The sequence below is a fragment of the Siminovitchia sp. FSL H7-0308 genome (assembly GCF_037980985.1).
In the GTDB taxonomy this organism is placed as follows: domain Bacteria; phylum Bacillota; class Bacilli; order Bacillales; family Bacillaceae_C; genus Siminovitchia; species Siminovitchia thermophila.
Map to the genome: position 1 here is coordinate 4,267,690 of NZ_CP150282.1, position 57,671 is coordinate 4,325,360.

Below are 57,671 nucleotides of genomic sequence, written 5' to 3' on the forward strand. Positions count from 1 at the left end.
ATCTTCATCTTCGATGTGTCCCACTCCACCGGAAACAATCTCAGTCCGGCGGCCATCATCAAAGCGCTCTTTAATTTCCGTCAATTCATCGCGAATAATTTGCAACACTTTTTCTTCATCAGCCAGAATGCCTTTTAATTCCGCAATCAGCTTTAGAAGTTGCTGATATTCATCTTCGATTTTTTCTCTTTCAAGACCGGTCAAGCGCTGAAGCCGCATATCAAGAATCGCCTGGGCTTGCTTTTCGCTCAAGTTGAATTGTTCCATTAACCCGGTTCGGGCAATGTCGGTTGTCTCCGACCCCCTGATCAAGCTGATGATGGCATCAATATGATCAAGGGCAATTCTTAATCCTTCTAAAATATGGGCACGGGCCTCCGCTTTTCTCAATTCAAATTCTGTTCGCCTGCGAATGATGACTTTCTGATGTTCCAAATAATGTTCCAAGCATTGCTTTAAGTTCAACACTTTCGGCTGTCCGTCCACAAGCGCCAGCATATTAATACCAAAACTCGTTTGCAAGGCCGTCATTTTATATAGATTATTTAAAATAACATTTGCATTGGCATCCCTGCGGACTTCCATGACAATTCTCATGCCGGAACGGTCTGATTCATCCCGTAACTCAGTAATGCCGTCAAGTTTTTTTTCACGCACCAGTTCGGCAATTCGCTCGATAAGCCTTGCCTTATTCACTTGGAAGGGAATCTCATGGACGATAATCGTTTCCCTTCCGTTTGATTTCGTTTCAATCTCAACCCGGGCCCGCATAATGATGGAGCCACGGCCTGTCTCGTAAGCCCTTCTGATACCGCTTCTTCCCACGATCAGTCCCGCTGTCGGAAAATCCGGTCCTTGAATATATTCCATCAATTCTTGAATCGTTATTTCAGGGTCCCTGCTCAACATCAGAATGCCGTTAATAACTTCACCAAGTTGGTGGGGAGGAATATTCGTTGCCATTCCTACGGCAATCCCGGAAGAGCCGTTGACAAGCAGGTTTGGAAAACGGGCGGGCAACACGACCGGCTCTTTTTCCGAACCGTCATAGTTCTCTTTATAATCAATCGTGTCTTTATTTAGGTCCCGTACAAGCTCCATCGAAATCTTGGACATCCTGGCCTCGGTGTACCTCATGGCGGCCGCCGAGTCGCCATCAATGGAACCAAAGTTCCCATGTCCGTCCACAAGCATGTACCTGTAGCTGAAATCTTGCGCCATCCGAACCATCGTTTCATAAACAGGCGAATCTCCGTGAGGGTGATATTTTCCGATAACCTCCCCAACGATCCGCGCTGACTTCTTATAAGCTTTATCACTTGTCATCCCAAGGTCATTCATGGCATATAATATCCGCCTATGAACAGGTTTTAATCCATCCCGGACATCGGGAAGGGCGCGGGAGACGATGACGCTCATCGCATAGTCGAGAAAGGATGAACGCATTTCCTGACTTAAATTGATTTCCTTCACATTTGATTCAGGCATATCTGTCATGCTAAAACCTCCCTTATCCCGAAAAAAGCAAGTGAGGATTCTCACAAGCTTTTAACCGGCAAAAATTAAATATCCAAATTCTTTACGTATATTGCATTCTCTTCGATAAACAACCTGCGCGGTTCCACTTTTTCACCCATGAGCATATCAAATGTTTCATCTGCATCAATGGCGTCTTCCAAGGTCACCTGCAGGAGCGTCCTCGCTTTCGGATCCATCGTCGTTTCCCAAAGCTGCTCGGGATCCATTTCTCCGAGTCCTTTATACCTTTGCACAATCGGTTTTGGCTGCTCCGGCAACTCTGCGATCAGAGCATCTAATTCACGATCGGAATAGGTATATAATTCCTTTTTCCCTTGGCTGATTTTATAAAGCGGGGGCTGGGCTATATAAATATAACCCGCTTCAATCAATGGCCGCATATAACGGTAAAAGAGCGTAAGCAACAGCGTCCGGATATGGGCGCCATCCACGTCCGCGTCCGTCATGATCACTATTTTATGGTATCGGGCTTTTGAAATGTCAAAATCGTCTCCGATTCCAGTGCCAAGAGCCGTAATGATCGCCCGCACCTCATTGTTGGACAGAATGCGGTCAAGACGGGATTTTTCAACATTAATAATCTTTCCCTTTAGGGGTAAAATAGCTTGGAAGTGCCGATCCCGCCCTTGTTTTGCGGAGCCGCCGGCGGAGTCTCCTTCAACGATATACAATTCACTGATTTCAGGATCTCTGGAAGAGCAGTCCGCGAGCTTCCCTGGAAGACTGGATATTTCCAATGCATTTTTTCGCCGTGTTAGTTCACGCGCTTTTCGAGCCGCCATCCTCGCTCTGGCGGCCATTAAACCTTTATCGACGATTTTCCTTGCAAGTGTCGGATTTTCCAAAAGGAACTTCTCAAAGTGCTCTGAGAAAAGAGCGTCCGTGATCGTACGGGCCTCTGAATTTCCAAGTTTCGTTTTCGTTTGTCCCTCAAATTGCGGATCTGGATGTTTGATGGAAATAATGGCGGTCAAACCTTCCCGGACGTCTTCTCCTGACAAATTACCATCATTTTCTTTAATGATTTGATGCTTTTTGGCATAGTCGTTAATGACTCTTGTCAAAGCTGCCTTAAATCCCGATTCATGCGTTCCACCTTCATATGTGTGGATATTGTTTGCAAAGGAATAAATATTACTTGCATACCCGTCGTTGTACTGCATGGCAATTTCAATAGCGATCTCATCGCGCTCACTGTCGATGTAAATCGGTTCCTCGTGAAGCACTTCTTTCGCTCTGTTCAAGTGCTCTACATAAGACATAATTCCGCCTTCATAGTGGAATTCGAGCTTTTTGGGTTCCTCGCGCTTATCTTCAATCGTCAATTTTAAGCCTTTGTTTAAAAAGGCCAGTTCCCGGGTACGGGTAGATAAGGTTTCAAAATCAAATTCAGTCGTTTCCGTAAATATTTCCGGATCCGGTTTGAAGTGAATGACAGTTCCTGTTTGGTCTGTATCACCGATGATTTTCAAATCAAATTCGGGTACACCTCTTTTATATTTTTGATAATGAATTTTTCCGTTCAAATGTACATATACTTCAAGCTCGCTGGACAACGCGTTGACGACCGATGCGCCAACACCGTGAAGGCCTCCGGAAACTTTATATCCGCCTCCGCCAAATTTTCCGCCGGCGTGGAGGACGGTCAGAATAACTTCAACTGCCGGGCGGCCCATTTTCTCATGAATACCCACTGGTATTCCACGCCCATTGTCTTTAACGGTAATGCTGTTGTCTTCTTCAATAATGAGATTAATTTCATTGCAATATCCAGCCATCGCTTCGTCAATACTATTGTCCACAATTTCCCATACGAGATGGTGCAAACCTTTTATGCTTGTTGAACCTATATACATCCCGGGACGCTTGCGAACCGCTTCAAGCCCTTCAAGCACCTGGATTTGTTTTTCGTCGTACTGTTTTTGAATGGCCTCTTGTTCCATTGACATGAACGATTCACCTGCACTTTCCATCTATTTTAAAATGAATCAAACATATTGTTCATCTTGTATCGTTCATTGCTTTTTTCTTTAAAGTAGCGAGGGCGACAGGGGTGAGATACATATGATTCGGTGTAATTACGAGCGATTTATAAGGGCCGTCCGCAATATTGACCACACTCTCTTTTTTCTTTTCCAACATCTCTTGCATCGGCTCAGACTCATTGACTGTCTGCATATCTAAAATGGCAATGATATCACTCAAACGGACCAATGTATCATCACCTACATGAACATACATACAAGGTCCTCCTCATTCCACTCTCGTGATGTTGCCGTTATGAACTGAAAAACTGGTCGCTTCTCTTATCGTTTCATGGTCAATCCCGCTCGTTGTCGTTGTTGTCACAAACGTTTGAACTTTATCCTGAATGGTATTCAGCAAATGGGATTGGCGAAAATCATCCAATTCGGATAAAACATCATCAAGAAGCAATATCGGGTATTCACCAACTTCCTCAAAAATGAGTTCTATTTCGGCCAGTTTGACAGAGAGGGCAGCAGTGCGTTGCTGGCCTTGTGAGCCAAACGTTTGAACATCCCGCCCGTTAACATAAAAATATATTTCATCTCGATGCGGGCCAATCAGGCTGATTCCCCGGTCTATTTCTCTATTCCTTAAAGTGGAAAGTTTTTCCTCAAATGTTGTTACCATTTTGGACGAATCGGCCTGTTCTGATACATCCAGAGATGGTTTATACCGAATCGTGAGGGACTCAAGGCCTCGGGAAATACCGGAATGAATCGGCTTTGCCCAGTTTTCGAGGATTCGCACAAACTCAAAACGCTTCTGAATAATTTTGACAGCAATGTCAATATACTGTTCTGTCAATACATCCAAAAATGTTTGATCCGTTTGTTTTTTCATTTGCAATTGTTTTAAATACTGGTTTCGCTGCTGCAGAATTTTTTGGTATAAGCCTACATGGTAAAGGTAAAGGGGAGATACTTGGCCAATTTCCATATCAATAAAACGACGCCTTACTTGAGGGCTCCCTTTGACAAGATGGAGATCTTCAGGCGCAAACATCACAACATTCATATTTCCAACATATTGGCTCAATTTCCTTTGCTCTATATGGTTAAATTTGGCTTTTTTTCCTTTTTTGGAAATCGTTAACTCCATGGGAGCAGACCCGCTCTTTTTTTGAATCCTGCCCCTTATTTTAGCATACTCTTCATCCCATCGTATCAAATCCTTGTCATTTGAAGTTCGATGGGACTTGGCCATGCCTAAAACGTAAATGGCTTCCATGACATTTGTTTTTCCTTGGGCATTTTCTCCAACGAACACATTGACTTTATTTTCAAAAGAAAGTGAGAGTGTTTTATAATTTCTAAAATTTTCCAATTCCAATTGCTCAATATACATGGAAAAGACATCCTTTAATGGGCAACAAGAAAACTTCCCGCTCCCTGCACTTCGATACGATCACCCTCATAGAGCTTGCGACCGCGCCTTTGCTCAGGTTCTCCATTGACCAAGACGGTATGCTCGCTCAAAAACCACTTGGCCATTCCGCCTGAATCAATCAGATCGGCAAGCTTTAAAAATTGACCAAGTGTGATGGTGTCCGTTTGAATGACAATTTTTGTTTCCACGCTCTCACTCTTTCCGTTTATGATCTCATACCTTTATTTTACTAAAGATTTACGCTCATGACAAAGAATACGGGGGGCGCCGCCAACGATGATAAAATCATTAAACGAAAAAAGAGCAGACAACGATCATTCCTTGGATGGATATAAAAAACCTGCCTCAAGGGGCAGGCTGTCTTACGCAGTACGAACAGGCAAAATAAGTTGCAAAATGGTCGGATCTTCTACAGATTTAATAATAAAAGGCCTCATGGCGCCCGTAAAGCTGACGGTAATTTCATTGCCTTCCACAGCGCGGAGGGCTTCCATCATGTATTTCGCACTGAACGAAATATTTAAAGCTTCACCCTCAAGTGAATGAATGGGAATTTGCTCCGATACATGGCCGATTTCGGGTGTATTGGAAGAGATTTCAATCATGTTTCCCTCAAGTGATGTAAGTTTGACCACATTGTTTCTTTCTTCCCGGGCCAACAACGAAGCCCTGTCAATGGCGTCATTAAACAATTTGCCTTCAAGAACAATATTTGTCTTATATTCCGCTGGAATGAGTCGAGATGTATCAGGATAATTTCCTTCCAACCGGCGTGAATAAAAGTGAATATTTTTGGTTTTAAAAAGGACCTGGTTATCGGTAATAAAAATATTGACCGGTTGGTCATTATCATCCAGGATCTTGCTAAGCTCAGTAAGGCTTTTGCCAGGGATAACCGTTTGATAACTTTCGTTTTCCGGTAAATCGACTGGTGATGTCTTCATGGCCAGTCTGTGGCTGTCGGTGGCAACACAGGTAAGTGACCCATTTTCAATGTGCCAGTTTACACCTGTCAAGATCGGGCGTATTTCTGAGGTGGACACTGCGAACACTGTTTGTCTGATTAATGTTTTCAAAAGATTGCCCGGCATGGAAAATACAGTTTCATCCGATACTTGGGGAAGAAGGGGGTACTCCTTATGGTCAAGCCCGTTTAGATAGAACTCTGCTTTTCCGGAACGGATGAGTACTTGCCTCGAATCTTCCACCTTCATTTCTACTGTATCCTTTGGTAGTTTTCTGACGATATCTCCGAAAAAACGCGCATTCAGGACAATGCCACCGGGTTGAACCATATCAATCAATTTATCGCCATTTTCTTCAACAGGTATATAAGATTCGATGGAAATGTCGGAATCACTTCCAGTAAAAGTAATGCCATCTTCTGTGGCGACGATTTTAATTCCCGTCAAGATAGGAATGGTTGTTCTTGAAGAAACAGCCCTCATGACATGATTGACACTGTCCGCGAGCCGATTCCGCTGAATGGTAAATTGCATTTTTATTCCCTCACTTCAGCTTTATATATATTATTTTTTAATAAAAAAATCGTAGTAATAGTAGTAGGCGTTGTGGATATGTGGATAAATATGTGAATGACTGGAAATCTCGCCTTATTCACATGTGTACAAGATGTGCATGTCCATGTTCCGGTTATGCACATAATCCTCAATGTGAACTTTTAAGAGAATCCTTGATGTTTTGAATAATAGACTGTAAATCGGCGTCTGTTTCCAATAGCTTTGATATTTTATCATAAGCGTGAATGACCGTGGTATGATCACGGCCGCCAAATTCTTCGCCAATTTTCGGGAGGGAGAGATCCGTAAGCTCCCTTGCCAGGTACATGGCAATTTGTCTTGGAAAAGCGATTGATTTCGTTCTTTTCTTCGCTTTAAAATCTTCAAGTTTCACATTAAATTCGGCTCCAACCACTTTCTGGATATCGAGAACGGTAATGACTTTTGGTTTGGAGCTGGGAATAATATCCTTTAATGCTTCAGCAGTCAAATCCGCATTAATGTCCTTATTAATAAGGGATGAGTAAGCGACAACGCGTATTAACGCACCCTCCAGTTCCCTAATGTTCGTATCGATTTGATTGGCTATGTACAGCATAGCTTCATTCGGTATGTCCAACCCGTCCGCTTTTGCCTTTTTTCTTAAAATGGCGATTCTTGTTTCCAGATCAGGAGGCGTAATATCGGTGATCAACCCCCATTCAAAGCGGGATCTCAAGCGGTCTTCCAATGTCGGAATTTCTTTTGGCGGCCTGTCGCTCGAAATGATAATTTGTTTGCTTTCTTCGTGGAGCGTGTTAAATGTATGGAAAAATTCTTCCTGAGTTTGTTCTTTTCCGGCCAAAAATTGAATATCATCTATTAAAAGCACATCTACATTTCGATATTTATTTCTAAAATCATCGGCTTTATTGTCTCGGATCGAATTAATAAATTCATTTGTAAATTTTTCGGATGACAGGTAGACAACCTTTGCCGTTGGATTGTGCTCTAATACATAATGACCGATGGCATGTAACAAATGTGTTTTTCCAAGCCCGACCCCACCGTAAATAAAGAGCGGGTTATAAGCTTTGGCCGGAGCTTCGGCAACAGCGAGGGATGCTGCATGGGCAAAACGGTTCCCGGCGCCAATAACGAAGGTATCGAACGTGTATTTGGAATTCAGCATATTTTGGTAGTTTTCTTTCCTATGAATTTCTTGTACTGGATGTGGAGCAGCCGGTGTTTTGCTTGCTTCCTCTTCATTTTCAGGGGGAATGATAAATTTTACCTCCAAATTTTCTCCAATAATTTCATATAAAAGTTTAGAAATTAAATCCGCATAGCGTCCCTCTAACCAATCCCTGGCAAATTCATTTGGAGCTGCGACTACTAAAGTTTCACCTTGCAAACGATAGGCTTCAGTAAATTTAAGCCATGTATCAAAACTGGGCTTGCTTATTTTTTGTTCAATATTCTTCAGGACCTGGTCCCAAAGATCGGCCAAGTTTTCCAACATTTACCCCCCTTTATTTTAGTAGATCCCGACTTATTGGTTCCTTTCCAAGAAAAGAAATTGTGGAAAAGTATATAATAGTAGAAAACGGGTATTTCGACAATATCCACTTCTTGTGGACAAAGATATGCAATGGAGGTTTATAAACAATCCACATTCTATCCACAATCTGTGGATAATGATGAGGATTGAGATAGGGCATCCACAAGTAAAACACTATTATCATATCAAATTAAGCATGGTCCTGCAATGAGTGCCAAAGATTATCCACAATGCTAAAAAACGGTAAAAAATAATTATTAACAGCCCTTGGTTTGTGAAAAACTTGTCGATAAATATTGTGAATAAGAAATAATGAACTCACAATTCATCAACAGGCTCGTGTTGGATTAAAATGGATGGAAAAAATGAAGGGGAAGGTTGACAATCTTTCTATGACATCTTTATAATTAGTAAGACTGTCTTAAACGAGAATGATCCAACCCTCGAGGAGGTGTTACTATAATGAAAAGAACATTCCAGCCAAATAGACGTAAAAGAAGTAAAGTTCATGGTTTCCGTGTGCGCATGAGCACGAAAACGGGCCGAAGAATTTTGGCTGCTCGCCGTCGTAAAGGAAGAAAAGTTTTATCCGCGTAGACCACTGAAACGTCTCAGTGGTCTTTTTTCTAATAGATGAGAGAACGGGGCTCAGCTTTTGAGGTGGATGAATGAAGAAAACATTCAGAATTAAAAAAAATACGGAGTTTCAGGCTGTTTTTAGAAAAGGGGCGTCGGTTGCCAATCGGCAATTCGTCGTCTATATACTAGAAAAGAAAGATCAGGGGCATTTTCGGATCGGATTATCCGTCAGTAAAAAAATCGGAAATGCGGTGACGAGAAATCGAATCAAACGATATATCAGGCAATTTTTCCAAGAGAATCAAACACGTGTGAGTCCCATGAAAGATTATGTTATCATCGCCAGGAAACCGGCGGCCGAGATGGATTATCATTCCATTAAAAAGAGTTTGGAACATGTGCTCCTGCTGGGAAAAAGCATACGAAAAGAATCAAATGATAATAAATGAACAGAAGCGGAGAAAAGTGTTAAAATAACGGATAGAGCTGTTATCATCGATACGTTATTCTGATACACAGGGAGGATATAAAGTTTTGAAGAAGAAAATATTTTTATTGTCAGCATTGCTGTTTCTCGTCATCACCGCAGCAGGCTGTTCGACGATTGAAAACCCTGTGCCGATTACATCCGAGAGCACTGGTTTTTGGAGCAAGTATATCGTTTATCCTTTATCATGGCTGATAACGACCACAGCTGAAATGTTCGGCAACAGTTACGGTTTGGGGATAGTGATTGTCACGATTCTCATTCGGTTAGCGATATTGCCGCTGATGATCAAACAAACCAAAAGTTCAAAAGCAATGCAAGCACTTCAGCCGGAAATGCAAAAATTAAGGGAAAAATACAGCTCAAAAGATGCAAAAACCCAGCAACAGCTTCAGCAGGAAATGATGCAGCTGTTTCAAAAACATGGTGTGAATCCGCTGGCAGGCTGTTTTCCGTTGCTGATTCAAATGCCAATTTTAATCGGGTTTTATCAAGCGATTATTCGTACGGAAGAAATTGCTACCCACACATTTTTATGGTTTGATCTCGGAAAGCCGGATCCTTTGTTTTTACTTCCGATTATTGCGGGACTGACTACTTTCCTGCAGCAAAAAATGATGATGGCCGGAATGGAAGGCCAAAATCCGCAAATGCAAATGATGCTGTACATCATGCCAGTAATGATTTTGATTTTTGCAATCAATTTCCCGGCGGCACTTTCCTTATACTGGGTAGTCGGAAATATTTTTATGATCGTCCAAACGTATTTTATAAAACCGCCTGTCGTTCAAAAATCGACGACGAATGAGGGAAAGGTGAGGGGAGCTAAAAAGTGAAACAAGTCACTGCCAACGGACAAACCGTGGAAGAAGCAGTACAATCAGCTTTGGCTCAACTGAATGCAACAAAAGATCAAGTGGAAATTCAAATTGTCGATGAAGGAAAAAAGGGGCTATTCGGGCTCTTTGGTTCTCGTCCGGCTGTCGTTAAAGTAACGTTGAAGCCGGGCGCCATTGAATCCGTCGTGGATTTTTTGCAAAATGTCCTTCGGAATATGGGCATTGAAGCAAACATTGAAACGGTTCAAGAAGATGATCGCAACGTATTTGTCAACATCACTGGTGAAAAAATGGGGCTTTTAATCGGGAAAAGAGGACAAACCGTCAATTCTTTGCAATATTTGACACAACTTGTTGCCAATCGCCATTCAGGGCATTATATAAGAGTCATTTTAAATCCGGAAAATTACCGGGAAAGGCGAAAAGAAACGTTGGCCCGCCTGGCGGAACGCCTTGCGCAAAAAGCAGTTCATGAAGGCGAGCCGATAAAGCTGGAACCAATGCCAAATTACGAGCGAAAGATTATACATACTGTGCTGGCAGATCACCGTGGTGTACAAACCGTGTCAAAAGGGGAAGAACCCAACAGATACGTTGTGATTCAACCAAACACTTCTCAAAGCTGAGAGGTGTTTTTTTTCTGTGTAAGGATACCATTTAGCTCTCAAAAGTGTTGTATCCCTTCCTTATCTATAAAAAAATTTCCATATAAATGAAAAGAGCCAATACTCTCATTCATTGCCGCTAAACAAAAGCCAACCATCTTGGAAAAAGATCAGTTGGAAGCATCAAGGGAAACCAGTTAGAAAAACAAGTTTTGCTTAAAAGGAAGAAAAGGGAGTGTGGTTGAAGCATATTAAAAATGTCGTCTGAACGTTTTGTTACATTCAGGGAAATTTTCAAAGCCAGGAACCTGTCTTACGCCATTGTTATTCACATGTGGATAAGATAAAATAAAGAATGCAGCTTATTCCAATTGTGGATGATTGGCGATAAAAAAGTTATGCACATTGTGCATTGATATATGAATTTTTTTATAAGAAAAGAGGTGAAAAATAATGGATTTCGATACGATTGCCGCGATATCGACCCCGCTCGGCGAAGGAGGAATCGCGATTGTCAGAATCAGTGGCGATGAAGCGGTTCAGATTGCGGATCAAATATTCCGGGGGGCAGGGGGAAAGCAGTTAAAAGATGTGGCAACCCATACCATTCATTATGGATTGCTTGTCAACCCAAAAACGGGTGCGAAGGAAGAAGAAGTGATGGTGACCGTCATGAGGGCGCCACGGACGTATACACGTGAGGACGTGGTGGAAATCAATTGCCATGGCGGGCTCGTCTCGGTAAATCGTGTGCTTCAACTCGTTTTAAATAATGGGGCACGACTTGCAGAACCTGGGGAATTTACGAAAAGGGCATTCTTGAACGGACGTATTGATCTGTCGCAAGCAGAAGCGGTTATCGATCTGATACGGGCAAAGACGGACAAAGCAATGAATATCGCTTTGGAGCAAATGGGCGGCCGTCTTTCAAAATTGATCGCCAAATTGCGTCAGGAGATATTGGAGACACTTGCCCATGTCGAGGTAAACATCGATTATCCTGAATATGATGATGTAGAAGAAATGACGCATCGCCTTTTAGAGGAAAAAGCCATCTATATTCGTGACCAAATAAAAAAATTACTAAATACCGCCGAACAAGGTAAAATATTACGTGAAGGTTTGGCGACTGCCATCATCGGACGGCCAAACGTCGGAAAATCATCCCTCCTAAACAGCCTCGTTCAGGAAAACAAGGCGATTGTGACTGATATACCTGGCACAACGAGGGATGTTATTGAAGAATATGTAAATGTAAGAGGCGTTCCTTTGCGTTTAATTGATACGGCGGGGATCAGAGAAACGGAAGATATTGTTGAACAGATCGGTGTGGAGCGGTCCCGCAAAGTATTAAAGGAAGCGGATTTGATTTTACTCGTACTCAATTCCGCCGAGGAATTTACTTCTGAAGATGAGCAACTTTTTAAAGCCGTTGAAGGAATGGACGTTATTGTTATCGTGAACAAAACGGACTTGCCAAGAAAAATAGATTTGGAAAAAGTAAGGGACATGGCTTCATCACATACCGTTGTGACGACTTCTTTATTGGAAGAAGAAGGGATCGATGATTTGGAACAGGCGATTGCCGATATGTTTTTCCGCGGTGAACTGGAAACGGGTGATTTGACATATGTATCGAACAGCCGTCATATCGCATTATTACATCAGGCGCTTGATGCGATTGAAGATGTCATTACAGGTATTGAAATGGGGACTCCAATCGACATCGTACAGATCGACATGACCAGAACATGGGAATTGCTCGGAGAAATTATTGGTGATACTGTACAGGAAAGTTTGATTGATCAGTTATTTAGTCAATTTTGTCTCGGAAAATAAACAACAGGCGTTAACAGAATAAGTGATAAAGGAGCGTGTAACATGAAGCAATTTGAGGCAGGCCAATATGACGTGGTTGTAGTCGGAGCGGGCCATGCCGGATGCGAAGCTGGACTGGCGGCCGCCAGAATGGGAGCCAAAGTGCTCATGATTACAATTAATCTGGACATGGTTGCTTTTATGCCGTGCAATCCATCTATAGGCGGTCCGGCAAAAGGGGTCGTCGTTCGGGAAATTGATGCCCTTGGCGGAGAAATGGGTAAAAATATTGATAAAACAGCCATCCAAATGAGGATGCTCAATACCGGTAAGGGTCCGGCTGTTCAGGCACTGCGCGCCCAGGCGGATAAATTCCAATACCAGCATGAAATGAAAAATACGCTGGAGAATGAACCGAATATTACACTTCACCAGGGCATGGTGGAACGATTGATCGTTGAAGATGATATATGTCGCGGAGTTGTGACGATGACGGGAGCGGTCTATCGCGCCAAAGCGGTCGTCATTACAACGGGAACTTTCTTGCGCGGAGAAATCATTCTTGGCGAGTTAAAATATTCAAGTGGACCAAACAATCAACAACCGTCCATCAAACTGTCGGAACATCTGCAAGAGCTCGGCTTTGAAATAGAAAGATTTAAAACAGGCACTCCGCCACGCGTGAATAGCCAAACAATTGATTACAGCAAAACGGAAATTCAGCCTGGTGATGAAGAACCGAGGGCATTCAGTTATGAAACGATCAAAAAAGTGACAGACCAATTGCCATGCTGGCTGACGTATACGAATGAACGCACTCATCGTTTGATTGATGAGAATTTGCACCGTTCTCCGATGTTTTCCGGTATGATTAAGGGGACGGGCGCGCGCTATTGTCCATCAATAGAAGATAAGGTTGTTCGTTTTAGTGATAAGCCGCGCCACCAGATTTTTCTCGAACCTGAAGGGCGCCATACAAATGAAGTATATGTCCAGGGACTTTCAACAAGCTTGCCGGAAGAAGTCCAGCATGAACTGATCAAAACGGTTCCCGCTTTAGAACAGGCGCGAATGATGCGTCCGGGATATGCAATCGAATATGATGCGATCGTTCCAACCCAGTTGTGGCCGACTTTGGAAACAAAAAAAGTGAAAAATTTATATACGGCAGGCCAAATTAACGGAACATCCGGTTATGAAGAGGCGGCGGCCCAAGGGCTTATGGCGGGCATTAACGCCGCATGTAATATTTTTGGTAAAGATGAAGTGATTTTAAGCCGCTCCGATGCCTATATCGGCGTATTGATTGATGACCTTGTTACCAAAGGAACAAATGAACCATACCGGCTTTTAACGTCACGTGCTGAATACCGGCTGCTATTGCGCCAGGACAACGCCGACCTTCGCTTGACCGATATAGGATACGAACTGGGACTCATATCTGAAGAACGATACGAGCGGTATAAGCGGAAAAAAGCTGATATTGAATCCGAAATAAAAAGACTGCAAAAAACTATCTTAAAACCAAATGAAAAAACGCAGGCTATGATTAGAGGAGCGGGCGGCAGCGAGCTGAAAGACGGCATTCGTGCATCCGATTTATTAAAGCGTCCCGAAATGAAATATTCCCATATCATCCAGTTGGCGCCCGGTGAAAAAGAACTGCCGCAAGACGTGATTGAACAAGTTGAAATTCAAATTAAATACGAAGGTTATATCGAAAAATCTTTACAGCAAGTTGAAAAGCTGAAAAAACTTGAAAACAAAAAAATTCCCGAAGACATTGATTATGATGCCATCCAGGGCATTGCGACCGAGGCGCGCCAAAAGCTAAACAAAGTCCGTCCGCTTTCCATTGCCCAAGCTTCCCGGATCTCCGGCGTAAATCCAGCGGATATTTCTATTTTGCTAGTGTATATTGAACACGGAAAAATAGCCCGTGTTGCAGGGGATGGCGCTTAAGAAAGGGTTTATCAATGAATAGAGAGCAATTTACAAACGAATTAAAGAAAATGGGTATTGAACTAGACGAGCGTCAGCTCAACCAATTTGAACGGTATTACGAACTGTTGGTGGAATGGAATGAAAAAATGAATTTAACGGCGATCACCGATCATGAGGAAGTGTATTTAAAACACTTTTATGACTCGGTGAGCGCTGCGTTTTTCGTTGATTTTACAGGTTCCCTGTCGCTCTGCGATGTCGGGGCGGGAGCTGGATTTCCGAGTATCCCGCTTAAAATTTGCTTTCCGCAACTAAATATAACGATAGTCGATTCATTAAAAAAGCGGATTACTTTTTTACATGAACTTGCCAAAGAACTGAAACTAGAGAAAGTATTTTTTTATCACGACCGTGCGGAAACATTTGCTCAACATAAAGACTTCCGTGAACGATTTGATATCGTTACCGCGAGAGCAGTAGCAAAAATGTCTGTTTTAACGGAATTATGTCTGCCGCTTGTAAAAAAAGAAGGCATATTTGTGGCAATGAAGGCGGCAAACGCCGAAGAAGAATTAAAGGCGGCCGAAAAAGCGATCAAGCTGCTTGGTGGAAAAGAGCAAGCTGTCCACGATTTTACATTGCCAATAGAAGAAAGCGAAAGAAACATCATTATCATAAAAAAAGTTAAAAAGACTCCAAATAAATATCCGCGGAAACCTGGTACTCCCAATAAACTGCCGCTTGAATAAATATAGTCGGCAAAGGAGCAGTTGTTCGGCAGGGATTTGATTATTGGGATAGAATGTATTTAAAAAAGGGAGTTATTATTTCAAGGTGGTGTGAAGGATGAAACATCCTTTCTCGCGTTTTTTTGGATTGGGCGATAAAGAACTGCCGACAGAAAGAGAGACGGCGGAAGAGAGGGATGAGGTGAAACAAATAACAGTTTCAGACATCATTCCGAATCGTTTTCAACCAAGAACCATATTTGACGAAACAAAAATAGAAGAGTTGGCCCGGACCATTCATACGCATGGGATCATTCAGCCAATCGTCGTCAGGGAAGCAGAAAACAGCCAATATGAAATTATTGCCGGAGAACGAAGGTTCAGGGCAGTCAAGATGCTTGGCTGGGAAAAGATCCCCGCCATCATTAAAAATTTAAGTGACACGGAAACTGCCTCCGTTGCATTAATTGAGAATTTGCAGCGAGAAGAACTGACCCCAATAGAAGAAGCAATAGCTTATGGAAAGCTGCTGGAACTTCATAATTTAACGCAGGAAGCATTGGCGCAAAGATTAGGAAAAGGGCAGTCAACCGTTGCCAATAAACTTCGTTTGCTCAAACTTCCAGAACAAGTTCAAGAAGCTTTATTGAAAAAACAAATTACAGAACGTCACGCCCGGGCGTTAATACCGATAAAAGATCCCGAAAAACAAGTTGAATTGATGAATTTGATCGTTGAAAAAAACTTAAATGTAAAGCAAACGGAAGAACAAGTCGTAAGAATGCTTTCCACCGACAAGCAACAGCCTAAAAGAACGCCGAAAAAAAGAGCAATCAGCAAAGATATGCGGATTGCTGTCAATACGATCCGCCAATCACTTTCTATGGTGGCTGACAGTGGAATCAAACTAGATTCAACGGAAGAAGAGCATGAAGAATACTATCAAATTACGATTAAAATTCCTAAAAAGAAAGATTCATAGAAAATGACGAGCATGAGAAGCTTGAAAAACAAACAAGTTTCTCATTTTTTTACGGATAACTGGAATAAGTAAGAAATTTTTTATTTAAGCGTAATCCTCATAGAATATTTGTTAAAATAAATTAGGTGAGATAATTTACAGGAGGAAGTTAAGGTAGGTGACATAGTTGGGAAAGATCATTTCCATAGCCAACCAAAAAGGAGGAGTCGGAAAAACGACGACTTCTGTTAATTTAGGGGCTTGTTTGGCCTTTATTGGAAAAAAAGTATTGATTGTTGATATTGATCCTCAAGGAAATGCGACAAGCGGCGCAGGAATTGATAAAGGTGAAGTCAACGAATGCATATACGATGTACTTGTAGATGATTTGGCGATTGAAAAGGTGATTAAAGATACAGCGGTAGAAAATTTATATGTGGTTCCAGCGACGATTCAATTGGCAGGGGCAGAAATTGAGCTTGTTCCGACCATTTCGAGAGAAGTTCGCTTAAAGCGCGCGATGGACCAAATCAAGGATGACTTTGACTATATATTAATTGATTGTCCTCCTTCCCTTGGTTTGTTGACCATTAATGCATTGACGGCATCCGATTCCGTCTTAATCCCGGTCCAGTGTGAATACTATGCTCTTGAAGGATTAAGCCAGTTGTTGAACACCGTCCGTCTTGTACAGAAGCATTTAAACCACCATTTAATGATAGAAGGTGTCCTGTTGACAATGCTTGACGCAAGAACCAACCTGGGGCTACAAGTCATTCAAGAAGTAAAAAAATATTTTCAAAACAAGGTATATCAAACCATCATTCCGCGGAACATCCGGTTGAGTGAAGCTCCCAGCCATGGTGAACCGATTATTATTTATGATCCTAAATCCAGGGGAGCGGAAGTATATTTAGATCTCGCAAAGGAAGTGGCTGAAGTTGGCTAAAGGTCTTGGAAAAGGCATTAATGCTTTGTTTGCGAATATGGAAGTAGGAACCGAGGAAGCGGTTCGAGAAATAAGTCTAAGGGAAATTAAACCAAACCCATACCAGCCGCGAAAACTATTTTCCCCTGAAGCGATTGATGAATTAAAAGAATCCATTAAACAGCATGGTATTTTACAGCCTATCATCCTTCGCAAAATCGGAAAGGGCTATGAAATCGTAGCTGGTGAACGGCGCTTTCGTGCTGCAAAGGCCGCCAGATTGGCAACCATTCCTGCCGTCATTAGGGAATTTAATGATGAGCAGATGATGGAACTCGCCGTATTGGAAAATTTACAGCGGGAAGACTTAACACCCATTGAAGAGGCAAGAGCCTATCAAACGTTAATGACCAATTTGAATGTAACACAAGAAGAATTGGCCAAACGGCTTGGAAAAAGCCGCCCGCATATTGCCAACCATGTCAGACTTCTTGCCCTTCCTGCCGATATTCAGAAATATATTACGGAAGGCAAGCTTTCGATGGGGCACGGACGGACATTGCTTGGTTTAAAGCGGAAAGAGCAAATGAAATTAATGGCGGAAAAAACAATCAAAGAGGGACTGAACGTCCGCCAACTTGAAAAACTGATCCAAAACATAAACGAAAATGTTCCACGTGAAACAAAGAAAACACCACCTAAAAAAGATGTGTTTATCAGGGAACAGGAACATCGTTTACGGGAAAAGTTTGGAACAACCGTAACGATTAAGCAAACCAAAAACAAAGGAAAAATTGAAATAGAGTTTTTATCTCCGGAAGATTTAGAGCGCATTTTGGAGTTAATCAATTTACAAGATTAATATGGATGAGACATGGGAAAAAGTCAGGTGAGTACATGGTATTGCTGGGAACGATTGTAAATGGTATTTGCATTATCATCGGTACATTACTCGGAAGAATTTTGCGGTTCATTCCTGAAAAAATGAAAGAAACAGTTATGTACGGTATTGGACTATCCGTTATAGTACTGGGACTGCAAATGGGTTTTAAAAGTGAAAACTTCTTGATCGTCATCATTAGCATCGTGTTTGGCACTGTCCTCGGCGAATGGTGGTCGCTTCATGATCAATTAAATGCCTTGGGACGTTGGCTGGAAAAGCGCTTGGGTTCAAAAGAAGAGGGAACGGTCGCTCAAGGCTTTGTAACAGCAACCCTCATCTTTTTAATCGGCGCGATGGCGATTATCGGGGCGCTCGACAGCGGGATACGAAACGATCATGACGTCCTCTTTACTAAAGCGGTTATCGACGGTTTTACCGCCTTTATTTTATCTACGACACTCGGCATTGGGGTCATTTTTTCCGCTATTCCAGTTGTCGTTTATGAGGGAGTGATCGCGCTATTCGCAACCCAAATCAATCGAATCGTTCCTCAGCCATTAATGGATCATTTTATTTTGGAAATGACGGCAGTTGGTGGCATCATGATTTTTGCTATCGGGCTCAATTTAGTCGGCATAACAAAAATACGGGTTGCGAATTTACTTCCAAGCATTCTTGTCGTGGCCATGATCGTTACAATATTGCATTTTTTTTAGTAAAATATTTAATAAAAATCTAGCTGGGAATTGTGCCACGGTCAAACACTGTGGTTTTTTTATTTTTTCATGTTACTTTGCCGATCTTTTATCAGTCATATGAAAACGCATGCGTTGAAACATACTTTTCTGAAAACAAATGCGGTCCGCTTCCAAAATACCGGCGGAAATTTGCTTGGCCAGTTTCATGACAAGACTTAAGCGGGTGTTTTGCAGGACGACAAATTCCATATGGCCTGCCACATTGACGATTCCCGTAATGGATGCGTGGCCGACTTCGGGCAATTTTTTATGTACCCCGGCCCCCGGCTTGACGGGTCCTGCGTTCACTTTAATGTCGCCGATGCTCGCGATACGTCCGAGACAAGCATCAATTCCGATCATAAAGGGATTCCTGTAATGTGCTTTTATATATTTTAAAATGTTTTCGAGGTTCATGGCATGTACTGGATCATCCAGAGTCCCGAACACATGAAATACATTCAACCCATTTTCTTGTAAAAATGAACCGATTAAAGGCCCTAATGAATCCCCGGTGGAGCGGTCTGTACCGATGCAAACAACAACGATTGGCCGATCAACAGAGCGGGGAAACAGCCCTAATATCGTTTCACATATTTTATGTGAGGCCATTGGATCTTCATAATGTACAATCAGTTCATTTCCCATAAATGATTCCCCTTTCCTGTTCGCTCAGCCAACACGAATGAACCTTGTGATAACCAGTATACGAAGAAGCTGTCTTTTCTATACATGGATAAATTGCCGGCTCCTTTCATGTGTGGAAATGGAAGAAGGTTATTGATAAAATAGGAACCAAATCCAAGGCAAGCCAGGTGAAGACATATTGGAAGAAAAACTCGATCAAGTTGAAAAGCAAACAAACAAGTTCGTAGAAAAGTTTACCGATTTGGATTTATGGATTGATGTCGGCTTTGTGGCATTAAAAATTCTCATGATTTTAGTGCTATCCTTTATTGTGGTAAAAGTCGGAAGGGCAGCAATCCAAAACATTTTTAAAAGAAGAGCGAGAGTGCCTCTTCAGTTTTCAGAACGCAGGGAAGCAACGCTAGTGAAGTTGTTGCAAAACATATTAACTTATACCGTTTATTTTGTGGCGATCGTCACCATATTATCGTCATTGACAGTCGATGTAACGGGCCTTTTGGCTGGTGCGGGGATACTGGGGCTAGCTGTCGGATTTGGCGCCCAAAACCTTGTAAAGGATGTAATTGGCGGTTTTTTCATCATCTTTGAAGACCAATTTTCCGTCGGAGACTACGTAAGAATTGGCCAATTTGAAGGAACCGTTGATGAAATAGGGCTCCGCACTACGAAAATACTGAATTGGACAGGCGAACTATACATTATTCCAAACGGCAATATAACGGAAGTAACAAACTTTTCCCTCCACAACAGTGTCGCCATTGTTGATATCTTTCTCGGATATGACGCGGATTTAAAGAAAGTGGAAGCCCTGATCGAAAGCGTATTGGAAAAGATGCCGGAAAAATACGAGGAGATTGTCAGTCCGCCAAGTATTCTCGGCATTCAACAGTTTGGTGCTTCAGAAGTCATTTTAAGAGTAACGGCCGAAACATTACCGTTACAAAACTGGTACATTGCCCGTGAGATCAGGAAGGCGATCAAACTGGAACTGGATGAACACAAAGTAGATGCTCCGTATCAACGGATTGTCATGTTTTCAGGCACTGATCGTCAAGAGCCATCTCAATTAGGTGAAACAGAAGGGGGATAAAAATGGAGCAAAAAGAATTTGATCTTCATGACGTTGTAGAAATGAAAAAACCGCATCCATGTGGAACAAATCGTTGGCGCATCATTCGTATGGGGATGGATATTAGAATGAAATGTGAAGGCTGCGGCCATAGCGTCATGCTGCCCCGCAGGGAATTTACACGCAAATTGAAAAAAATCTTGGAAAAGCATGAAGGCTAATTCATGCTTTTTCTTATGGTTTACAGGGTTGTCTTTTATAGAAGGACTCTCTATAATTATGAATGGATTGGGGAGAGATTTTCCCTAGAGTAGAGGAGTGACCGATATATGGCTCTAACAGCAGGAATTGTTGGCTTGCCAAATGTGGGCAAATCAACTTTATTTAATGCGATTACAAAAGCCGGGGCAGAAGCTGCCAACTATCCGTTTTGTACGATTGATCCTAATGTGGGGATCGTCGAAGTGCCGGACCCACGCTTGGAAAAATTGACAGAGCTTGTCAAACCGAAAAAAACGGTGCCGACTGCTTTTGAATTTACGGATATTGCGGGGATTGTCAAAGGTGCCAGTAAGGGTGAGGGTCTTGGGAATCAATTTCTTTCCCACATTCGCCAGGTGGATGCCATTTGCCATGTTGTCCGCTGTTTTGCGGATGGAGACATTACCCATGTTTCCGGAAAAGTGGATCCAATTGATGACATCGAAACCATTAATTTGGAATTAATATTGGCCGACTTGGAATCAGTGGATAAACGTATTGGCCGTGTCGAAAAAATGGCCAAACAAAAAGACAAAGAAGCGATGGTTGAATTTGAAGTGCTTAGCAAATTAAAGGAAGCTTTTGAAGCGGATAAACCAGCCAGAGCCCTTGATTTTACGGAAGATCAGGCAAAAGTTGTAAAGCAATTCCACTTATTGACAAGTAAACCGGTATTATATGTAGCAAACGTCGGGGAAGAAGACGTTGCCAATCCTTCTGATAATGAATATGTACGAAAAGTCATGGATTATGCAGAAAATGACAATGCCGAAGTCATTGTCATTAGCGCAAAAATTGAAGAAGAAATAGCGGTTCTGGATGATGAAGAAAAAGCAATGTTCCTCGAAGAGCTTGGCATTAAAGAATCCGGCCTTGACCAGTTGATCCGAGCCGCATATGATCTGCTTGGTTTGGCAACATACTTTACGGCCGGGGAAAAAGAAGTACGTGCTTGGACTTTTAAAAAAGGAATGAAAGCTCCACAATGCGCCGGTATTATCCATACAGACTTTGAAAAAGGATTCATCCGTGCGGAAACAGTTTCTTACGAAGACTTGCTTGCTGCCGGTTCCATGACAGCTGCCCGGGAAGCCGGAAAAGTCCGTTTGGAAGGAAAAGAATATCTCGTTCAGGATGGAGATGTCATTCATTTCCGATTCAACGTCTAACGACTCTGCGAACAGTGCCCTATTTTTATATTTTTTTACACAAATAAACCGAACAATTATAAATGAATTGTTCGGTTTTTGGCTATTTCGTATTTGCTTATGTTCCAGGTTTTTTCGATTAGAAGGCGCGTAAATATGAATATGATGTATATGGCGGCCAGGCAATGCTAAAGCGAGCCTGGTTTTCTTTATGTTATAAAGCAGGATTAAATGGGGGTTACACCGAATGTATGAGGAATAGTTTGATCATTCCAACAAGGAGGAATCTTATTCCATGAGAGAAGTTGTCATAGTCGAGGCTGTCAGAACGCCCGTCGGGAAGAAAAATGGCATGTTAAGCGGCATTCGGCCGGATGAACTGTTAGCCAAAGTGCTGAAAGAGGTGGTTGACAGGGCCGGGATCGACAGTAGCTTGATTGAAGATGTGATTGCCGGCTGTGTCACGCAGGTAGGTGAACAAGCGAATGATATTGCCAGATTGGCCGCATTAATCGCCGGTTTTCCCATTACGGTTCCGGGGGTTACGCTCGACAGACAATGCGGATCAAGCCAACAGGCGGTCCATTTCGCTTCGCAAGCGATATTAAGCGGCGACATGGATGTTGTCATTGCCTGCGGGGTAGAAAGTATGTCACGTGTGCCGATGCTCTCAAACTTGCAAGGGGCAACATATAGTCCACTTTTAACAAATCGCCATGAAATCATCCATCAAGGGTTATCCGCGGAAAGAATTGCGGAAAAGTGGGATTTTACGAGAGAAAAGCTTGATCAATTTGCGCTAAAAAGTCATGAAAAGGCGCTGCGGGCTATCCAAGAAGGGCGGTTTGAAAAGGAAATCATCGAGATCGAGACTGAAAAAGGCATCATGAAAACCGATGAAGGCCCGCGGGAAGATACATCAATGGAAAAGCTTGCTAGTCTTGAACCACCTTTTTTGAAAAAGGGGAGAATCACAGCGGGAAATGCAAGTCAAATCAGTGACGGAGCGGCGGCCATTTTGCTAATGTCCCGGGAAAAAGCAAATGAGCTCGGCATAAAAGCCCGCTTTAGAATCACTGCGAGGTCAGTTGTTGGCTCGGATCCAACACTCATGTTGACAGGGCCGGTACCAGCAACTGAAAATGTATTAAAAAAGGCGGGGATGCGGCTTTCTGACATTGATTTATTTGAAATCAATGAAGCATTTGCTTCAGTCCCGCTGCACTGGCTGAAAGAGACAGGTGCCGATCCTGAGAAATTGAACGTAAACGGAGGAGCCATCGCTTTGGGGCATCCATTAGGAGCAAGTGGAGCAAGAGTCATGGCGACACTGGTTCATGAGTTGGAAAGACAAAATAAAAAATATGGGCTACAGGCAATTTGTGAAGGATTTGGCATGGCAAACGCAACCATTATCGAGCGGTTGGAGGGATCATAAAATAACCTTAAGGAGTGAAAAGAATTGGGGCCGACACTTAGGGATATTTTCGAACAAACTGTTGCCAAATTTCCAAGTAAAGAAGGTTTGGTCGATCGAAGGCTCGGCAAAAGATGGACGTACCAAGAATGGGACGAGGACGTCAACAAGCTTGCCAATGCTTTTAAACAGTCAGGGGTGCAAAAAGGAGACCGTGTTTCCACGGTTTTGTTTAATACGGCCGAATTGGCAACAACATTATTTGCCTGTATGAAAATTGGAGCTGTCTTTAATCCGGTCAATTTTCGGTTAACTGGAAAAGAAGTTGCGTTTATTTTACGAGATGCCAGCCCAAAGCTTGTTTTATTTGAAAACGCAACGGCCAGTGCGGTAAAAATGGCTGCACAATCGTTTCGGGACATGGAATTTTGGTCAATAGATGAATGTCATGAGCCTTTTGCCAAAAGCTATGAAGAGCAGGTAAGCGGCATGTCTTCTAAAAGACCTGAATGTAAACTGCATGAAGATGATCTTTATGCGATCATGTACACATCCGGAACAACTGGAATGCCAAAAGGGGTGATGCATTCTCACCGAAGTATGATTGATCAAAGCACCATTATGTCGGCAGTCATGCGCATTACGAAAAATGAAAGAGGCTTGAGTGTCGCGCCAATGTTTCACTGTGCAGAACTGCATTCTGCTTTTTTACCGCGCATCCTGATGGGCGGATCAAATATCATTATGCATCATTTCGATCCGAAGGAATTGATCAAAACAATTAAGGAAGAAAAAATCAGTTTCTTTTTTGCCGCCCCCACCATGTGGTATATGATGTTGAGGGAAGATTTATCACAAGCCGACTTTTCTTCGCTCCGTGCCGGTCTATACGGAGGGGCGCCGATGGCCCCGGTGCTTGTAAAAGAAGTCAATCAAATGTTAAACATTGACTTATATCAAGCATATGGCATGACGGAAATGGGCCCTGCTATTACTGTATTGTATGAAGATGAACAACTAATCAAATCGGGTTCATCCGGAAAGCCGCTAATCCAGCATGACGTGCGTATCGTCAAAACAAGGGAAGACGGTCCATCTGATCCTGAAGACATATGTGGAGCAGGTGAACTTGGAGAAATCATTGTTCGAGGCCCAAGCACGATGTTGGGATATTATAAACAGCCCGAAGCGACGACAGCAGTTTTTTACAAAGGATGGTACCATTCAGGAGACATCGGGTATGTTGACAGCGAAGGGTATCTTTGGGTGAGTGACCGGGTAAAAGATATGATTATTTCAGGAGGAGAAAACATTTATTCACGAGAGGTGGAAGATGTTTTATTTGAGCACCCGAAAGTATTGGATGCAGCAGTTGTCGGAGAGCCGGATGAAATGTGGGGAGAACGTGTCGTTGCCTTTATCGTGAGTAAAGATGAATTGTTGACAGCGGAAGAACTCGACCGCTTTTGTACGGAACAAGGCCGATTGGCGCGTTATAAGCGTCCGCGACGATATGAATTTGTTGATAAGCTGCCAAGAAATGCAAGCGGCAAACTGCAAAAATATCTATTGAGGGAAAAAAACAAAATAAACGGTTAGTTTTTCCAGTCATAAATACCCTTTTTCTTCAAAAAATAGAACAGAACCAATGGCATTTGTTATTGGTTTGGCCTTTGAGAAAAAGGGGGTGCACTGCGTGACAACACTTCGGAGAATTGCTTTGGCGTTAGTCATTATTGGCGCAATTAACTGGGGATTGATCGGATTATTTAGATTTGACCTCGTTGCGGCCATCTTTGGCGGACAAACTGCCGGCCTGTCAAGACTTGTTTACACATTAGTTGGATTAAGCGGCCTCATTTGTTTGTCTTACTTCTTTGATGGTGATACCGAGGAGGTTGCTCGGGATCGGGAAGTGGATCAGCAAGCAAGGACAAACACAACGAACCAACCGAACTATGGAACAGAGTTTGCTGAAGAACCAGATCTTGATAAATTGTATAACCCTTCACAAGAAACTTACGAAAAAGATAAAGAATGATGTAAAGGCCATGCAGCAGCATGGCTCTTACTTTTTTATGAATTGTTATTCTCTGGACTTTATGATATAATTTTTCCTTGTGAGTAATGAAAATTGCTCCTTGCCCCTTTAGGGGCCGCATAGACCACAAGGAGGTGTAAAAGATGAGAAAGTACGAAATCATGTACATCATTCGTCCAAACATCGAGGAGGAAGCAAAACAATCGCTCATCGAGCGTTTTGATCAAGTATTAACTTCTCATGGTGCAGAGATCATCGAATCAAAAGATTGGGGCAAACGACGTCTTGCATATGAAATCGAGGATTTCCGCGATGGTTTTTACCGTCTAATCCACACAAATGCAAGTCCTGAAGCAGTTCAGGAATTCGATCGGCTTGCAAAAATCAATGATGATATCATCCGTCACATTGTCATTAAAGAAGAAGAAAAATAAATGTTTCACGTGAAACAATTTTAAGAAGTACACGGGAAGGGGTTGATTCTGATGATGAACCGAGTTGTATTGGTAGGCAGATTAACGAGGGATCCGGAATTGCGGTATACCCCAAGCGGGGTGCCGGTCGCCAATTTTACATTGGCTGTAAACCGAACATTTACGAATCAGCAAGGGGAACGCGAAGCGGACTTTATTAATTGTGTCATATGGCGTCGTCCAGCAGAAAATGTCGCCAACTACTTAAAAAAAGGAAGTTTGGCTGGTGTTGATGGCCGGATTCAGTCGCGCAGTTATGAAGGGCAGGACGGAAAACGCGTGTATGTGACCGAAGTTGTTGCGGACAGTGTCCAGTTTCTGGAACCTAGAAGTGCAACCCAACAAGACCGAGGTGGAGATTTTGGAGGAAGCCAATTTGGTGGTGGAACCCAAAAAAGCCAAGGTTATTCTTATGGGCAACAGGAACAACAGGGAAGCCAAGGATATACTCGGACAGATGAAGACCCGTTCTCTAACGATGGACAACCGATCGACATTTCTGATGACGATCTACCATTCTAATCATCATAAAAGGAGGTTATGCAAATGGCAGGTGGACGCAGAGGCGGACGCAAACGCCGGAAAGTGTGTTTCTTTACTTCGAACGGAATTACACACATTGACTATAAAGATATAGACTTGCTTAAGAAGTTTATTTCTGAACGTGGCAAAATTCTTCCGCGCCGTGTAACTGGAACGAGCGCCAAGTATCAAAGAAAATTGACAGTGGCTATTAAACGTGCACGTCAAATGGCGCTTCTTCCGTTTGTTTCAGGTGAATAATGGTTTTCGAAACAGTAAGGGGTAGACTCTTGCTGTTTTTTTGTCCCGCTTTACGGGCTGAACGAGCATCGTAAATGGGGCGATTGGCAGATAAAAGCCGATTGGCTTAACCAACAATCGGCGAAAAAGGTTTCCAGAGATTGGAGCTTCACTTTCTGGCAGTGCCTCTCATTTTAAAAGATGGCAGGAAAACGGGAATGAAATAGAGGATGAACTTCCAGATAAATGGGTTTTAACCACAATCGGCGAAAAAGGTTGCTGGAGATTGGAGCTTCACTTTCCGCTTTAACGGGCAGTAGGCCTCCCAACAAAGCTGAAAGTAAGTCAAAGGGGTAAGATGTTGAGTTAGATTTCCAGTAAAGCTCGATTTTTTCGGGTCGACAAGACAAGTAAAAACCTTCGGCAGCGCCCTAGCGCGCGCGGTTTGATCGCCAAGATGTTTCGACACACCGGATGTGCGGGTGCAAGCGCAGTGGTGCCAAGGTGAGATTCGACAATATCGTCATCGTAAGTGAAAAAGCGTAAGTGTCGTCTTGAGCTTTCCAATAAGATGCTTTCGATCTTAGTCTTTGTTCTGCTTCTTATCAGTAAGATCATCTTTACTGATAAGAAGTTTTACTTTATAGCCATCAGTTGAATGAATAGTCAACAATCGTTAAAATGAAAAGGTATATATGTTTGTGATGAGGTGAAATAGTGAAAGATACCCGAATGCTCACGGAAGGGGCCCTCATGCTCGCTGTGTTTGCTGTGTTGATGTTCCTTTCCGTTTATGTCCCGGTCATTGCGTTTATCACTAGTTTATTTTTGATTCTTCCATTTCTTTTATACAGTGCAAAGCACCCGCTGAAACATGCGTTTCTTTTACTGATCGGTGCTATTGCGATGTCAGCTATTATCAATATCATGTTTGTTCCGATTGCCATCTTGTACGGAACGACAGGGTTGGTGATGGGGTATTGTATTAGAAGCGGAAAGAGCAAACTGATTTCATATATGGCATCAAGTATGGTGTTTTTAGGAAATATTGTTCTCTTTTACATCGCGGCCGTTATACTATTAGAAATCAACCTTATGGATGAATTGATAAAGAGCTTTCGATCTTCGGGCGAAAGTTATGCCGAACTTATGAAATCATTGGGGCAAGTGCCCAATGAGCAAGTTACACAGCAAATAGAAGAAATGATCAAGTTACTGAAAGCATTGGCGCCAAGCTTGCTGATCGGGGTTTCTTTTCTGACAGTCATACTGTTGATGGCTGTGAACTTTCCGATATTGAAAAGAGTCGGCGTGAATGTTCCGCAATTCTCTCCATTCCGTACTTTAAAATTTCCGAGAAGTATTTTATGGTATTATTTAATTACCATCATTATTTCACTTGTAGCTGACTTGGAAGAGGGTACATATTTATATATGGTCGTCATGAATGCGACTTATATTTTGCAAATGATTCTGTTTATCCAGGGATTGGCTTTTATCTTTTATTACAGTTATTTGAAAAGCTGGCCTAAAGCCATTCCAATCATGGCTACGGTCATGACCTTTTTATGGCCGATCTTTTTTTCAATCGTCAAGTTATTGGGTATAATTGACTTAGGTTTTGATTTAAGAGAGCGGTTGGCTAAGAAGTAAATTTAGGATTAAGGGAGCTGAAAGGATGCCTCCATATAAAAAGCAAGGGAAGAACCGTTATCCGATCTTTGGAATAGTCGCTCTTAACGTCGTTCTTCTGATCATCATCAGTTTCCAATACTGGTGGGCGGGTGCATTTGGTGCTCTCTTGCTCGGGATTTTCATTTTCTTTACAATACAAGCGGAAAATGAGAGGCTGCGCGAAACAGAACAATACATCTCGACGATCTCCCATCGCGTTAAAAAGGTGGGAGAAGAAGCGCTGTTGGAAATGCCGATCGGGATCATGCTGATCAATGATGATTATGATATTGAATGGACAAACTCTTATATGGCTTCCTGTTTAAGCGAAAATACACTTGTGGGAAAGACTTTATATGATATCTCGGAAGCGCTTGTTAAACTCGTAAAGGAAGAACGAGCGACGGATATTGTCACATTAAATGAGCGGAAATACCGTGTCCAAGTAAAAAATGAAGAACGCCTTCTTTATTTTTTTGATGTGACAGAAGAAATAGATACGGCCAAACGGTATCAAGAAGAACGTCAGGTTATCGCGACCATTTTAATTGATAATTACGATGACGCTACACAAGGAATGAATGACCAAACGAAAAGTGAACTGAACAGCACCGTTACGGCGCTTTTAAATAATTGGGCCATAGAGCGGGACATCTTCCTGAAAAGAACATCATCCGACCGGTTTATTATTTTATTAAATGAAAAAATTCTCAAGCAATTGGAGCAGGAAAAGTTTTCTATTTTAGATACCGTGAGGGAAACGACAGCAAAGCAACATGTGCCTTTAACGCTCAGTATCGGTGTTGGGCTGGGGGTATCATCCTTTCCTGAACTCGGCGCTTTATCGCAATCAAGCCTGGATCTCGCGCTTGGACGCGGAGGCGACCAGGTTGCCATGAAATTGCCGAACGGGAAATTGAAATTTTATGGCGGGAAGACCAATCCGATGGAAAAAAGAACGCGGGTTCGCGCACGGGTCATTTCCCATGCCTTGAAGGATTTGATTACAGAAAGCGACAAGGTCATTGTCATGGGGCATAAATATCCCGATATGGACGCTATCGGTGCGGCAATCGGTATTAGAAAAGCCGCCCATATGAATCATCGGGAAGGCTATATTGTGATCGATTTTGACGAAATAGACCAGAGTGTCAGAAGGCTGATTGAGGAATTAAAAAATGAACCCGATATTTATACAAGGCTCATTACACCGGAAGATGCCTTGGAAATTGCGACGGAAGATACATTGCTCGTTGTTGTGGACACACATAAGCCATCTCTCGTTATTGAAGAAAAACTGTTAGGTAAAACGGATCGGATCGTTGTCATCGATCACCATCGACGAAGTGAAGATTTTATCAATAAGCCGTTGCTTGTCTATATGGAGCCGTATGCTTCATCCACCTCAGAGCTTGTTACAGAACTGTTGGAATACCAGCCCAAAGGAAAAAAACTGCATCGACTTGAGGCAACCGCTCTTCTTTCTGGCATTATTGTAGATACTAAAAGTTTTACGCTTAGGACAGGTTCCCGAACATTTGATGCGGCTTCTTATTTAAGGTCACGCGGGGCGGACACGGTTCTTGTGCAAAAGTTTCTGAAAGAAGATGTGGAATCGTATGTAAAGCGGGCGAAATTGATAGAAACAATGGAATTTTACGGTGATGGGATTGCGATTGCGACGGGTGCGGATGATGTGATTTATAATCCGATCATGATTGCCCAAACAGCGGATACGCTGCTGACGATGGAAGGTGTAAATGCCTCATTCGTTATTTCAAAGAGAGATGAAAACACTGTCGGCATCAGCGCCCGTTCACTCGGTGAAGTAAATGTTCAAATCGTTATGGAAATGTTGGGCGGAGGAGGCCACTTGTCGAACGCAGCTGTCCAACTGACGGATGTATCCGTTTTGGAAGCCGAGTTGCAATTAAGGCAAGTGTTGGATGAATATTTCGAGGGAGGTCAATCTTCATGAAAGTCATTTTTTTAAAAGATGTCAAGGGAAGAGGAAAAAAAGGGGAAATCAAAGATGTTGCTGTCGGCTATGCACAAAACTTTTTATTTAAACAAGGCTTGGCAATCGAAGCAACTCCCGGAAATTTAAAGGCGCTTGAAAACCAGCAGAAAAAAGAAAAACAGAGAGAAAAAGAGCTGTTGGAAGAATCTAGACAATTAAAGGAAAAACTTGAAAAAATCTCCGTGGAAATCACAGCAAAGTCGGGAGAAGGCGGAAGACTGTTCGGATCGATTACGAATAAACAGATTGCTGATGAATTGAAAAAAACGCATAATGTTAAGGTCGATCGAAGAAAAATTGAACTTGACCAGCCGATCCGTTCACTTGGAGTGACGAAAGTACCGGTCAAAGTCCATCCTGAAGTAACGGCAACACTCAATGTACATGTAAAAGAGCAAAACTGAAATTCATATATGTCTCCATATCATTTCATGGTAAAATGGAATAAGTATTTAAAATGTGATCCGGATACCGGTCACATTTTTTCTATGGCATGTTTTATGCGGGAGCAGGGAGGGGGATTGAACAGTGAATGATTTATTAATAGACCGTACGCCACCGCAAAATATTGAAGCGGAACAGGCAGTGATCGGTGCTGTTTTTCTTGAGCCTTCAGCGATCGTATTAGCATCGGAAATCCTTGTGCCCGAAGATTTTTACCGGAGCGCCCACCAGAAAATTTTTGAAGTGATGATTGAATTAAACGAATCGGGAAAAGCGGTGGATCTTGTCACGGTAACCGAAAAATTGGCGGCATCCAAACTGCTGGAAGATGTAGGAGGAGTTTCTTATTTAAGTGAACTCTCCATATCGGTGCCCACAGCCGCTAATATTGGTTATTATGCCCGGATCGTGGAAGAAAAAGCGCTCCTGCGCCGTTTAATCCGTACGGCCACTGACATTGCCACGAACGGCTACACACGGGAAGACGAAGTGGAAGAACTGCTCGATGAAGCCGAAAAAAGCATTATGGAAGTAGCCCAGCGGAAGAACGCCAGCGCTTTTCAAAACATAAAAGATATTCTCGTCCGAACATATGACAATATTGAAATGCTTCACAACCGTAAAGGGGAAATTACCGGGATTCCTACGGGATTCTCTGAACTGGACAGGATGACCGCAGGCTTCCAGCGAAATGATCTGATCATTGTTGCCGCCCGTCCATCAGTCGGTAAAACGGCTTTTGCATTGAATATCGCGCAGAACGTTGGAACAAAAACCGATGAAAATGTCGCGATCTTTAGCCTGGAGATGGGGGCAGAGCAGCTCGTCATGCGTATGCTTTGTGCCGAAGGCAATATCGATGCCCAAAATTTAAGAACAGGGGCACTGACAGATGAGGATTGGCGTAAGTTGACGATGGCAATGGGGAGCTTGTCCAATTCCGGTATCTATATTGACGATACCCCTGGAATCCGTATTAGTGAAATCCGTTCCAAATGCCGCAGGCTGAAACAGGAACACGGTCTTGGGATGATCTTGATTGATTATTTGCAGCTTATTCAGGGCAGCGGACGTGCTAAAGAAAACCGGCAGCAGGAAGTATCGGAGATTTCCCGTTCATTAAAGGCATTGGCCCGTGAATTGGAAGTTCCCGTCATTGCCTTATCCCAGTTGTCCCGTGGTGTGGAACAGCGTCAGGACAAGCGCCCGATCATGTCTGACATCAGGGAGTCGGGAAGTATCGAGCAGGATGCTGATATTGTGGCATTCCTGTTCCGCGAAGATTATTATGATCAGGAATCAGAAAACAAAAATATCATTGAAATCATTATAGCGAAACAGAGGAACGGCCCGACCGGGACCGTCCAGCTTGCCTTTGTCAAAGAATATAATAAATTCGTCAATTTAGAGAGAAGGTTTGACGATTCCGCCGCGCCGCCTGGCGCATAGCGATTGAGCACTTCGTATTCGGAGTGCTTTTATTTGTGCCTTTTGACGCCAATATAGCCTCGTCACTTTCATGGCTGTCCTTTATGTTTAAAAAGCGAATTTCTAATAAAATAACCAGAGGTGCTGTCCGGAAAGTAATATTTCAGCTTGAAAGTTTAAAAAACCAACCCAAGAATACTGTAAAATCAACATTCTTGGGTTTTAAATGTTAGTTCATGTATTCTAAAATGGACTTTTTAGACAGCTCCCCATTTATTTTTGTGGAAAAGCATCTTGAAATCTGTCTTGATACAATCCGCTTTGTTCCAAAGCATAGCCAAACTGATATAATTCAGCTTCATCACCATGTTTTGCAATGAATTGAACGCCAATTGGCAGGTTATGCATGGATAAGCCGCAAGGAAGCGACAAAGACGGATTGCCTGTATAGTTTGTTGGCGATGTCAATCTTAACAATGCATGGCGAACAGCTTCCGTTTGGCCTTGAATTTGTACTTCCCGCTGGCCAATATTAGTTGGTAGAATAGGGAGTGTCGGAGTGAGCAATACATCGACGTCATCAAAGACCTGATTATATTCGGCAATTAACTGGCTTCTTTCGACTTGTGATTGCACATATTCATAGCCTTTAATAGCTTGACTTGCGACTAATCTTTCAAATACCTCATCGTCTACATCGCCTTTGTGGTTTTGGATAGTATCTTCATGTACCGCCGCAGCTTCTGATTGAATCGTTATACTTTGCGCTATTGCGATTTTATCCAAAATAGGAATATCCACTTTCTTAATGATGACACCGAGTTCTTCATACATATGGATGCAATGAATGACCTCTGCGTGCACTTCTTCGGCGATGAAATCAAAATAATAAGAGGGAATACCTAACGTTTTTCCTTTTACATCTTGGCCAATCAAAGAGGAGTAGTCCTTTTTTTCCATTTTCAAAGAGTACGGATCCTCTGAATCATATCCGGCTATAACGTTTAGCAATAACGCGTTATCCTTTATATTCTTGGTCATCGGTCCAATATGATCAAGAGTATAAGCCAGAGGAAATGATCCTTTTTTGCTCACCAGCCCAAAGGTCGGCTTCATCCCGACAATTCCGCACGCCGAGGATGGAATCCGGATAGATCCGCCTGTATCGGTTCCTAAAGCGCCAGTGACCATGCCGGAGGCAACAGCGGCGCCTGAGCCACTGCTCGATCCGCCGGTAATTTTATCTAAATGATGCGGATTGCGGCACGGCCCAAAATAGGATCGGTCACCGATTGGTCCATAAGCAAATTCATGTGTATTCGTTTTTCCTATTATTACCGCACCGGCATCTTTTAATTTTTGGACAACCGTTGCATCCGTGTCGGGGATAAATTGTTCATATAGTTTCGAACCCATTGTTGTCCGAATCCCTTTTGTAAAAATTAAATCTTTTATGGCAATAGGGATGCCGTGAAGCGGGCTTCTTATTTTGCCGGACAATAACTCCTGTTCGAGTTTTTTGGCGGTTTGTAAAGATTCTTCTTCTGCAACCGTAATAAAGGCATTGCATTTTGGATTTTCTATCGCAATTTTATGCAAAGTTTCTTTTACCAATTCAACAGGTGATAATTCTTTCTTTTTCATTAATTTTGAAATTGATAAAATATCCATATTACGCTTCCGCCTTACTTAATGTATTCGTTACTTGCCGTTGACCAGGTTTCACAAAGAGCATTGCAATCATTCCTGCGCCGGATGCGATCGCAGCTGCCACAAACATCGAAGTGTAACCAAAACTGACAACTAAAAACCCGGTTAATATCGGGGCTATAATGGTAGCTGTATTGGTAATAAAGTGTGTAATGCCGCCAAATGTACCTGCTCGGCTCGGTTCCGTATCAATAATAACCGACCAATAAACAGAATTTGGAAGTGAATTAAACGCATTCCCGATACACATCAAGACCATAACACCGACAATGGTGTTTGCGGTAGGGATCAACATGAAACATATAGCTGTCAATAACAATGAAACAACGGCCAGTCCAGACCTCGCGATTCGCAGACTTCCTGTTTTGAGACGCAAGTAGTCGGAAATTTTTCCGCCAAGCAATACGGTAAAACAGGCTCCAATCCAAGGAATCATTCCCAAATACCAAAGAGATGATAACTGAAAGCCAAATTGATCTTGTAAGTATTTCGGAGTCCAAGTAAGCAATAAAAAGTTAATATATTGGAAAGCAAAATAGCCTAAAGCATTAAAAACGAGTGTCGGATTTTTAAAGAAATGATACCATTTAATTGAATCATCATGCTTACTAACGACTTTTTCATTTGGCAATAAATCTTTTACAGAGCGGATTTTTTCCAACTCTTCCTTTGATACATTCGGGTTTTGCTCGGGTAAATCCGTAAACATTTTTGCCCATATGAAAACCCATACAATTCCCAGGCTGCCCAAAATAATAAACATCATTTTCCAGCTTGTGACAGATAATAGCCCAACTGCGGCAGGCGCTGTTAACAATGCCCCGAGCGGAGTTCCTAATAACCCCAAGGATACAGCAAATCCACGTTCTCTGGGTGTTGCCCAGTTCGCATTTGTTTTATTAATGGTTGAAAACGTCGGCCCTTCGGCAAATCCAAATAAGATACGAATGATGGCAAATCCGGTTAGAGCAGAGCCGCCAAACAGGGCCATACCAATATCTCCGGCAAATGCAGTGGCGATGACAAACAAGGACCAGCCAATTCCGATAAAAATCCAAACAAATTTGGGTCCTTTCTTATCCGCGAGAATTCCTCCGAAGAGAGAACCGAATAAATATCCGAATCCAAAATATCCTAGTACGGCTCCCCATGAAATAGGGTCAAATCCATACTCGCCAATAATATCTTTTTGTGCGTATGAAATGGCTCCTCTATCGATATAGTTGATGATCACCATCAAAACCATCATTAACATAATTTGATAGCGGTAATTATGCTTCATGTAACATCCATCCTTTATAAAGTTGAAAAGTATTTTTGCGCTTCAAATCTCACCCGATCATAATGGTGAGCCAAAGTTTTTTCCACATGATTCGTTTGTAATCCTTCTAACACTTTCAAATGTTCATCAATCACTTCTGTTCGTCTGATCGGACTTTTTAAAACTTTCATCGCGATTCTGCGCATCAAGTCATACACTTGATCACTTATGGAGACCATCTTTTTATTATTGCCAAAATGGTTGATGGTTTTATGAAATTCTTGATCTATTAAAGTAAACTCGTAGTCGGATTGTTTCGTTGAGACCGATTCCATTTTATTGATGATGTTTTGAAGTTGTTCAATTTGTTCACTAGTAATCGTTTCTGCCACTTTTTTTGCCATTGCGGTTTCAAATATTAACCTCACTTCTAAAATATCATCTACATCCTTCATCGTTAAAGGGCTTACATAAGTGCCTTTATAAGGAATTGATATGAGCCATTCTTCCGCTTCTAATCTTTGGATGGCCTCTCTAAATGGTGTTCTGCTTATACCAAATAACTCCTTGGCTTTATTTTCAGTTAGTACTTCATGATCGGTTAAAACCCCCTTGATGATTGCCTCTTTAATGACGTGATAGGATTGTGCTTTTAACGACTTTGGGTTTATAAAAGACATTTCCATCTTTTGTACCTCCTATTGAAAATTAATCTTAAAGCAGTAAAAGTAATTTGTAAATATATAATATATGATACAGAACATTCAGTATTTAATGGCGAATGAATTTTTTATGTTGGAGCATAAGCAGACATTTGAGGGCCACTTTTCCGACTAGAATAGATGATTCGGGAAGGCAGAGGAGCATGGATGGATGTGAATTACATATCAAGAAGACAGTGTGGCTAATAGAAAAACTGTTCGGAGAATGAGTATGATGAACTGGAATCGGCACTTATCAGTTTATGAAAAATTCGTGTTACAAACACTTAGGAAAAGACTTACCAACTGCGTATATAAGGAGGTTGATGTGCCGTAAAAGACCCTGCAGTATCAAGAAACAGGGCAGAGATGGCGTTTAGCGCTTTTTGGTCTTATTCGCTATATGACTTGGCCCGCCTCTTCTTTTTGGGAAAGGGAGCAAGTGAAGAATACTGTTAAAACCTTTACCAAGTAGGTTATAATAAATGAGGGAGAACCTTGCTTTAAAGACGAACAAATTATGATAGTTCAATTGTTAATGTTCGCCTTTTGGCTTGACTCTAGGCAAGGCCCATTGATAAAATATAATTAATTCATATTAGGGTTCATTTTTGAGCCAGCGGAGGTGCTTTTTGCATGTCATCAGTAGTGGTTGTCGGAACGCAATGGGGAGATGAAGGAAAAGGGAAAATTACGGACTTTTTATCAGAAAATGCAGAAGTGATTGCCCGTTATCAAGGAGGCAACAATGCAGGCCACACAATTCAATTTAACAACGTTACATATAAACTGCATTTAATTCCGTCGGGAATTTTTTATAAAGATAAAATCAGTGTAATTGGAAACGGCATGGTGGTTGATCCGAAAGCGCTTGTAAAAGAGCTGGAATATTTGCATGGCCATGCTGTTTCAACGGATAATTTAAGAATTAGCAACAGGGCTCACGTTATTTTGCCTTATCATCTGAAAATTGACGAAGTGGAAGAAGAACGTAAGGGCGCTAACAAAATCGGTACGACAAAAAAAGGAATCGGTCCCGCGTATATGGACAAAGCGGCACGTGTCGGCATTCGGATTGCCGATCTGCTGGACAGGGAAGTGTTCGAAGAAAAACTGACGCGCAACCTGGAAGAGAAAAACCGGCTTCTTGAGCGTTTTTATGAAACAGACGGTTTTAAACTGGAAGATATTTTGGATGAATATTATGAGTACGGACAACAGTTCAAGGAGTATGTGTGTGATACATCTGTTGTGCTGAATGATGCATTGGATGAAGGCAAGCGTGTCCTCTTTGAGGGAGCGCAAGGGGTCATGCTTGATATTGACCAGGGAACATATCCATTTGTAACCTCATCCAACCCGGTCGCAGGCGGTGTGACGATCGGTTCCGGCGTGGGGCCGACGAAAATTGACCATGTTGTCGGTGTATGTAAGGCGTATACGTCAAGAGTGGGAGATGGCCCGTTTCCGACTGAATTGAAAGATGAGATTGGCGATCAAATCCGCGAGGTCGGCCGTGAGTACGGAACGACGACCGGACGCCCGCGCCGTGTTGGCTGGTTTGACAGCGTTGTGGTCAGGCATGCCCGCCGTGTCAGCGGCCTTACAGACCTGTCGTTGAATTCCATTGACGTATTGACGGGTATTCAAACATTGAAAATTTGCACGGCGTATGATTATAAAGGCACAATGATTACAGAATACCCTGCTAACTTGAACATCTTGAAAGAGTGCAAGCCTGTTTACGAAGAATTGCCTGGCTGGACAGAAGACATCACCGGCTGCAAAACACTCGATGAGCTTCCTGCCAACGCACGCCATTACCTGGAGCGCGTTTCGCAATTAACCGGCGTCACACTTTCCATTTTCTCCGTGGGGCCTGATCGCTCGCAAACAAATGTCATAAGAAGTGTTTGGAGATAAAGTGAAATTTGAAAAAGAGGTTGAACATCGTGATCGACATCACTGCTGTTCAGCCTCTTTTTAGGCATGAGGACTTTTCACCGCTACATGGAACTGGACTGGATGCGTGAGATTGATAAAAAATGAATCCGGGAATAGGGCTGAATACGTTTGGAACTGGATGTGCGTGAGTTTCGTATAAAGTGAATCCGGGAATAGGAACCGAAAACGGTTCACATCCTTTCGTGCACAAAAAACATGGTAGGAAACTTCCAGCGTGGGGACAATGTGGCCAGCCCTTTATAGCCGCAAAGATACAAGAGATACGCGCGAGAGTTTCCTGCGATAATAGAATATTATAAGGCGGGAAAAGAGACAGTAAAAAATCATCTATCACAAGAAGTGTTCATAAAACAAAGGGAACAGGCATAGATTAAAAACAACATGAAAATAGTGACATGAAAGAGACAGCCTAAAAGAATTTGTCGAAATATCTTGCTGATCCGCATTTCATATGTTAATATTATCACTAACTTTTATTTTAAAAAGCATTGCGACGACGATGGCTCTCGTAGTGCTTTTTTTACTTTTTATGAACAAAGTTTTTGTATCAATAGCAGGGTGACTGGTATAAAAAGGATTCGGGCGCTTTTGGAACGGGTCCTTTATTTGTGCTAAAATAGAGAGATTAAGAGGAAAAATATAATTTACTAAAATATAGAATGAATGATGAAAGAGGAGATGGGGCCGTGGATAAGAAAATCCTGGTAGTTGATGACGAGAAGCCAATTGCTGATATTCTCCAGTTTAACCTGAAAAAAGAGGGATTTTCTGTGCAATGCGCCTATGATGGCGATGAGGCATTAAAGCTTGTGGAAGAAATGCAACCGGATATGATTCTATTGGACATTATGCTTCCGAACCGGGATGGCATGGAAGTATGCCGCGAAGTGCGTAAAAAATACGACATGCCTATTATTATGCTGACGGCAAAAGATTCGGAAATTGATAAAGTGCTAGGATTGGAATTGGGTGCGGACGATTATGTCACAAAACCATTCAGCACAAGGGAACTGATCGCACGCGTGAAGGCAAACTTGCGCCGCCACTCGCAAATCGCCGAGCAATCGGCGGAGGATGAGAACGATGAAATTAATATTGGTGCACTTACGATTCATCCCAATGCTTACGTTGTTTCCAAAAATGGTGAAACAATTGAACTGACACATCGCGAGTTTGAACTCCTTCATTATCTGGCCAAACATAGTGGTCAAGTCATGACCCGCGAGCATTTGCTCCAAACGGTATGGGGATATGATTACTTCGGAGACGTGCGGACTGTGGACGTTACTGTGCGGCGTCTTCGCGAGAAAATTGAAGACAACCCAAGCCATCCAACATGGATTGTAACCAGAAGAGGGGTCGGCTATTATTTGCGTGTGCCTGAACAGGAGTAGTCTTTATGGAAAAAGTAGGTTTTTTCCGTTCAATCCATGTTAAGTTCGTAACGATTTATTTATTGCTGATTATGATTGCCATGCAAATTATCGGTGTATATTTTATCGGAAAACTGGAAGAACAGTTGATTACAAACTTTAAGCACTCGATAGAAGGCAGGCTTCCATTATTAGAGTACAGCCTGAGCGAAGAGATGAAGAAAGACAGGACAGATGAAGAGGCTCCTTCGCTCGAGGAAGAAGTACGCAAACTGCTTTTTGACTTTTCAGGGGAGGATATCTCCGAGGTTCGCGTCATTAATAACAGAAATATCGTTGTCGGAACGTCTGAAAGAAATAACCAGGGCATTGTTGGACAGAAAACAACAGATGTCATGGTAAAGAGGATTTTGGCTGGCGGGAAGAAAGAAGACAATATTTTTATAGATAAACCATCAAAAGATCGCGTATGGATATTGACGACTCCGATCAAATCTGGAGGAGAAGTGGTCGGAGCCATTTATCTTGTTGCCAAAATTGAAACCGTATTTGACCAGCTGGAAGAGATCAACCAAATATTTATTTCGGCAACATTAATCGCCATGTTCATTACGGCAATACTCGGGATTTTGGTCGCGCGCACGATTACAAGGCCGATTTCTGATATGAAAAGGCAGGCCGTTGCCATGGCTAAAGGCAACTTTTCGCGCAAAGTCCGTGTTTATGGTGATGATGAAATTGGCAAGCTTGCTCTTTCGTTTAATCACTTGACGAGAAAGCTCCAAGAGGCTCAGGCGATGACGGAAGGGGAACGGAGAAAGCTTTCCACAGTTCTTTCCAACATGACGGACGGAGTTATTGCGACGGATAGGAAAGGCCGTATCATTTTGATCAATGAACAAGCGGCCAAAATGCTCTCAGTTTCACGTGAAACAGTCATTTCCCACCCTATTACCGAACTGCTTTTCTTTGAGGATAAAGACAGTTTTGAGGACTTGCTGGAACAGCAGGAACCGATTGTTCTCGATTACAGTACAAATGAATCTCCTTTTATTTTACGGGCGAACTTTTCAGTCATACAACGTGACACCGGGTTCATCAATGGGCTTATCGTTGTGTTGCATGATGTAACAGAGGAGGAGAAAATCGAGGCAGATCGGAGAGAATTTGTTTCAAACGTTTCGCACGAACTGAGAACCCCACTGACAACCATGCGCAGCTATCTTGAAGCATTGTCTGATGGAGCGCTTCATGACAAAGAGTTGGCTCCTCATTTTCTGAATGTCACACAAAATGAAACGGAACGGATGATCCGCCTGGTCAATGACTTGTTGAAGCTCTCGAAAATGGACAGCAAGGACTATGAGATGAATAAAACTTGGGTGGATTTTGTCTCCTTTTTCAGTTCAATCATTGACCGTTTTGAAATGGCGAAAGACCGGAACGTTTCCTTTAGGCGCCAACTTCCCGACAAGGTCATTTTTGTGGAAATAGATGAAGATAAGCTGACACAAGTGTTGGATAATATTATCTCGAATGCGCTCAAATATTCTCCGGAAGGCGGCCAGATTACTTTTAAGCTGAAAGAACTCGATGATAAAATTGAGGTAAGTGTAAGAGACCAAGGTCTTGGCATTCCAAAGGAAAATATAGAGAAAGTATTTGACCGTTTTTACAGAGTCGATAAGGCGCGAACAAGAAGGTTGGGTGGAACCGGCCTGGGCCTTGCCATTGCAAAAGAAATGATAGCAGCCCATGGAGGTCATATTTGGGCAAGAAGCGTGGAAGGAAAAGGTACGGCCATTATTTTCACGCTTCCTTACGATCCTGAACAAAAGGATGATTGGTCGTGAATTACGAAAACATGAAATCGTTCCTGCTTTTTTTCCTTGTCTTAACGAGTGTTGTGTTGACATGGAATTTATGGACGTACCAGCCGAAATATGAATTTAGTGAAGAAAAAAATGTTCACGAAGTATCCATCTCCGATCCGAAAGATGTGGCGGATTTAATCAAACCGGTGGGGGTTTTGTTTCATTTCCAAAAAGACCACTATGGGACGGGCAAGGACGAACATATTGATCAATTACTTGCCGAATTAAACGGCTGGACATTTTACGATTTCAGCGATCCAGTCGTTTATTCGCCTACCCAAATTCGCAAGCTTTCCGAGTCTGGAGAAAATATAGAAATCATCTTTCCCGACCTTGTCCCATTTGATGTGTATAAAAGGGTTTTGCGGTTTGAGTCCAACAATCTTCCTTATGGAGCATTCAACCGGATTGTCATCCGCCTGGATAGTGAAAAGCAAGAAGACGGGTCAGTATATTTCATTTCCACAAAAGATGGAAAGGTATATGAAAGCCATGTTAATCATGATCAGCTTGTTTCATTGTTCAACCATTTGGAAAAGAGTAAAACAAAATATGACGCTTACCAGGCATACAATCTTCCCGATGGGAGAATCAAGTTTCTTCCATCCGAACAAATAGAGGTTCCGCGTTATAAATACTACTCCGACTACATTGAACCCGAAAGCTTCAAAAATGCGCTATTTAAAGATCCGGACTATGTGCGGAGAGATTCGATCACGGATGGCGCAAAATATACGGATGGGACGAGCCTCATGACCGTTGACTACTTGACGAACATGTTTTTTTACGTGAATCCGAGCCAGACCATTAATACTAGGATAAAAAGTGAAGACATGAATGTTTTGGAGAGAAGTATTAATTTTGTCAATGAGCATGCAGGCTGGACTGATAATTACCGTTATCTCAGCATGGACCCGTATGATAAAAACATAAAGTTTTTATTGTTTATAAAAGGGTACCCCGTATTCAGCCAAGAAGGTATGACGAAAATGGAGCTAACTTGGGGAAAAGAAGAAATTTACCAGTATGAGAGACCTTATTTTATTCTGGATATTCCACTTCCCGCCCCTAAGGTTGTGACATTGCCATCCGGAAAAGAAGCAATGGACGAATTGCTTTCCAATCCGGATATTAAAGTCGATTTAATCCAAGAATTCATTATTGGTTACGGACTTGTAAAAGATCCCGAAAATCCCAAGTTATTGACGCTGGAACCTTCCTGGTATTACTTGTACGCAGGTTCATGGCTACGTCTTGATACTGAGGAAATAAAGGGGGAATAACATGGACTGGAGTAGACTGAAAAGCATCTTTATCATCGCATTCCTGACTCTCGATGTTTTCCTCCTGAGCCAGTTGTTGAACAAGGAACGGATCAATCAGCTGGAAGTCAAAATGGATGTCTCATTGGAAGAAAGCTTAAAAAATGACGACATTGATTATAGCAGTATTCCAAAGGAAACCTTTGCTGATCATTACATGAGCGCCAATACGAAAACATTTACGGATGAAGAATTGGAGAAATTGAACAATCAAACGATAAACAGCACCGATCGGACGATGATCCAATCGGAACTAAAGACACCAGTGAAAATCGGAAAAAATTTCGACACGTCCGAATTGGATCAATTCATTAAAAATGAAGTGTTATTTGGTGAGCAATATGTGTTTGGCTATCATGATGAAACAGCTGGGATCATTACGTATTTTCAGAAACACCAGGAAAAGCCATTTTTCATAAATAAAAGCGCAAGCCTGGAGTTTACAGTCACTAAATCAGGAGAAGTTCAGTCTTATAAACAGACGATGCTAGAAAAGATTGAACCGATCAGTGAAAAAGAAGAAGTGCTTCCTGCCATTCGGGCAGTTGAAGCGATTTATCGCAATGGGCTGATGAAGCCGGGAAGTAAAGTGGTTGAAGCGAAACTCGGCTATTACACTGTCGTAAACATGGAAGCTACCCAAGTATTGACACCGACGTGGTGTATTGTCGTGGAACATGAGAAAGAAAAAGAGCAGTTGTTAGTCAATGCATTTGAGGGACAAATTATCGAAGTGAATCCCGGTGACGAAGAAAAAGTGAAATTGGAGTGAACAAGTACATGTCGATGCAATTTAGTGTTTTGGCCAGCGGCAGTTCGGGAAACGCCTTTTATATTGAGACAAATAAACACTCCTTTCTTGTAGACGCCGGAGTCAGTTGCAAAAAAATCGGGGAATTAATGGAGAAAATTGGACGCGATCCAGCAAAGCTAGATGGCATCCTTGTTACCCATGAACATAGCGACCATATTAAGGGCCTGGGTGTCATGGCCAGAAAATACCGGCTTCCCATCTATGCGAATGAAAAAACGTGGAAGGCAATGGACGGCATGCTCGGGGAAGTGGTGACTGATCAAAAATTTGTTTTTGAAGTGGAAGCTGTCAAATCTTTCGGAAGCCTCGACATTGAATCTTTCGGCGTCTCGCACGATGCTGCTGAACCAATGTTTTACATTTTTCGGTCTGAAGGGAAAAAGCTCGTCTTGATCACGGATACAGGTTATGTCAGCGATCGGATGAAAGGGATGATCGCTGATGCGGATACGTATATTTTTGAAAGCAACCATGATATTGAGATGCTGCGGATGGGAAGATACCCGTGGAACGTGAAACGGAGAATATTAAGCGATGTTGGACATGTCTCCAATGAAGACGCGGCTTTGGCGATGAGCGAGGTTATTGGCGACCGGACAAAACGCATTTACCTCGCCCATTTAAGCCGTGACAATAACATGAAAGACCTGGCACGGATGAGCGTTACCCAGACGCTGGCGTCCCGGGGAATTGAAGTGGGAAGCCATGTCCGACTGTTTGATACCGATCCTTACATACCGACCGACCTCGCAGCCGTATAAAAAATGTTTAAATAAGCGTAAATACAGGAATAGATAATGAAAACACGCGGCGGTTGGCTGCCTGTTTTCATTTTTTTGTCCACACCCTAAGCTATTTACAAAATAGAAAACGTTTATTATTTAATTTCTGTCGCTTTGCGCATTATAATAAGGAATATGAAGGGAAAACCTTTTGGGGAATGGAACGTAGCAAAAGAAAGGAATGGTGTCTAGTGGGACTTTACGATGATCACAGCCCTAACCGCTTTAAAAAGAAAAGAGGCGGATTCTTTTCAGGAATCATCGGCGGAATCATCGGCGCGCTTTTAATGGCCCTGCTCTTTCCAGCATTAGATTGGAATGAACCCCCGAACCAAAACAATGCAGCGATTGAAGAAAATAGAGGCAAAACGGATCACCCATCCAAGAATGTCTCACTTGATGTCACGACAGACATAACCGAGGCAGTGGAAAAAGCCGGAAAAGGTGTGGTAGGCATCACCAATATTCAAACGGCAAAATTTTGGTCTGGCGGGGAGGGCCAGGAAGCGGCAGGGGTAGGATCAGGAGTCATTTATAAGAAAGCGGGGGACAAAGCGCTTATCGTAACGAACAACCATGTGGTCCAAGGCTCTTCGCAACTGGAAGTGACCCTGTCAGACGGCAAAAAAGTTTCCGGGAAACAGCTTGGAGGCGATATATGGACAGATTTGGCGGTCGTTGAGATAGATGCCGATGGAATTGCCGATGACGCCGTAACAGAATTCGGCGACTCTGACGCTTTGAAAATCGGGGAGCAGGTCATGGCAATCGGAAATCCGCTTGGACTCGAATTTGCCGGATCCGTGACCCAAGGCATTATTTCCGGAGTCAATCGGGCGGTGCCCGTCGATATTAACGGAGACGGTGTGGCTGACTGGAATGCGGAAGTCATCCAGACAGATGCCGCCATTAACCCCGGCAATAGCGGTGGAGCGCTTGTCAATATTGCAGGGCAGGTCGTTGGCATCAACTCCATGAAAATTGCGCAAAGCACAGTAGAAGGCATTGGCTTCTCGATTCCGATCAACTATGTTATTCCAATTATTGAAGACCTAGAAAAATACGGTGAAGTCAAACGCCCGTCGATGGGCGTCACATTGCGTGATGTCGCAGAAGTATCCGCCTATCATCAGCAGGAAACACTGAAATTGCCGAAAGACGTAACTACTGGTGTGATGATCGAGTCCGTTATGGCCAATTCACCTGCTGGAAAGGCAGGATTGGAAGAATTGGACGTCATCGTTGAACTGGACGGACAAAAAGTGGACAATGTCATTGCGCTCAGAAAACATTTATACAACACGAAAAAAGTCGGCGATTCGATGGATGTCACGTACTATAGAGGCGGCAAAAAAGAAAAAACCACTATCAAGCTGACGGATGAAGCCAGATTATAAAATGTTAAGCGGGAACAGCCAAATGAGGCTTTCCCGCTTTTCTGATTTAATGGTAAAATAATCTGTGGATAAAGAAAGTGGCGAGTATTTAAGAGAAAGTCGATAGTATATTTTGGGAAGTTGCGAGTAAATCGAGAAAGTGGATAGTGTTTCGATAGGTGGCGAGTAAATTGAGAAAGTCGGTAGTAATTTCGATAGGTCGCAAGTAAATCGAGAAAGTGGACAGTAATTTCGATAGGTCGCAAGTAAATCGAGAAAGTGGACAGTAATTTCGATAAGTCGCAAGTAATCAAGAAAGTCGAAAGTATTTCCAAAAAGTTGCGAGTAATATCGGAAAGAGTATTTTATAAAGATGGCGAGTCTTTCTGAGAGAATCGCGCGCCTTCAAAATTCAATTGCGATCTCGAGAAATACTAATTATTTTTTAAAAAAAGAAGAGTTATCCAGAAAGCGATACGAAATCCATGTTCAAAACGATTTTTTATGGTCATGATTACATGATGATATAAACGGAAAGGAGGTTATTATATGATTTATTGTTGCGGCGAGCACGTTGAACTGGCATTGGATGTCATCGTGGATGAGCACGAAACCTTTCCCAAACTTGAAAAATTAGAAGAAGGAAAAAACTTGTCCACAACTTGTGAATACTGCAAAAAGCACGCTGAATATCTTGTAGGGAACTAATATTCCCATACTAAATGTGGATAGTTTATGTGGATATGTGGATAAGGTATGTGAATAAGTTGTTTGTTTCATGTTTTCAACTTGTGTATAACTTCAGAGAAGGGGAACAGCTATGAATATCACCATCATTTCCGTCGGAAAACTGAAAGAAAAATACTTAAAACAAGGAATTGACGAATACCTCAAGCGCCTCACAGCGTACGCCAAATTAAACATCATCGAACTCCCCGATGAAAAAGCCCCCGAAAACTTAAGCCCAACCCAAATGGAACAAATAAAGAAGAAAGAAGGAGACCGGATCCTTTCCAAAATCAGCCCCAACGCCCACGTCATCGCCCTCTCCATCGAAGGCACCATGAAATCCTCCGAAGAACTCGCAGCACGCTTCGACTACCTTGCCACAACCGGCAAAAGCAAAATCGTCTTTGTCATAGGAGGCTCACTCGGCTTGAGTGCGGAAGTGATGAAACGCGCCGATGAGGCTTTGTCTTTTTCTAAAATGACTTTTCCACATCAGTTAATGCGATTAATATTGGTGGAACAGGTGTACAGGGCGTTTAGGATAATAAAGGGGGAACCGTATCATAAGTAACGGTAAACCAAAAATTCTCTATATCTCTTAGAAGGGATATAAAATCATATTTCCAACTCTATCAGCATTATATTTATAAAAAAACTAAGAGAACTCATAAATTGAAATTTATAAAAACGAGGTAATAGCTCAAGCTGATTACCTCATATATATTCTTTGATTGTAATTATAAATCAACTTTAAATTTTTCTTTGTTAAAAGATAATTTATCATTGTTGATGAAAAACTTATTTACTATCCTATACGTACTTTCATTATTAATTCCACTTTTCTCTTCAAATTTTATCTCGATATAACCCTCGTCTTTACCATTTATTTGTGTTAAATATACTGATTTATTAAATGTATAACTACTCTTATTAACCCAAACATATTTTTTTTGAAATACATGGCTAATAGTGAGTTAGATTGCTCTATTTTCTTTGACTTCAATAAAAGATTTGTTAAAGTCCTCTTCATTAATTACGATACTTTCTTCTTTTCCAGATGAAGTTAATATTTTTAAATAAATTTCATTAGGTATTTTATCTGGTGAATAATCAAAAAATATAAAATGTATTTGTGGAGTGCTTCCAGCTAAAATTAATTTTAAATTTAGTGTTTAGATTTTGATTTAGCCCGAGTAAAGGTTAATGGAGGAAAAAAACATATCCAAAAAAATAAAATTACAAGCTCTTTTCCATTTATGTTAATAAAAATTTGTTTTAAAATAATGTCGGCAGTAGGAAATAAAACAACCTCATTAAAGTGTAATCCAAGTTGATAGATAGGTTAAAATCCAAGGGTTTAATTAATACAACCTTTTTCAATTCTCTCAAATACATTATTATTAGCGTGTTTAGGTGCTTTTAAATCATTTTGATTGGAAAATAACAAAACTAGATATGTATTGATATATTGGGAGGTAAGCTAATTTTCGAAATTCCAACTTTAAGAATGATAATAACTTTTCTACTGGATTCATGTCAGAGTTCGATATATTAACTAGATGTAACATGCTGGCATAATTCATTAGGAAGTGATCATTGCTCTAATAGTAAATAATGGAATTTTTGTATGGAATAATTAGAAGAATTATACTTTGAAATTTTGTCTATTCTACTACCAGCTAAATTTAACCACATCTGAGTTGGATAAAAAATCAAAAATATCATTAAAATTACTCAACTCTATTTTAGCTTTATAAGAATCGTTTTCTCTTAATGCATTTTCATTATTGCTAGTCCAGCACTGATTGGTAGTTGATTCATTTGAGACCATAACATTAAAAGTAATCATTCTTTTCTTCTCTTCTCTATTATTTTTTAAATCTCCATTCTTTGTAAAGGACTATAAACTACTCAAGAGGTTTCTATCTAAAAATAAAATAACTTCCTTTTTTCTGTTTAATGTTCGAAATTTAGAGTAATCAATCAATCCGGTTATTGCTTTACTCGGATGGAAAACAAGTTGAGTATTATTAATTGCATTCCAAATCATTTGCGGCTCATCATTTTTTAAAAATAAAAAAACCATATCTTTACCCCCTCTATTTTAGTGCATATCAGCTTCTAAATTCGTTAATATGATTATTCAAAGAATAGAAATTGCAAGATATCCAACCATACTTATGCAATGACATCACTACTAAACTTTTATTCGGTATTTTTTGACTATTACTACACCATATGGTAAAATTGGCATAGTTTACGCCTCATAAAAGTAGTTATGAGGGGGATTGGTGAATTTCTGTCAAGCTTTATCTCAATTGTAATCACAAGGCTGGCCCAGCGAATTACAATCGATAACGCTTCTGAATAACGTGGCATTTGGACACCTCCAATCGTCATAAACAACCAATTCAATATACTAATTATAGTATAAGCTATTAGTGCATTTAGTAGCCCCTTTATAGGTTAGCAATAATCTATAATTCGAAAGGAGAGTATGCTTGCAAGGGCTAATTTTATAGAGTAATAGGCTACGATTACATACCCTTGCGAGCTCTGCCAAATATGAATAAGAAAAAGTATCGAGTCAAGAAGTATAAGCATCTCGATAATAAGAAGTCAATTGAAAATGTTAAGGGTAAAATTCAAAATCCTCAATGGATTGCTAAACATGGATTTTACCCATTTATACACTTTGAGATTAAATTCCAAAAGTATAATAGGAAAGAAAAACAGCCAAAAGAAAAAATTCGTAAAATATTTTATGCTTCTCACATCGATAGCTATATTTATAAGTACTATGGCGACAAATTAAATAACCACTACAATTTTGTTGTAGAAGAATTGGGTATTAATGAGGTAGCAACTGCATATAGAAATAACTTGTTGGGAAAAAGTAATATTAATTTTGCTAAAGAAGTTATTGATTTTATAAAAGCGCAAAGAAATGCATATATTTTTGTTGCTGATTTTACTAATTTCTTTGATACATTGGACCATAGGTATCTTAAAGAGAAAATTCGCTATGTTCTAAAGAAGGATACATTACCTGGCGATTACTATAATGTCTTTAAGAACTTAACAAAATTTAGTTACTTTATCAAAAATGAAATAGAAGCAGATTTGAAAACAAAGTATACTGAAAGTGAAATAAAAAATAAATATAAATATTTCACAGAAGAGGAATTTAGGACTTTTAAGCATAAAAATATATACAAAAACTCTAAGAATTATGGAATTCCTCAAGGTGCAGGTATCAGCTCAGTCTGTTCTAATATTTATCTTTTAGAATTTGATGAGAAAATACAAAAGTATGTAGATAAACAAAACGGACTTTATAAAAGGTATTGTGATGATTTAATTATAGTGATTCCTATTGAAGGAGACGCCCAAAGCTATGATTACCATATTCATCATCAAACTCTAGAGAATATAAAAGAACAGATTCCAAATTTAGAGATTCAACCTGAAAAGACAGGAAATTATTTTTATACTAATAATAAGATAACTGATTTAGAATTTAATGAGACAAAATTAGATTATCTTGGATTTAGCTTTGATGGCGAGGAAGTTCGAATCAGAGAAAAAAGTCTTTTTAAGTATTACACGAGAACATATCGCAAAATAAGGATCTGTAATCGTAAATCAAAAGAATTCAGTCGTAAATCATATAGAAGAGAGTTATATAAAAATTATTCGCACTTGGGCAAAAATAAAAAGGGACATGGGAATTTTCTTAGTTATGCTGAAAGAGCACAAAGAATTTTTGATGAAGATTCTAATACAGTTAACCTTATGGAAACTCAAGTGAAAAAACATTGGAAAAAGATTAAAGCTCGATTAGAAGACCCAAAATAATAAAAATATATAGGTCAGATTCTATATTATCACAGAATCTGGCTTATTTTATATTACTACAACAGTCCGGTATAATATCCTGAGGAGCAATATTAACTTTATTTAGCTGTACTATTCTCTAAAACTATTTGCATTTTGCAACAAGAGGGATGTCATTGGTTAGTTTGGAAAATTTCCTTTACAGTTTTCTATACAACTGAACCATTCGAATTTATTGTCCATTGGAATAGGTATGGAGAATGTTTGCTGTAGGGGGATGTAATCGGAAATATCTTCGAGCCATTCGTCAAAAAAACTCGATAATACATTCTTCGTATTGAAGAATTCTTTAATACTAGCGTAAAACACCATTTCATTGAATAGATAGGTACTTTACAGTTATTCCCATATTTGTCTACATAATCAAAGCCACCATGCAGCTTTCTAAAATCTTACCTCATCATCAATCGATGGGGGTTGTTATATTGAGTACTCTACGGTCTGTCAAAGCCTATCCTTTTCAGGCTTAATCTTATCTAGGATTTCCTTGAAGGGTGAATTCCCATCAAAAACACTATCTTAAATAAAAAGTTACTCGGGAACCCACGTTTTACTACATCTGTTGAAGTGATATGTGTTGAGTTTGTATTTCAATAAAATGGCAGGATGTTCTACAGCAATTCCGATAAATATGCTCAGATAATTTGTGACTTGATACGGAGCTTCTATGAGCGTGGTGTCTTGCGGAGGGCCAAAGTGTGCAGATACTCTTTTTCGCAAGACGAGTAGCTTATCACGCTCACCTCCCCATATAAAGCGCGGTCATATACAAAACCTACCCTTTTTAAATGTCGCAAACATTGAGCTCCCACCTGCAAGCGAGCGTATTTAAAGTGAGGTAGGAAGTTTCTTCCTTAAAATGTAAGCTCGTCACCACCCCTAAGTTTGACGCCCCCATAACACCTCCATTTTTATAAAAATGTCAGGATATTTCAAACTATGTAAATACAATATTAAGCAAATGTTAAGATAATTAACGTAAAACAAATATTCAGTTAAGAATGACAACAAAGCTAACAATCTATGTTTAAATAAAGATTGGTAAAGGGGGAGCAAGAGTGAGTAAAGTGGAATTACAAAATATTTCCAAATCCTATGATAAACAAGCGGATGTACTACATAACATTAATCTTTCCATTGAAAAGGGTGAGTTTTTCGTTCTTGTTGGTCCTTCCGGATCGGGAAAAAGTACATTGTTGCGTATGATTGCCGGCTTGGAGGAAATTACAGGGGGCACGCTCAAAATAGCGGATCGTGTGGTTAATCATTTACCTCCAAAGGATCGCAACTTGTCGATGGTTTTTCAAAATTATGCATTGTATCCCCATTTAAATGTAGAGCAGAATATTTTGTTTGGCTTGCGTGCTAAAAAAGTTAGTAAACAGGAACAACAGGAAAGATTAAAAGCGACAGTTGATATGATGGGGCTTTCCAACTTGTTGAAACGAAAGCCTAGAGAGCTTTCTGGTGGTCAAAGGCAACGGGTTGCGCTTGCCAGATCGGTTGTAAGTGAAGCGCCTCTTTGTTTAATGGATGAGCCACTTTCCAACCTGGATGCAAAGCTTCGCGCACATATGCGTATAGAGATACGCAGACTGCAGAAAAAACTTGGTTTAACGATGATTTATGTAACACATGATCAAGTGGAGGCTATGACAATGGGGGATCGGATTATGGTTTTAAATAACGGAGAAATCCAGCAGGTTGGAGAGCCCATTACGTTGTACAATGAGCCAGCTAATTTATTCGTTGCTTCTTTTATAGGTTCGCCAAAAATGAATCTTGGAAAAGCTACCTTAATCAATCAAAGCTTACGGGTGGAAGATTCCCTTGAAATTGATATGGGCTCTATAGAACTAACTGAAAAAATTGCTCAGACCGCAAATCTAACTGTCGGTATTAGAGCGGAACATATTTTACCAGCAGTTGATAGAGAAGCTACACATAAGCTGGAAGTCATTAATGTAGAGCAACTTGGCAATGAAACGCTGGCAACATTCGAAGTAGGAGCAGAATTATGGACGGCCAAATGGTTAGGTCAATGGTCGATCAAAGTTGGGGAAAAGGTTCCCGTACATATATCCAATGACAAACTTTGCTTTTTTGATACTGATTCAGGTCTCTTATTAAAAGCAGCTTCTCCAGTAAAGGAAAAAGAGGTAGCGGTTGTATGAAAGAAGCAGTGATGATGCCAGACCAATATACGCAAATTGATCTGATGAAAGTGAAGAAAAAGCAAAGAAGAACCCGATTTATCAAAGGAATGCTGTTTCTTTTACCTTCTATCATTTTATTTAGTGTGTTTTTGTTTTATCCCATGGCAAGAACGTTATATTTAAGTTTTTTTCTTACTGATAACAGTGGAGCGACAACTGTTTTTGTAGGATTCGATAACTTTAAAAACATTTTTACGTCGCCCATATTTTTAAAAAGCTTACAATCAACGTTTTTGTTTGTTTTATATACAGTGCCAGGCACGATTTTGATTAGTTTGTTTTTAGCTGTTATTGCCAATGAAAAACTACGAGGTATCGGTTTTTTTCGGATGATATTTTCTTCTACAATGGGGATTTCTGTAGCCGCGGCGTCTGTATTTTGGATGTTTTTATTTCACCCGACGCTAGGTTGGCTGAATCAGCTTTTGGAAGCGCTGGGATTCGAAGCAATAGGCTGGCTGACAGACCCGGATTGGGCACTCATTTCTGTGTCCATCTCAACCATATGGATGAATCTTGGCTTTACTTTTCTTATCTTGTTAGGTGGATTGCAATCAATTGATTCACATTTATATGAAAGTGCGGAAATTGATGGCGCTAGTTACTTGTATAAATTAAGGCATATTACAATACCTATGCTGTCCCCGACGTTATTTTTCGTCATTACGGTTTCATTGATTAATGCGTTTCAAACATTTGGTCAAATTGACATGTTAACTCGCGGCGGTCCGCAAAACGAAACGAACTTAATCGTTTACTCTATCTATCAAGAAGCATTTGAAAATTATCGCTATGGTACAGCAAGCGCACAAGCCGTGATTCTGTTTTTCATTATCCTCTTTATGACATTGCTACAGTTTAAGCTGGGAGAGAGGAAGGTGCATTACCAATGACCATGTCTTTTGGTAAAAAGCTGGTTTTTTATCTTCTTCTGACAGTATCTGCTTTGTTGTTGTTTGCACCTGCCATTGTGGCATTTTTAATGAGCTTTATGTCTAGTCAGGATATTTTGACTGGTAAAATTCTTCCTGAAACATGGACGTTAGAAAATTATATCAAAGCGTTTGAGCGTTTTCCTTTATTTGGTTATTTAATGAACAGTTTGATTGTGTCGCTCCTTATTATGATTGGACAATTACTGTTATCAAGTTTAGCTGCCTATGCATTTGTGTTCTTGGAGTTTAAAGGCAGGGATACGTTGTTTTTTATCTTTATCGCAACAATGATGATTCCTTTTGAAGCTTCCATCATTCCTAACTTCCAAACAATTCGGGAGTTGAATTTATTAAATACATATACAGGTATGTCCTTACCGTTTTTTGCAGTGGCATTTGGAACGTTTTTATTACGACAACATTTCAAACAAATTCCGAAAGAGTTAAAGGAAGCAAGTGAAATATCAGGGATGGGAGATTTTACATTTTATTTAACGGTTGTTCTTCCCGTCGCCAAAACAAGTTTAGTTACTTTAGGTGTTTATGGATTTCTGACTTCTTGGAATATGTATCTTTGGCCGTTACTGGCTACCACGGATGATACGGTGCGGACGGTGCAAATTGGATTAAAGCAACTTCAGTCGCAAGAACAACTCAATGAATGGGGTGTTATTATGGCTGGCGGGTTGATCGTCGTGTTACCAACATTAATTCTTCTGTTTCTAGGACAAAAGAAATTACAAAAAGGTTTAACAGAAGGCGCAATAAAATAATGCCACTAGTAGTTTGTGTGGACTGAGTGAACATACCCTGCGGTAGTAGAAGATGGAAAAAACTCATACGTGAAGCTTCACTAATATGACGAAAATGCATTTGAAAAACGTAGAATGGAAGATTTATAAAATATACATATGAAAAGGAGTGGAGATGGGTGAAGAAATTACTTATATTGATTTTGGCAAGTTTTACGCTTGTACTTGCTGCTTGCAATGCTTCTAAAGAAAAAGAGGATGAAGGTAAAGCCGAAGCCAAAGAAGGCGGAAAGTCAGGGGGAAAAACAGAAGTAACTTTTTGGCATGCCATGGGCGGTCAAGCTCAGGTAGCTCTGGATGAAATTGTGGAAAAATATAACAAATCACAAGATGAGGTTCAAGTGAAAGCCGAATTTCAAGGGACATATGAGGAAACATTATCCAAGTACCATAGCGTAGGTGGAACAGATGATGCGCCCACAATTGTTCAGGTCAATGAGATCGGGACGATGTCGATGATTAACAGCGGTAACGTGGAACCTATTCAAAAGTTTATAGATGAAGAAGGTTATGATATGAGTAATTTGGAGGAGAATATTACCAACTACTATAAAGTAGATGGGAAATTTTATTCCATGCCATTTAACTCATCAACTCCTGTCATGTTTTATAATAAAGACGCCTTTAAAGAGGCCGGTTTAAATCCTGAAGAGCCGCCAGAGACATTTGAAGAAGTAGAAGAAGCCGGCAAGGCGATTAAAGAGGCGAATCCTAAAATGAAAGGTTTTGCGCTTCAAGCTTATGGCTGGTTATTTGAAGAACTGCTGGCAAACCAGGGTGGTTTATTATTAAATAATGATAACGGACGCAGTGATACAGCAACAGAAGTAGCGTTTGATAATGAAAAAGGGAAGTCTATTTTTAAGTGGGTTAAGCGAATGATGGATGATGACACATTTGCGAATTATGGTATAAATTCCGATAATATGGTAACCGGGTTTTTAAGTGGTGAGGTTGCAATGTTTATGCAGTCCTCTGCAACCGCAAGAGATGTAATTGATAATGCGCCATTTGAAGTGGGGGTTGCTTTTATACCTTATCCGGAAAAAGAGGAGCGCCAAGGTGTTGTAATCGGCGGGGCGAGTCTGTGGATGTCTAAAGGAAAACCGGAAGAAGAGCAGCAGGCGGCTTGGGAATTCTTAAAGTATTTGCAGAAGCCTGAAGTGCAGGCAGAATGGCATGTAGGAACGGGGTATTTTGCTATCAATCCTAAAGCGTACGAAGAGCAAGTTTTAAAAGATGCTTATGAGAAAATGCCGCAATTACAAGTAACCGTAGAGCAATTACAGGCAACGAAACCATCCGTGGCCACACAAGGCGGATTAATGGATATGATACCCGAAGAGCGTAAAATTATCGAAACAGCATTGGAGACAGTATATAATGGCGGAGATGTCGATGAAGCATTTTCTACCGCTGTAGAGCAAGTGAATGACGCAATTGAGCAAGCGAATGCTGCTAGAGGAGAATGATTATTTTAAAGGGAATGAAGGTGGATGTGCTTCATTCCCTTCCTGTATAAAGATTTTTTAATGGCTGTGGTTGCTTTTTGCTTTATAGGGGAATTAGTTGTTATGATAGATGAAAATGTGTTAGATAAATTTTCTGTTCTAGTTAGTTCGCAACAACTTCACAAGCCTAAAATCCAAATGAAAGAAAATTTTGATTGGTCAAAATTTATAAGATACTTTGCTTGTACAGAAGGAGAGACTTTCATGATTACGAAGATTTATGGCCATCGAGGCTGTATGGGGACATATCCGGAAAATACTTTAGCAGGATTTATGCAAGCGATTCGAGAGGGCGTTGACGGGATTGAATTAGACGTTCATATGACGAAGGATGGAGAAATCGTAGTGATCCATGACGAATTTTTGGATCGAACAACAGATGGTACGGGCTATATTAAAGATCTAACCTTTGCAGAAATAAGAAAATATAGTGCCGGAGTGAAATTTTCCCACTATGATGCATTTGTCGATCAATGGCGCTTGGAAAAAGTCCCTACTTTAAAAGAAGTTTTAGAATTGCTAAAACCGTATGAAGTTGAACTGAATATTGAGTTAAAGACAACCAGGTTTATGTATAAAGGAATTGAAGAAGCGGTTCACCAAATCGTTCAATCATATGGGAATAATAGAAAAGTGATCTATTCCTCCTTTCATTTGCCGACTTTAATGCGTATGAAGAAACTAGATCCGAATGCTGATATAGCTCTTTTAGTAGAAGGCATGCTACCACACCCGCATGAGTATCTAGATTATTTTCATTTAGAGTCGGTCCATATTTCTAAAAGCGCCATATTAAACAATGTAGCGCATTGGAAGCCAGTTTTTCCGAGACTTCGTGCTTGGACAGTAAACGATGCGAACGATATGAAGCAATTGTTTGATCTTCGTGTTGCTGCTATAATGACAGACTTTCCAGAAAAGGCATTGATTTATAGAAATGAACGGGAAGCATTTATTTAAAAAAATTGGAGGTTTTTTGTTCATTTTATTATTGCTTGCAGGGTTGTTATATGCTAGAGCGGAAACCCAAGTGGAGCCAATGGTTGTGGATAAAGCAGAAGTCTATGCCCACCGCGGTGCGAATGACCGTTTTAATGAAAGTACACTTACTGCTTATAAAATAGCGGCTCAAGACGAAGTGGATGCATTAGAATTGGATTTACGCATGACAAAAGATGGAGAGCTTGTGGTAATGCATGATGCCACTATAGATCGAACAACCAATGGAAGTGGGGAAGTATCTGAGTACACGTTTGAAGAATTGATGAAGTTTGAAACTGTTGAAGTGTTTCAACAAGAAGAAAAACGAGAAGCAATACTTTCCTTAGAGGAAATGTTTCAAGTATTTGGAAAAAACGAGCATTACTATATTGAAACACGACTAGTGAATGGAAAAGCGATAATGGAAAACCAGCTGGTTGAGTTATTAAAAGAATATGGGTTACTGGATCAGCAATACGTTTCATTCCAATCGTTTTCCGAGCAAAGCTTACAAAAATTGCAAGCATTAGCTCCTTCCATTCAGTTAACGTTATTGTTTAAAAAAGGTGAATTTGATTTACAGAAGGCAAAAGAAGTTCCATACCCAGCCATCGGGATAGAGTCAACTGACGTAAGTCTAAAGGTAGTAAATGAGTTGCACCAACAGGGAAAAGAGGTCCACGTCTATTTTACTGATTTAGCAACACAAAAACAGGAACAAAAGCGGGTCAAGCAATATCAAGTGGATGGTTATTTTACAGATTTTATTGGTTATACAAAACAATTATTAGAAGAATAAACGTTTTTTCCCTCAGTCTAAAAATGATAAAGCGGTCGCTGCCATGCGACCCATTTTATGTTCGTGAAAGAATAAACAAGCAGCATCCATGATAATGAGTAAAATGAACATTAAGCAGAATCCCCGTCTCCATACGAAGCACCTGCCGCGTAACCGTAGTGCCGCCGCAACCACAATGAAAAAGATCCTGCCTAAAGATGCAGGAACCTCCTACGACAATGAAGGGAAAATTTACTGCCGTCATCCTAACAGTTTCAACATCTAACAATATGAATGTAAGACTAAGAACTTGAAATGATCCGTATATTTTTCTGGAGAATGAAACTCTTTTTTAAAGGTCAATAATGGGAGTTCGTATGGAATGGGTCATTTGGTAGTAAAAGATGTGCGAAATTTACAGATAGAATCCCATCTACATCGTATTTTTCGTTATTTCAATCGTATTTGTGTTTAAGGTTTAAGCACATTCGAAAAGATTCCATTGTATTAATATACATTCCTAGCTATAATTATAATAACTTATTGTAATTATAGGAGAGAGTTCTATGAAAAGAAAAAATATTATTATTATAGGTGCGGCTGGCAGAGACTTTCACAACTTCAATACGTATTATCGCGATAATGAAGCCTATAAAGTTGTCGCTTTTACAGCAACACAAATTCCAGATATTGATGGACGCAAGTATCCAAGTGAATTAGCGGGTGA

54 protein-coding genes (2 of these 54 only partly in view) are annotated in these 57,671 nt (G+C 41.0%); 41 read left to right on the forward strand and 13 right to left on the reverse strand.

Features of this window, described 5'->3' with window-relative positions:
- The 7 genes from gyrA to dnaA form a co-directional block, all read right to left on the reverse strand.
- Positions 1-1,497, reverse strand: the 5' portion of a protein-coding gene (gene gyrA, locus MHB50_RS20005; RefSeq protein WP_077109412.1) for a DNA gyrase subunit A. The gene continues 999 nt to the left of window position 1, outside the view; 1,497 of the gene's 2,496 nt are visible here — the first part of the coding sequence; the start codon lies at positions 1,495-1,497; its stop codon lies off the left edge, out of view.
- A gap of 65 nt (positions 1,498-1,562) precedes the next feature.
- Positions 1,563-3,482, reverse strand: a complete 1,920-nt coding sequence (gyrB, locus tag MHB50_RS20010) for a DNA topoisomerase (ATP-hydrolyzing) subunit B (RefSeq protein ID WP_340085374.1) — start codon at positions 3,480-3,482, stop codon at positions 1,563-1,565.
- A gap of 58 nt (positions 3,483-3,540) precedes the next feature.
- Positions 3,541-3,780: an extracellular matrix/biofilm biosynthesis regulator RemA family protein gene (locus MHB50_RS20015; protein WP_340084612.1), complete on the reverse strand. Its 240-nt coding sequence runs from the start codon at positions 3,778-3,780 to the stop codon at positions 3,541-3,543.
- A gap of 12 nt (positions 3,781-3,792) precedes the next feature.
- Positions 3,793-4,911, reverse strand: coding sequence for a DNA replication/repair protein RecF (gene recF, locus MHB50_RS20020; RefSeq protein ID WP_077109410.1), 1,119 nt, complete (start codon positions 4,909-4,911; stop codon positions 3,793-3,795).
- Positions 4,912-4,925: 14 nt separating this feature from the next.
- On the reverse strand, positions 4,926-5,141 hold the full coding sequence (gene yaaA / locus MHB50_RS20025; RefSeq protein WP_077109409.1) for a S4 domain-containing protein YaaA: 216 nt from the start codon (positions 5,139-5,141) through the stop codon (positions 4,926-4,928).
- 174 nt (positions 5,142-5,315) lie between these two features.
- Positions 5,316-6,452 (reverse strand): DNA polymerase III subunit beta, encoded by a 1,137-nt coding sequence (dnaN, locus tag MHB50_RS20030; RefSeq protein ID WP_077109408.1) that lies wholly within the window; start codon positions 6,450-6,452, stop codon positions 5,316-5,318.
- Positions 6,453-6,621: 169 nt separating this feature from the next.
- Positions 6,622-7,971 carry a chromosomal replication initiator protein DnaA gene (dnaA, locus tag MHB50_RS20035; RefSeq protein WP_077109414.1) on the reverse strand — a complete coding sequence of 450 codons (1,350 nt, stop codon included), beginning with the start codon at positions 7,969-7,971 and terminating at the stop codon, positions 6,622-6,624.
- 504 nt (positions 7,972-8,475) lie between these two features.
- Here dnaA and rpmH point away from each other — a divergent pair.
- The 11 genes from rpmH to MHB50_RS20090 all read left to right on the forward strand — a co-directional run bounded on the left by rpmH (position 8,476) and on the right by MHB50_RS20090 (position 18,501).
- The gene (gene rpmH, locus MHB50_RS20040; protein WP_077109407.1) at positions 8,476-8,610 is read left to right on the forward strand and encodes a 50S ribosomal protein L34; all 135 of its coding nucleotides are present in this window, start codon (positions 8,476-8,478) and stop codon (positions 8,608-8,610) included.
- A gap of 71 nt (positions 8,611-8,681) precedes the next feature.
- Positions 8,682-9,041 (forward strand): ribonuclease P protein component, encoded by a 360-nt coding sequence (gene rnpA, locus MHB50_RS20045; RefSeq protein WP_077109406.1) that lies wholly within the window; start codon positions 8,682-8,684, stop codon positions 9,039-9,041.
- 115 nt (positions 9,042-9,156) lie between these two features.
- Positions 9,157-9,915: a YidC family membrane integrase SpoIIIJ gene (gene spoIIIJ, locus MHB50_RS20050; protein WP_236017149.1), complete on the forward strand. Its 759-nt coding sequence runs from the start codon at positions 9,157-9,159 to the stop codon at positions 9,913-9,915.
- Positions 9,912-10,544: an RNA-binding cell elongation regulator Jag/EloR gene (gene jag / locus MHB50_RS20055; protein ID WP_077109404.1), complete on the forward strand. Its 633-nt coding sequence runs from the start codon at positions 9,912-9,914 to the stop codon at positions 10,542-10,544. The genes spoIIIJ and jag overlap by 4 nt, the downstream gene beginning before the upstream one ends.
- Before the next feature lie 432 nt (positions 10,545-10,976).
- Positions 10,977-12,362, forward strand: coding sequence for a tRNA uridine-5-carboxymethylaminomethyl(34) synthesis GTPase MnmE (gene mnmE, locus MHB50_RS20060; protein WP_205180041.1), 1,386 nt, complete (start codon positions 10,977-10,979; stop codon positions 12,360-12,362).
- 42 nt (positions 12,363-12,404) lie between these two features.
- Positions 12,405-14,303 (forward strand): tRNA uridine-5-carboxymethylaminomethyl(34) synthesis enzyme MnmG, encoded by a 1,899-nt coding sequence (mnmG, locus tag MHB50_RS20065; RefSeq protein ID WP_077109402.1) that lies wholly within the window; start codon positions 12,405-12,407, stop codon positions 14,301-14,303.
- A 14-nt stretch (positions 14,304-14,317) separates the two neighbouring features.
- A complete protein-coding gene (rsmG, locus tag MHB50_RS20070; RefSeq protein WP_205180043.1) occupies positions 14,318-15,034 on the forward strand; it encodes a 16S rRNA (guanine(527)-N(7))-methyltransferase RsmG in 717 nt (238 codons plus the stop codon).
- A 97-nt stretch (positions 15,035-15,131) separates the two neighbouring features.
- The gene (noc, locus tag MHB50_RS20075; RefSeq protein ID WP_077109400.1) at positions 15,132-15,995 is read left to right on the forward strand and encodes a nucleoid occlusion protein; all 864 of its coding nucleotides are present in this window, start codon (positions 15,132-15,134) and stop codon (positions 15,993-15,995) included.
- Positions 15,996-16,161: 166 nt separating this feature from the next.
- The gene (locus MHB50_RS20080; protein WP_077109399.1) at positions 16,162-16,923 is read left to right on the forward strand and encodes an AAA family ATPase; all 762 of its coding nucleotides are present in this window, start codon (positions 16,162-16,164) and stop codon (positions 16,921-16,923) included.
- A complete protein-coding gene (locus tag MHB50_RS20085) occupies positions 16,916-17,764 on the forward strand; it encodes a ParB/RepB/Spo0J family partition protein (RefSeq protein ID WP_077109398.1) in 849 nt (282 codons plus the stop codon). The genes MHB50_RS20080 and MHB50_RS20085 overlap by 8 nt, the downstream gene beginning before the upstream one ends.
- A 35-nt stretch (positions 17,765-17,799) precedes the next feature.
- Positions 17,800-18,501 carry a DUF554 domain-containing protein gene (locus MHB50_RS20090; protein WP_077109397.1) on the forward strand — a complete coding sequence of 234 codons (702 nt, stop codon included), beginning with the start codon at positions 17,800-17,802 and terminating at the stop codon, positions 18,499-18,501.
- A gap of 72 nt (positions 18,502-18,573) precedes the next feature.
- Here MHB50_RS20090 and yyaC read toward each other — a convergent pair whose 3' ends face one another.
- Positions 18,574-19,170: a spore protease YyaC gene (yyaC, locus tag MHB50_RS20095; RefSeq protein WP_077112048.1), complete on the reverse strand. Its 597-nt coding sequence runs from the start codon at positions 19,168-19,170 to the stop codon at positions 18,574-18,576.
- A 178-nt stretch (positions 19,171-19,348) separates the two neighbouring features.
- Between yyaC and MHB50_RS20100 the strand changes: the two genes are divergently transcribed.
- From MHB50_RS20100 to dnaB, 13 genes are all read left to right on the forward strand, one after another.
- Entirely contained in the window at positions 19,349-20,260 is a 912-nt protein-coding gene (locus tag MHB50_RS20100; RefSeq protein ID WP_077112047.1) for a mechanosensitive ion channel family protein, read from the forward strand.
- A gap of 2 nt (positions 20,261-20,262) precedes the next feature.
- Positions 20,263-20,460: a DUF951 domain-containing protein gene (locus MHB50_RS20105; protein ID WP_077112046.1), complete on the forward strand. Its 198-nt coding sequence runs from the start codon at positions 20,263-20,265 to the stop codon at positions 20,458-20,460.
- 108 nt (positions 20,461-20,568) lie between these two features.
- Complete coding sequence (ychF, locus tag MHB50_RS20110; protein ID WP_077112045.1) at positions 20,569-21,669, forward strand: redox-regulated ATPase YchF; 1,101 nt, start codon at positions 20,569-20,571, stop codon at positions 21,667-21,669.
- Between the two features lie 274 nt (positions 21,670-21,943).
- Positions 21,944-23,086, forward strand: coding sequence for a thiolase family protein (locus tag MHB50_RS20115; RefSeq protein WP_205180045.1), 1,143 nt, complete (start codon positions 21,944-21,946; stop codon positions 23,084-23,086).
- A gap of 24 nt (positions 23,087-23,110) precedes the next feature.
- Positions 23,111-24,664 carry an o-succinylbenzoate--CoA ligase gene (menE, locus tag MHB50_RS20120; protein ID WP_205180047.1) on the forward strand — a complete coding sequence of 518 codons (1,554 nt, stop codon included), beginning with the start codon at positions 23,111-23,113 and terminating at the stop codon, positions 24,662-24,664.
- A gap of 97 nt (positions 24,665-24,761) precedes the next feature.
- The gene (locus tag MHB50_RS20125) at positions 24,762-25,106 is read left to right on the forward strand and encodes a DUF378 domain-containing protein (RefSeq protein ID WP_077112042.1); all 345 of its coding nucleotides are present in this window, start codon (positions 24,762-24,764) and stop codon (positions 25,104-25,106) included.
- A 143-nt stretch (positions 25,107-25,249) separates the two neighbouring features.
- Positions 25,250-25,540 (forward strand): 30S ribosomal protein S6, encoded by a 291-nt coding sequence (gene rpsF, locus MHB50_RS20130; protein ID WP_077112041.1) that lies wholly within the window; start codon positions 25,250-25,252, stop codon positions 25,538-25,540.
- Between the two features lie 51 nt (positions 25,541-25,591).
- Positions 25,592-26,101 (forward strand): single-stranded DNA-binding protein, encoded by a 510-nt coding sequence (ssb, locus tag MHB50_RS20135; protein ID WP_077112040.1) that lies wholly within the window; start codon positions 25,592-25,594, stop codon positions 26,099-26,101.
- Between the two features lie 24 nt (positions 26,102-26,125).
- Positions 26,126-26,362, forward strand: a complete 237-nt coding sequence (rpsR, locus tag MHB50_RS20140) for a 30S ribosomal protein S18 (RefSeq protein WP_077112039.1) — start codon at positions 26,126-26,128, stop codon at positions 26,360-26,362.
- A gap of 696 nt (positions 26,363-27,058) precedes the next feature.
- Positions 27,059-27,994, forward strand: coding sequence for a YybS family protein (locus MHB50_RS20145; RefSeq protein ID WP_205180049.1), 936 nt, complete (start codon positions 27,059-27,061; stop codon positions 27,992-27,994).
- A gap of 25 nt (positions 27,995-28,019) precedes the next feature.
- Complete coding sequence (locus tag MHB50_RS20150) at positions 28,020-29,993, forward strand: DHH family phosphoesterase (RefSeq protein ID WP_077112037.1); 1,974 nt, start codon at positions 28,020-28,022, stop codon at positions 29,991-29,993.
- On the forward strand, positions 29,990-30,439 hold the full coding sequence (gene rplI / locus MHB50_RS20155) for a 50S ribosomal protein L9 (protein WP_205180051.1): 450 nt from the start codon (positions 29,990-29,992) through the stop codon (positions 30,437-30,439). Before MHB50_RS20150 ends, rplI begins: the two co-directional genes overlap by 4 nt.
- A 124-nt stretch (positions 30,440-30,563) precedes the next feature.
- Positions 30,564-31,928 (forward strand): replicative DNA helicase, encoded by a 1,365-nt coding sequence (dnaB, locus tag MHB50_RS20160; protein ID WP_077112035.1) that lies wholly within the window; start codon positions 30,564-30,566, stop codon positions 31,926-31,928.
- A 252-nt stretch (positions 31,929-32,180) separates the two neighbouring features.
- Here dnaB and MHB50_RS20165 read toward each other — a convergent pair whose 3' ends face one another.
- Genes MHB50_RS20165 through MHB50_RS20175 form a run of 3 tightly spaced genes read right to left on the reverse strand, consistent with a single transcriptional unit; the run spans position 32,181 to position 35,564 of the window.
- Complete coding sequence (locus MHB50_RS20165; RefSeq protein WP_205180053.1) at positions 32,181-33,578, reverse strand: amidase; 1,398 nt, start codon at positions 33,576-33,578, stop codon at positions 32,181-32,183.
- 1 nt (position 33,579) lies between these two features.
- Positions 33,580-34,899: an MFS transporter gene (locus MHB50_RS20170; RefSeq protein WP_205180055.1), complete on the reverse strand. Its 1,320-nt coding sequence runs from the start codon at positions 34,897-34,899 to the stop codon at positions 33,580-33,582.
- A 14-nt stretch (positions 34,900-34,913) separates the two neighbouring features.
- Complete coding sequence (locus MHB50_RS20175) at positions 34,914-35,564, reverse strand: GntR family transcriptional regulator (RefSeq protein WP_077112032.1); 651 nt, start codon at positions 35,562-35,564, stop codon at positions 34,914-34,916.
- 651 nt (positions 35,565-36,215) lie between these two features.
- On the opposite strand from MHB50_RS20175, the gene MHB50_RS20180 reads away from it, so the two are divergent.
- The 9 genes from MHB50_RS20180 (at position 36,216) to rlmH (ending at position 46,385) form a co-directional block, all read left to right on the forward strand.
- Positions 36,216-37,502 (forward strand): adenylosuccinate synthase, encoded by a 1,287-nt coding sequence (locus MHB50_RS20180; RefSeq protein ID WP_077112031.1) that lies wholly within the window; start codon positions 36,216-36,218, stop codon positions 37,500-37,502.
- A 701-nt stretch (positions 37,503-38,203) separates the two neighbouring features.
- Positions 38,204-38,938 (forward strand): response regulator YycF, encoded by a 735-nt coding sequence (yycF, locus tag MHB50_RS20185; RefSeq protein WP_205180057.1) that lies wholly within the window; start codon positions 38,204-38,206, stop codon positions 38,936-38,938.
- Between the two features lie 5 nt (positions 38,939-38,943).
- The gene (gene walK, locus MHB50_RS20190; protein ID WP_077112030.1) at positions 38,944-40,770 is read left to right on the forward strand and encodes a cell wall metabolism sensor histidine kinase WalK; all 1,827 of its coding nucleotides are present in this window, start codon (positions 38,944-38,946) and stop codon (positions 40,768-40,770) included.
- Complete coding sequence (gene yycH / locus MHB50_RS20195) at positions 40,767-42,074, forward strand: two-component system activity regulator YycH (RefSeq protein ID WP_205180059.1); 1,308 nt, start codon at positions 40,767-40,769, stop codon at positions 42,072-42,074. The genes walK and yycH overlap by 4 nt, the downstream gene beginning before the upstream one ends.
- A gap of 1 nt (position 42,075) precedes the next feature.
- Positions 42,076-42,885 (forward strand): two-component system regulatory protein YycI, encoded by an 810-nt coding sequence (gene yycI, locus MHB50_RS20200; RefSeq protein WP_205180061.1) that lies wholly within the window; start codon positions 42,076-42,078, stop codon positions 42,883-42,885.
- 8 nt (positions 42,886-42,893) lie between these two features.
- A complete protein-coding gene (locus tag MHB50_RS20205; protein ID WP_077112027.1) occupies positions 42,894-43,688 on the forward strand; it encodes an MBL fold metallo-hydrolase in 795 nt (264 codons plus the stop codon).
- A 212-nt stretch (positions 43,689-43,900) separates the two neighbouring features.
- Positions 43,901-45,106: a trypsin-like peptidase domain-containing protein gene (locus MHB50_RS20210; RefSeq protein WP_328799810.1), complete on the forward strand. Its 1,206-nt coding sequence runs from the start codon at positions 43,901-43,903 to the stop codon at positions 45,104-45,106.
- Positions 45,107-45,634: 528 nt separating this feature from the next.
- Entirely contained in the window at positions 45,635-45,793 is a 159-nt protein-coding gene (locus MHB50_RS20215; protein WP_205180065.1) for a CxxH/CxxC protein, read from the forward strand.
- 112 nt (positions 45,794-45,905) lie between these two features.
- Positions 45,906-46,385 carry a 23S rRNA (pseudouridine(1915)-N(3))-methyltransferase RlmH gene (gene rlmH, locus MHB50_RS20220; protein WP_205180068.1) on the forward strand — a complete coding sequence of 160 codons (480 nt, stop codon included), beginning with the start codon at positions 45,906-45,908 and terminating at the stop codon, positions 46,383-46,385.
- A 1,329-nt stretch (positions 46,386-47,714) separates the two neighbouring features.
- Here rlmH and MHB50_RS20225 read toward each other — a convergent pair.
- On the reverse strand, positions 47,715-47,900 hold the full coding sequence (locus tag MHB50_RS20225; RefSeq protein WP_340084613.1) for a hypothetical protein: 186 nt from the start codon (positions 47,898-47,900) through the stop codon (positions 47,715-47,717).
- Positions 47,901-48,043: 143 nt separating this feature from the next.
- Positions 48,044-48,193 carry a hypothetical protein gene (locus tag MHB50_RS20230; protein WP_340084614.1) on the reverse strand — a complete coding sequence of 50 codons (150 nt, stop codon included), beginning with the start codon at positions 48,191-48,193 and terminating at the stop codon, positions 48,044-48,046.
- A 186-nt stretch (positions 48,194-48,379) separates the two neighbouring features.
- Here MHB50_RS20230 and MHB50_RS20235 point away from each other — a divergent pair, with 186 nt between their 5' ends.
- The 8 genes from MHB50_RS20235 to MHB50_RS20270 all read left to right on the forward strand — a co-directional run.
- Positions 48,380-49,672 (forward strand): reverse transcriptase domain-containing protein, encoded by a 1,293-nt coding sequence (locus tag MHB50_RS20235; RefSeq protein WP_340084615.1) that lies wholly within the window; start codon positions 48,380-48,382, stop codon positions 49,670-49,672.
- 1,097 nt (positions 49,673-50,769) lie between these two features.
- Entirely contained in the window at positions 50,770-51,885 is a 1,116-nt protein-coding gene (locus MHB50_RS20240) for a sn-glycerol-3-phosphate ABC transporter ATP-binding protein UgpC (protein WP_205180334.1), read from the forward strand.
- Entirely contained in the window at positions 51,882-52,820 is a 939-nt protein-coding gene (locus MHB50_RS20245) for a sugar ABC transporter permease (protein WP_077114039.1), read from the forward strand. Before MHB50_RS20240 ends, MHB50_RS20245 begins: the two co-directional genes overlap by 4 nt.
- Positions 52,817-53,635 (forward strand): carbohydrate ABC transporter permease, encoded by an 819-nt coding sequence (locus tag MHB50_RS20250; protein ID WP_339160656.1) that lies wholly within the window; start codon positions 52,817-52,819, stop codon positions 53,633-53,635. Before MHB50_RS20245 ends, MHB50_RS20250 begins: the two co-directional genes overlap by 4 nt.
- Positions 53,636-53,793: 158 nt before the next feature.
- Positions 53,794-55,146 carry an ABC transporter substrate-binding protein gene (locus tag MHB50_RS20255; protein WP_339160657.1) on the forward strand — a complete coding sequence of 451 codons (1,353 nt, stop codon included), beginning with the start codon at positions 53,794-53,796 and terminating at the stop codon, positions 55,144-55,146.
- A gap of 243 nt (positions 55,147-55,389) precedes the next feature.
- A complete protein-coding gene (locus MHB50_RS20260) occupies positions 55,390-56,145 on the forward strand; it encodes a glycerophosphodiester phosphodiesterase (RefSeq protein WP_339160659.1) in 756 nt (251 codons plus the stop codon).
- A 16-nt stretch (positions 56,146-56,161) separates the two neighbouring features.
- A complete protein-coding gene (locus MHB50_RS20265) occupies positions 56,162-56,965 on the forward strand; it encodes a glycerophosphodiester phosphodiesterase family protein (RefSeq protein WP_339160661.1) in 804 nt (267 codons plus the stop codon).
- Positions 56,966-57,510: 545 nt separating this feature from the next.
- Positions 57,511-57,671: the start of a cyclic 2,3-diphosphoglycerate synthase gene (locus MHB50_RS20270; protein ID WP_339160663.1), read on the forward strand. The gene runs 1,180 nt beyond the window's last position; 161 of the gene's 1,341 nt are visible here — the first part of the coding sequence; its start codon is at positions 57,511-57,513; its stop codon lies off the right edge, out of view.

Bases quoted from the DNA above. Each gene is read 5' to 3' on its own strand.
- gyrB (WP_340085374.1), bottom strand. From the start codon at position 3,482: ATGGAACAAGAGGCCATTCAAAAACAGTACGACGAAAAACAAATCCAG.
- MHB50_RS20015 (WP_340084612.1), bottom strand. From the start codon at position 3,780: ATGTATGTTCATGTAGGTGATGATACATTGGTCCGTTTGAGTGATATC.
- recF (WP_077109410.1), bottom strand. From the start codon at position 4,911: ATGTATATTGAGCAATTGGAATTGGAAAATTTTAGAAATTATAAAACA.
- dnaN (WP_077109408.1), bottom strand. From the start codon at position 6,452: ATGCAATTTACCATTCAGCGGAATCGGCTCGCGGACAGTGTCAATCAT.
- rpmH (WP_077109407.1), top strand. From the start codon at position 8,476: ATGAAAAGAACATTCCAGCCAAATAGACGTAAAAGAAGTAAAGTTCAT.
- rnpA (WP_077109406.1), top strand. From the start codon at position 8,682: ATGAAGAAAACATTCAGAATTAAAAAAAATACGGAGTTTCAGGCTGTT.
- mnmE (WP_205180041.1), top strand. From the start codon at position 10,977: ATGGATTTCGATACGATTGCCGCGATATCGACCCCGCTCGGCGAAGGA.
- mnmG (WP_077109402.1), top strand. From the start codon at position 12,405: ATGAAGCAATTTGAGGCAGGCCAATATGACGTGGTTGTAGTCGGAGCG.
- rsmG (WP_205180043.1), top strand. From the start codon at position 14,318: ATGAATAGAGAGCAATTTACAAACGAATTAAAGAAAATGGGTATTGAA.
- noc (WP_077109400.1), top strand. From the start codon at position 15,132: ATGAAACATCCTTTCTCGCGTTTTTTTGGATTGGGCGATAAAGAACTG.
- MHB50_RS20090 (WP_077109397.1), top strand. From the start codon at position 17,800: ATGGTATTGCTGGGAACGATTGTAAATGGTATTTGCATTATCATCGGT.
- yyaC (WP_077112048.1), bottom strand. From the start codon at position 19,170: ATGGGAAATGAACTGATTGTACATTATGAAGATCCAATGGCCTCACAT.
- MHB50_RS20105 (WP_077112046.1), top strand. From the start codon at position 20,263: ATGGAGCAAAAAGAATTTGATCTTCATGACGTTGTAGAAATGAAAAAA.
- ychF (WP_077112045.1), top strand. From the start codon at position 20,569: ATGGCTCTAACAGCAGGAATTGTTGGCTTGCCAAATGTGGGCAAATCA.
- MHB50_RS20115 (WP_205180045.1), top strand. From the start codon at position 21,944: ATGAGAGAAGTTGTCATAGTCGAGGCTGTCAGAACGCCCGTCGGGAAG.
- rpsF (WP_077112041.1), top strand. From the start codon at position 25,250: ATGAGAAAGTACGAAATCATGTACATCATTCGTCCAAACATCGAGGAG.
- ssb (WP_077112040.1), top strand. From the start codon at position 25,592: ATGATGAACCGAGTTGTATTGGTAGGCAGATTAACGAGGGATCCGGAA.
- rpsR (WP_077112039.1), top strand. From the start codon at position 26,126: ATGGCAGGTGGACGCAGAGGCGGACGCAAACGCCGGAAAGTGTGTTTC.
- MHB50_RS20150 (WP_077112037.1), top strand. From the start codon at position 28,020: ATGCCTCCATATAAAAAGCAAGGGAAGAACCGTTATCCGATCTTTGGA.
- rplI (WP_205180051.1), top strand. From the start codon at position 29,990: ATGAAAGTCATTTTTTTAAAAGATGTCAAGGGAAGAGGAAAAAAAGGG.
- MHB50_RS20165 (WP_205180053.1), bottom strand. From the start codon at position 33,578: ATGGATATTTTATCAATTTCAAAATTAATGAAAAAGAAAGAATTATCA.
- MHB50_RS20170 (WP_205180055.1), bottom strand. From the start codon at position 34,899: ATGAAGCATAATTACCGCTATCAAATTATGTTAATGATGGTTTTGATG.
- MHB50_RS20175 (WP_077112032.1), bottom strand. From the start codon at position 35,564: ATGGAAATGTCTTTTATAAACCCAAAGTCGTTAAAAGCACAATCCTAT.
- MHB50_RS20180 (WP_077112031.1), top strand. From the start codon at position 36,216: ATGTCATCAGTAGTGGTTGTCGGAACGCAATGGGGAGATGAAGGAAAA.
- yycF (WP_205180057.1), top strand. From the start codon at position 38,204: ATGAATGATGAAAGAGGAGATGGGGCCGTGGATAAGAAAATCCTGGTA.
- walK (WP_077112030.1), top strand. From the start codon at position 38,944: ATGGAAAAAGTAGGTTTTTTCCGTTCAATCCATGTTAAGTTCGTAACG.
- yycI (WP_205180061.1), top strand. From the start codon at position 42,076: ATGGACTGGAGTAGACTGAAAAGCATCTTTATCATCGCATTCCTGACT.
- MHB50_RS20205 (WP_077112027.1), top strand. From the start codon at position 42,894: ATGTCGATGCAATTTAGTGTTTTGGCCAGCGGCAGTTCGGGAAACGCC.
- MHB50_RS20215 (WP_205180065.1), top strand. From the start codon at position 45,635: ATGATTTATTGTTGCGGCGAGCACGTTGAACTGGCATTGGATGTCATC.
- rlmH (WP_205180068.1), top strand. From the start codon at position 45,906: ATGAATATCACCATCATTTCCGTCGGAAAACTGAAAGAAAAATACTTA.
- MHB50_RS20225 (WP_340084613.1), bottom strand. From the start codon at position 47,900: ATGGTTTTTTTATTTTTAAAAAATGATGAGCCGCAAATGATTTGGAAT.
- MHB50_RS20230 (WP_340084614.1), bottom strand. From the start codon at position 48,193: ATGCCACGTTATTCAGAAGCGTTATCGATTGTAATTCGCTGGGCCAGC.
- MHB50_RS20235 (WP_340084615.1), top strand. From the start codon at position 48,380: ATGAATAAGAAAAAGTATCGAGTCAAGAAGTATAAGCATCTCGATAAT.
- MHB50_RS20245 (WP_077114039.1), top strand. From the start codon at position 51,882: ATGAAAGAAGCAGTGATGATGCCAGACCAATATACGCAAATTGATCTG.
- MHB50_RS20250 (WP_339160656.1), top strand. From the start codon at position 52,817: ATGACCATGTCTTTTGGTAAAAAGCTGGTTTTTTATCTTCTTCTGACA.
- MHB50_RS20260 (WP_339160659.1), top strand. From the start codon at position 55,390: ATGATTACGAAGATTTATGGCCATCGAGGCTGTATGGGGACATATCCG.